36 protein-coding genes and 1 tRNA gene are annotated in these 40,397 nt (G+C 64.4%); 26 read left to right on the top strand and 11 right to left on the bottom strand.

Annotation, left to right across the window (positions count from 1 at the left end; translation table 11 throughout):
* Window positions 1-175: 175 nt before the first annotated feature.
* A complete protein-coding gene (locus AX702_RS14630; RefSeq protein ID WP_197420626.1) occupies window positions 176-1,168 on the bottom strand; it encodes a pyridoxamine 5'-phosphate oxidase family protein in 993 nt (330 codons plus the stop codon).
* Between the two features lie 714 nt (window positions 1,169-1,882).
* Window positions 1,883-1,972: transfer RNA gene (locus tag AX702_RS14620), tRNA-Ser, on the bottom strand.
* A 121-nt stretch (window positions 1,973-2,093) separates the two neighbouring features.
* On the opposite strand from AX702_RS14620, the gene hspQ reads away from it, so the two are divergent.
* From hspQ to ychF, 9 genes are all read left to right on the top strand, one after another.
* The gene (gene hspQ / locus AX702_RS14615; protein WP_066780774.1) at window positions 2,094-2,471 is read left to right on the top strand and encodes a heat shock protein HspQ; all 378 of its coding nucleotides are present in this window, start codon (window positions 2,094-2,096) and stop codon (window positions 2,469-2,471) included.
* Window positions 2,472-2,584: 113 nt separating this feature from the next.
* A complete protein-coding gene (gene rplU, locus AX702_RS14610) occupies window positions 2,585-2,890 on the top strand; it encodes a 50S ribosomal protein L21 (protein WP_066780773.1) in 306 nt (101 codons plus the stop codon).
* A 24-nt stretch (window positions 2,891-2,914) separates the two neighbouring features.
* The gene (rpmA, locus tag AX702_RS14605) at window positions 2,915-3,184 is read left to right on the top strand and encodes a 50S ribosomal protein L27 (protein WP_066780771.1); all 270 of its coding nucleotides are present in this window, start codon (window positions 2,915-2,917) and stop codon (window positions 3,182-3,184) included.
* Window positions 3,185-3,363: 179 nt separating this feature from the next.
* Window positions 3,364-3,918: a GNAT family N-acetyltransferase gene (locus AX702_RS14600; protein WP_231731865.1), complete on the top strand. Its 555-nt coding sequence runs from the start codon at window positions 3,364-3,366 to the stop codon at window positions 3,916-3,918.
* Window positions 3,919-4,062: 144 nt separating this feature from the next.
* Window positions 4,063-4,644 (top strand): TetR/AcrR family transcriptional regulator, encoded by a 582-nt coding sequence (locus tag AX702_RS14595; protein ID WP_066780770.1) that lies wholly within the window; start codon window positions 4,063-4,065, stop codon window positions 4,642-4,644.
* Window positions 4,645-4,701: 57 nt separating this feature from the next.
* On the top strand, window positions 4,702-5,751 hold the full coding sequence (obgE, locus tag AX702_RS14590) for a GTPase ObgE (RefSeq protein WP_066780768.1): 1,050 nt from the start codon (window positions 4,702-4,704) through the stop codon (window positions 5,749-5,751).
* A complete protein-coding gene (locus AX702_RS14585) occupies window positions 5,736-5,984 on the top strand; it encodes a hypothetical protein (RefSeq protein WP_066780765.1) in 249 nt (82 codons plus the stop codon). Before obgE ends, AX702_RS14585 begins: the two co-directional genes overlap by 16 nt.
* 70 nt (window positions 5,985-6,054) lie before the next feature.
* Window positions 6,055-6,639 carry a TIGR02466 family protein gene (locus AX702_RS14580; protein ID WP_066780763.1) on the top strand — a complete coding sequence of 195 codons (585 nt, stop codon included), beginning with the start codon at window positions 6,055-6,057 and terminating at the stop codon, window positions 6,637-6,639.
* 144 nt (window positions 6,640-6,783) lie between these two features.
* A complete protein-coding gene (ychF, locus tag AX702_RS14575) occupies window positions 6,784-7,884 on the top strand; it encodes a redox-regulated ATPase YchF (protein WP_066780761.1) in 1,101 nt (366 codons plus the stop codon).
* A 55-nt stretch (window positions 7,885-7,939) separates the two neighbouring features.
* Here the strand turns inward: ychF and AX702_RS14570 are convergent, their stop codons facing one another.
* The 4 genes from AX702_RS14570 to AX702_RS14555 form a co-directional block, all read right to left on the bottom strand.
* Window positions 7,940-8,794 (bottom strand): hypothetical protein, encoded by an 855-nt coding sequence (locus AX702_RS14570; RefSeq protein ID WP_231731864.1) that lies wholly within the window; start codon window positions 8,792-8,794, stop codon window positions 7,940-7,942.
* Window positions 8,795-9,084: 290 nt separating this feature from the next.
* Window positions 9,085-9,996: an NAD-dependent epimerase/dehydratase family protein gene (locus AX702_RS14565; RefSeq protein ID WP_066780757.1), complete on the bottom strand. Its 912-nt coding sequence runs from the start codon at window positions 9,994-9,996 to the stop codon at window positions 9,085-9,087.
* Window positions 9,993-12,911, bottom strand: a complete 2,919-nt coding sequence (locus AX702_RS14560) for a glycosyltransferase (RefSeq protein ID WP_066780755.1) — start codon at window positions 12,909-12,911, stop codon at window positions 9,993-9,995. The genes AX702_RS14565 and AX702_RS14560 overlap by 4 nt, the downstream gene beginning before the upstream one ends.
* 217 nt (window positions 12,912-13,128) lie before the next feature.
* Complete coding sequence (locus AX702_RS14555; RefSeq protein WP_156455505.1) at window positions 13,129-14,187, bottom strand: hypothetical protein; 1,059 nt, start codon at window positions 14,185-14,187, stop codon at window positions 13,129-13,131.
* Window positions 14,188-14,337: 150 nt separating this feature from the next.
* On the opposite strand from AX702_RS14555, the gene AX702_RS14550 reads away from it, so the two are divergent.
* Complete coding sequence (locus tag AX702_RS14550) at window positions 14,338-17,856, top strand: glycosyltransferase family 2 protein (RefSeq protein WP_082746283.1); 3,519 nt, start codon at window positions 14,338-14,340, stop codon at window positions 17,854-17,856.
* A gap of 48 nt (window positions 17,857-17,904) precedes the next feature.
* On the opposite strand, the gene dnaA is transcribed toward AX702_RS14550, so the two are convergent.
* Window positions 17,905-19,263: a chromosomal replication initiator protein DnaA gene (gene dnaA, locus AX702_RS14545; protein ID WP_082746282.1), complete on the bottom strand. Its 1,359-nt coding sequence runs from the start codon at window positions 19,261-19,263 to the stop codon at window positions 17,905-17,907.
* A 464-nt stretch (window positions 19,264-19,727) separates the two neighbouring features.
* Window positions 19,728-20,693: an MDR/zinc-dependent alcohol dehydrogenase-like family protein gene (locus AX702_RS14540; protein WP_331710410.1), complete on the bottom strand. Its 966-nt coding sequence runs from the start codon at window positions 20,691-20,693 to the stop codon at window positions 19,728-19,730.
* Between the two features lie 88 nt (window positions 20,694-20,781).
* On the opposite strand from AX702_RS14540, the gene AX702_RS14535 reads away from it, so the two are divergent.
* Entirely contained in the window at window positions 20,782-21,285 is a 504-nt protein-coding gene (locus AX702_RS14535; RefSeq protein WP_066780748.1) for a DUF1003 domain-containing protein, read from the top strand.
* Window positions 21,286-21,292: 7 nt separating this feature from the next.
* Here the strand turns inward: AX702_RS14535 and AX702_RS14530 are convergent, their stop codons facing one another.
* Complete coding sequence (locus AX702_RS14530; RefSeq protein WP_066780746.1) at window positions 21,293-21,889, bottom strand: histidine phosphatase family protein; 597 nt, start codon at window positions 21,887-21,889, stop codon at window positions 21,293-21,295.
* A 189-nt stretch (window positions 21,890-22,078) separates the two neighbouring features.
* Between AX702_RS14530 and AX702_RS14525 the strand changes: the two genes are divergently transcribed.
* The 9 genes from AX702_RS14525 (at window position 22,079) to AX702_RS14490 (ending at window position 32,870) form a co-directional block, all read left to right on the top strand.
* On the top strand, window positions 22,079-23,197 hold the full coding sequence (locus tag AX702_RS14525; RefSeq protein ID WP_066780744.1) for an NAD-dependent epimerase/dehydratase family protein: 1,119 nt from the start codon (window positions 22,079-22,081) through the stop codon (window positions 23,195-23,197).
* Window positions 23,194-24,267 (top strand): SDR family NAD(P)-dependent oxidoreductase, encoded by a 1,074-nt coding sequence (locus AX702_RS14520; protein ID WP_066780742.1) that lies wholly within the window; start codon window positions 23,194-23,196, stop codon window positions 24,265-24,267. The genes AX702_RS14525 and AX702_RS14520 overlap by 4 nt, the downstream gene beginning before the upstream one ends.
* Complete coding sequence (locus tag AX702_RS14515; protein WP_066780739.1) at window positions 24,267-25,370, top strand: glycosyltransferase family 4 protein; 1,104 nt, start codon at window positions 24,267-24,269, stop codon at window positions 25,368-25,370. The genes AX702_RS14520 and AX702_RS14515 overlap by 1 nt, the downstream gene beginning before the upstream one ends.
* Complete coding sequence (locus tag AX702_RS14510; RefSeq protein ID WP_066780737.1) at window positions 25,367-26,479, top strand: CgeB family protein; 1,113 nt, start codon at window positions 25,367-25,369, stop codon at window positions 26,477-26,479. The genes AX702_RS14515 and AX702_RS14510 overlap by 4 nt, the downstream gene beginning before the upstream one ends.
* Window positions 26,476-27,564, top strand: coding sequence for a CgeB family protein (locus tag AX702_RS14505; protein ID WP_066780735.1), 1,089 nt, complete (start codon window positions 26,476-26,478; stop codon window positions 27,562-27,564). The genes AX702_RS14510 and AX702_RS14505 overlap by 4 nt, the downstream gene beginning before the upstream one ends.
* Complete coding sequence (locus AX702_RS23880; protein WP_082746281.1) at window positions 27,561-29,645, top strand: bifunctional glycosyltransferase/UDP-glucuronate decarboxylase; 2,085 nt, start codon at window positions 27,561-27,563, stop codon at window positions 29,643-29,645. The genes AX702_RS14505 and AX702_RS23880 overlap by 4 nt, the downstream gene beginning before the upstream one ends.
* A gap of 11 nt (window positions 29,646-29,656) precedes the next feature.
* A complete protein-coding gene (locus AX702_RS22605) occupies window positions 29,657-29,824 on the top strand; it encodes a hypothetical protein (RefSeq protein ID WP_197420625.1) in 168 nt (55 codons plus the stop codon).
* 131 nt (window positions 29,825-29,955) lie between these two features.
* Entirely contained in the window at window positions 29,956-31,914 is a 1,959-nt protein-coding gene (locus AX702_RS14495) for a hybrid sensor histidine kinase/response regulator (protein WP_197420624.1), read from the top strand.
* Between the two features lie 104 nt (window positions 31,915-32,018).
* On the top strand, window positions 32,019-32,870 hold the full coding sequence (locus AX702_RS14490; protein WP_066780733.1) for an FkbM family methyltransferase: 852 nt from the start codon (window positions 32,019-32,021) through the stop codon (window positions 32,868-32,870).
* Window positions 32,871-33,049: 179 nt separating this feature from the next.
* Here AX702_RS14490 and AX702_RS14485 read toward each other — a convergent pair whose 3' ends face one another.
* Window positions 33,050-34,129, bottom strand: coding sequence for an alkene reductase (locus tag AX702_RS14485; RefSeq protein WP_066780732.1), 1,080 nt, complete (start codon window positions 34,127-34,129; stop codon window positions 33,050-33,052).
* 65 nt (window positions 34,130-34,194) lie between these two features.
* On the opposite strand from AX702_RS14485, the gene AX702_RS14480 reads away from it, so the two are divergent.
* The 5 genes from AX702_RS14480 to ssb all read left to right on the top strand — a co-directional run bounded on the left by AX702_RS14480 (window position 34,195) and on the right by ssb (window position 38,610).
* The gene (locus AX702_RS14480) at window positions 34,195-35,109 is read left to right on the top strand and encodes a DMT family transporter (RefSeq protein WP_066780729.1); all 915 of its coding nucleotides are present in this window, start codon (window positions 34,195-34,197) and stop codon (window positions 35,107-35,109) included.
* Window positions 35,110-35,190: 81 nt separating this feature from the next.
* On the top strand, window positions 35,191-35,859 hold the full coding sequence (locus tag AX702_RS14475) for a COQ9 family protein (protein ID WP_443026304.1): 669 nt from the start codon (window positions 35,191-35,193) through the stop codon (window positions 35,857-35,859).
* A 71-nt stretch (window positions 35,860-35,930) separates the two neighbouring features.
* Complete coding sequence (locus AX702_RS14470) at window positions 35,931-36,185, top strand: FeoA family protein (RefSeq protein WP_066780728.1); 255 nt, start codon at window positions 35,931-35,933, stop codon at window positions 36,183-36,185.
* 1 nt (window position 36,186) lies between these two features.
* A complete protein-coding gene (feoB, locus tag AX702_RS14465) occupies window positions 36,187-38,043 on the top strand; it encodes a ferrous iron transporter B (protein WP_066780726.1) in 1,857 nt (618 codons plus the stop codon).
* Between the two features lie 9 nt (window positions 38,044-38,052).
* Window positions 38,053-38,610: a single-stranded DNA-binding protein gene (gene ssb, locus AX702_RS14460; protein WP_066780724.1), complete on the top strand. Its 558-nt coding sequence runs from the start codon at window positions 38,053-38,055 to the stop codon at window positions 38,608-38,610.
* A 95-nt stretch (window positions 38,611-38,705) separates the two neighbouring features.
* Here the strand turns inward: ssb and AX702_RS14455 are convergent, their stop codons facing one another.
* A complete protein-coding gene (locus AX702_RS14455) occupies window positions 38,706-39,038 on the bottom strand; it encodes a hypothetical protein (RefSeq protein WP_066780722.1) in 333 nt (110 codons plus the stop codon).
* Between the two features lie 396 nt (window positions 39,039-39,434).
* On the opposite strand from AX702_RS14455, the gene AX702_RS14450 reads away from it, so the two are divergent.
* Window positions 39,435-40,397, top strand: a 963-nt coding sequence (locus AX702_RS14450; RefSeq protein ID WP_156455504.1) for a PAS domain-containing protein, incomplete at its 3' end; no start/stop codon positions are given.

Here is a 40,397-nt window from a genome sequence, read left to right as displayed (position 1 = left end):
CGGATTTCCGCCACTTTTAACTTGTCGTGAAGTCACACACCTGTAGCCCAAACACCATGCCAACCGCCCCCTCCAACACGAATCATACCCAACCCCTCACCCAACAAGTCCGAAACGCCGTCATCTGGCGATCAGGCTCACAAATCGCTGCCGATCCGCGACACCCGTTTGCTGGTCAGTACAGATTATCCTCGTAATCCTTTTCGAGACCCTTCCGCAGCAAGTGGCTCGCTCCGGGCACCGCAAGCGAGGCGCGGGCCAGCGACGCCGCAACCCCGGACGCCTTGTTCGCGCGAATGTGCTCCACAAACAGCTTGGCTGGGTCGACATCGGACTTCGCCCGGACTGGCCAAAGCGCTGCATCGGCCAGTGCAACGCTTCGCGTGATGACGATGCGGTCCAGAGTCACGCGGGTCGCCATAAGGGGTGCCTTCTCGTCAACGCGAAACCGGTCGAGCATGACGGGATCGGTCGTCATCGTGGCCATTCCAGATGCCAGCGCCACTGTCCGCGCGCCCGGAACCAGCAGTGCAAGCGCGACATGCCCACATTCCAAGATGTTGCGGTAACTGTCCGCGCGTCGATTGCCGGGCCGCTCTGCGAACAGCAGCGCTTCGCCATCTCGTTGCACCAGCAGTCCGGCAGGATCGCCCTTGGGGCTTACGTCGGCGTCGCCGCTCCGCCCCACCGTCGCGAGTGCCAGAAAGCGGCTTTCGGCTAGGAATTCATCCAGCCGGGCCGGTGCTTCGACTGGCTCGGCGCGCCAGAACTCGGATCGGATCAGCGCCTTGGCACAATGTCCGTAACACTCGCGCACATCGATGCGCACGGATCCGCCCGCCACCTGCGTCACCCGGCCATTAACTCGGAGCGTCTCTCCTATCCCTGGCAGAAGGAACAGCGAGCCAAATGGATCACCAACCTGCGCGATGGCGACTGCCGCAGCAGCTTCGCCGCTTAAAAGCAACGCATGCCGCTCGGCCACAACCCCGCCTCGGCCGCCGACCAATGCGATGCGGAGGTCCGCGCCCTGCCCTATGCCGGCAAGCATGAATGGCGAGCGCGCGATCCAATCCGCGGCGCCCGCATCGATATGGTCGATCACCTTGTAATGCATGGCTGGCGGCGTCGGTCCGATCGCCGCCTCTAAATTCGCGATGCTGTCCACTCGGTGGTTCAGCACAGCACAGCCTCAATGGCGAATGACGATCCGCTGAGCCGGCGCGTCGGGTCAGCGCATCCGCCAGTGTCGCGCGGGATCACGGAAACGTTCGCGTGCCATTCTCCCGAGGAGTCGCTCCACAGAGAGGCATGCGGCTGGATCGAGCCGAACATGGTCATAAGCGCGCTCCCAAGGAACGACGTTTGGCCAATCAAGCCTGCCATGAGTGAAAGCGCCTCGCAATAGCGGGCGCGTGATCAGAGATCTGTGAACCAACACAGATAGACTATCGGATCACCATTCCGGCAAATTGTAACGGCTTCTTTTCGCCGCCGATCTTGGAGCAGATAGTTCTCGAGCAGCCAACTGGTCGGCAATGCTAGACCGCCACCAGCATACACGCGGCCATTCATGAAAATATTCGGGGCAGCGCCGGCAACCGCCCTGTTGCCGATCACACCCACGCGACCGTTCCAGGAATTCACGCGCGCTAAGCGCTCATAGGTACAACAAGCGCACAGCTGGAATATTGATGGTAGGCCGCAGGGTTCACGTGAACTGGCTGAGCTGCCGACTTGCCGCACCGAACCGACAATTCTCATGCGAGAGCGATCGTGATAACACGGCCAATAGCCTGAATATCGTTCAAGGCACAGAAGTGAACATCAAGCATGAGCTCACGCTTGTGTAAGCACGACGCTGCCTCTGTGTCAGAAAGGATGGCGGAGAGGGTGGGATTCGAACCCACGGTACCCGTAAAGGCACAACGGTTTTCGAGACCGTCCCAATCGACCACTCTGGCACCTCTCCGCAGAGGCTTCCGACCCGCAGAAGAGCGAACCGGGCGATCGAAGGCGGCGCCTCTAACGCGGTTGTTTGGGATGCGCAAGCGCCTGCTTGTGCAGCGCGCAACATCTATTAGATTGGCCACATGCCAGCTGCACCCAGCCATACATTGATCGACGGCACGCCTGCCGCGCCGGCCGTTACCCATGCGCAGTTCACGATTGGAGATGTGGTGCGGCACCGGATGCTCGATTTCCGCGGCGTCGTCTTCGATGTCGATCCGGTCTTCGCCAATACCGAGGAATGGTATCAATCGATTCCCGAGAGCATCCGACCCCGCAAGGATCAGCCTTTCTACCACTTGCTCGCCGAGAACGCCGAATCGACCTATGTCGCGTATGTCAGCCAGCAGAACCTGGTTCATGACGAAAGCGAGGAACCCGTCGATCATCCGGCGATCGCCGGCCTGTTCACCGGATTCAGTGATGGGCGGTACCTGCTGAAGCGCGAACACCGGCACTAATCCTGCCTTTGCGGCAGCGCCGCGTTGACAAGCGGCAGCGATTCTACTAGCTGCGCCGTTCCTCCTGGCCCGGTTGACCGGTCCGGGCACAAGCATTTGGATAGAGTCAGGCCATGTTCGCAGTCGTGCGCACGGGCGGCAAGCAGTATCGCGTTGCCGCCGGAGACAAGATCGTCGTTGAGAAGCTGGAGGGCGATGCCGGCGCCTCCGTTACGCTGAGCGACGTGCTGCTGGCCGGCGAAGGTTCGGAACTGAAGCCGACCGACGGTCTTACCGTTGCTGCCGAGATCATCGCGCAGGCAAAGGGCGAGAAGGTCATCGTCTTCAAGAAGCGTCGCCGCCACAATTATCGCCGCCGCAACGGCCACCGCCAGAATCACACGATCCTGAAGATCGTGTCGATCGGCGCGCAGGCATAACGCGAAGCGTAGGGAGCAAGCACAATGGCACATAAGAAAGCAGGCGGCTCGTCGCGCAATGGTCGTGATTCGGCCGGTCGTCGCCTTGGCGTGAAGAAGTTCGGCGGTCAGGAAGCGATCGCAGGCAACATCCTCGTCCGTCAGCGCGGGACCAAGTTCTACCCGGGCCGTAATGTCGGCATCGGCAAGGATCATACCCTGTTTGCGCTCGTCGACGGTCGCGTGGTGTTCCACGAGGGCAAGCTCGGCCGCAAATTCTGTTCGGTCGACATGATTGCCGAAGCGGCAGAATAACATCGGGTGACCAGCCGGGTTGCCCACCAGGGCGATCCGGAGCCTCCGTCAGGGAGGCCAGCCAGAAACAAAGGGAGCCGGGTCCGCCCAGGCTCCCTTTTTTCATGCTCCCTCAACCAGGCGCTGTCGCCGGACCGTCATCAGGTTCGGCTAGCGGCGCGTTCGGGAGGAGAGCGCAGATGTTCGCGCGGACCAAGAGACTGACGCTGAGGCCCGGCTGGCCGGAAGAGGCAGAGACGCTGGCGAAGACGATCGCCCATGAAGACGTGGCGATGAAGCTGGCGCGCATGCCTTGGCCCTACACCGTTGCCGACGCCGAGGCCTTTCTGGCCGTACCGCGCGGACCGGCTGACGCGCGCTTTTTGATCCTCTGCCATCACGACGCTTACCCTGCGCTGATCGGGGGCATTGGCCTGAGCGCACTGGGCGGCGGCGCCGCCGAATTGGGCTACTGGCTGACGCCGCACGCCTGGGGCTATGGGTACGCCACGGAAGCAGGTCGCGCGGTTGTCGAGATGGCGCGGCACGCCCTCCCCTTGCGGCAACTTGTGGCGCGGCACCACCTCGACAATCTCCCGTCCCGGCGCGTGCTGGAGAAGCTAGGCTTTCGGGAAGTCCGCCGCGAGGCCAGCTTTTCCCTGGCGCAAGGACGGGAAGTCGACAGCGCCGTATTGTCGCTTGAGTTAGGCGATGAGGGCGACGCGGAGCTCGACCGAATGGCGATGGCGGCGTGAGGCACGCGCATTGAACCGTGAGCGCTGCTACGGCGCTCCGGCATCTTCGCGGCGGCGGAAGGAACGTTGCAGAAGCCGGAACTTCTGCTCGTCTGTTTCACGGGTGCATTGCAAAATTGCCGTGAAGGTTGAAGAGCGCCGCCCATGTCAGCAACGCTCGTTCGCCGCCGCCTGAGTCCCGAGGAGTCGCGTGCCGCGGCATTGTCTGCGGCTCGTGAACTACTGGTGGAGGCAGGCCCGCAGGCCGTGACGCTGAAGGCGGTGGGTGCCCGAATCGGACGGACCCACGCCAACCTCCTCCACCACTTCGGCTCTGCTGAAGGGCTGCAAAAAGCGTTGATCGCGCATATGGCCTCTTCGATTGTCGGCACAATCAAGGCGGCGGTCATCCGCTCACGGGAGGTGGAGGATCCGGCCGAGGTCGTTGATCTTACCTTTGATGCGTTTGGCAGAAACGGCGCCGGCGCGCTGGCTAGCTGGATGATCCTCACGGGCAACGAAAACGCGCTCGATCCAATTCTGAACGCAATCCACGATCTCGTGGACGATCTCGTGCGCGACGTTCCGGCACACGGAAAGCCGATCCACGAAGAAACGCTACAATTGGTCTTGATGGCACTCGGCGATGCGCTGCTCGGCGCGCCCATGGCAAAGGCGTTGGGACTAGAACGCGACACGGCGCGTCGGCTCGCGCGGCATATGCTGCTAGCGGATCGCAGCCGATAAAACTTCGTGTTCGCCAGCATGGTCGCTTTAGCCGCGCTAAAGCGCTAAGCGCACGCGATGCATTTTCTCGATCAAGCAAAGATCTTCGTTCGTTCGGGCGCCGGCGGTCCTGGCGCGGTGAGTTTCCGTCGCGAGAAGTTTATCGAATATGGCGGTCCCGATGGGGGCAATGGCGGCAAGGGCGGTGACGTGATCTTTGAGGCGGTGGCCGGCCTCAACACGCTGATCGACTTCCGCTACACCCAGCACTTCCGCGCTCCGCGGGGCCAAGGCGGATCTGGTTCCAACCGTACGGGTGCCGGCGGTGACGATCTCGTCATCAAGGTTCCTGTGGGCACGCAGGTGCTGGCCGATGACGAAGAGCGCACTCTTCTTCTCGATCTGACGGAGGTGGGTCAACGCGAGGTCTTCCTTCGGGGTGGAGATGGCGGCCGCGGCAATGCCAGCTACAAGACGTCGACGAACCGCGCGCCAAGGCAGCACGGCACCGGTTGGCCGAGCGACGAGGCATGGGTCTGGCTGCGTCTGAAGCTGCTCGCTGATGCCGGGCTGGTCGGCCTCCCGAATGCCGGCAAATCCACCTTCATCAACGGCGTCACGAACGCACAGGCGAAGGTAGGGGCTTATGCCTTCACCACGACCCGGCCGCAGCTGGGCGTGGTTCGGCACAAGGGACAGGAGTTCGTCGTTGCGGACATCCCTGGCCTCATCGAAGGGGCAGCCGACGGCGCAGGGATCGGGGATCGGTTCCTTGGCCATATCGAACGGTGCCGGGTGCTGCTGCATCTGGTCGACGCCAACGATGTCGATGTTGCTGACAGCTACCGGATCGTTCGCGAGGAACTGACCGCCTATGGCGCCGGGTTGGATGAGAAACCCGTGGTCGTCGCGCTCAACAAGATCGACATGCTCGACGACGAACTGATCGCCGCCCTTTCGGCGGAACTGGAGGAGGCGAGCGGCGCGGAAGTGATCCCGATCTCTGGTGCCAGCGGGACTGGAGTTGACTGGGTGCTCGACCGATTGCTGGAGGCGATCGGCCCTGATCATCAGACTGTGTCTGCAGATGATGAAGGCGAGGAACCGGTGGAGTGGTCCCCGGTCTGAACTATCCTGCGGCGCATCGCATCGCCGGGTCGGCCCTGCTGGCCGCCCTGGCGATCGTTGCACCGCGGTTGGCCGTAATGACTGCTTTTGCTTTGTCGGTCGTGTGGGTTGCCGGCCGTGACAATGATGCTGGGACTTGGGGCGTATCCTATGCCGTCTTCCTGCTGATCCTGGCGGTGCTCACCGTGCTTATCTTTGCGCTGGCGCTGATTCACCGCGCAGCGAGCGGATAGAGCCGAATCGCGGCCGCTCTTTGGGCAAGCTTCGCTTGGCAAGATGGGCGGACCTGCGTACCGGGCCGCCATGGCTGTTCGGTCGCTGTTTCCCACGTCCTTCTACGAAGATCGCATCCATGATGAGTCGCTCATCGGCGAGCTCGATGAATCGGTACGCGCCCTTGCAATGGACGACGTGGCTGGAAAACGATGGTCAAAGGCACATGGCTATCGAGGATACACCTCCTATGCGTCGCTTGATGACCTGCCACAGCGAGATCCCGCCTTTGCGGACCTGAAGCGGCATCTCGACCGCCATGTCGCCCGCTTTGCAGATGCCTGTGGGTTCCAGCTCGGCGGACGGCGGCTCAAGCTGGACAGCCTGTGGGTCAACCTGCTCCGCCCGGGGGGCACGCACTCCGGGCACATCCACCCGCACAGCGTTGTTTCCGGCACCACCTATATCACGGTTCCACCCGGCTCCGGCGCGCTTCGGCTGGAGGATCCCCGACTTGGTCTGATGATGGCCGCTCCTCCTCGCGACGACGTATTCGTCTATGCCGAGCCGGCCGCCGGCTCCATCTTCCTGTGGGAAAGCTGGCTCCGGCACGAGGTGATGCCGAACACGGCCAAGAGCGACCGGATCAGCATCAGCTTCAACTATCGCTGGTAATCGAAAGCACAACGGCACTCTCCCAGCGACGCGCGACGACGGCGCTGCGCCGTCGCGCAGCATCAACCTAGGGTGGCGTGTCGACGCGGCACACGGTAGGGCGCGGGACATTATTCTACCGAACAGCTTTACCAAGGATCGAACATGGGTTTCCGCTGCGGCATCGTGGGCCTGCCGAACGTCGGCAAGTCCACCCTCTTCAACGCGCTGACGGAGACGGCCGCGGCGCAGGCCGCCAACTATCCTTTCTGCACCATCGAACCGAACGTGGGTAACGTGGGCGTCCCCGATCCGCGGCTTCAAAAGCTGGCTGAGGTGGCAAAATCGGCCAAGATCATCGAAACGCAATTGGCCTTTGTCGACATCGCCGGGCTGGTCCGCGGCGCGTCCAAGGGCGAGGGCCTTGGCAACCAGTTCCTCGGCAACATCCGCGAGGTGGACGCGATCGTTCATGTCCTACGCTGCTTCGAAGACGGCGATGTCACGCACGTCGAGGGCAAGGTGGATCCGATCGCAGATGCGGAGACTGTTGAGACCGAGTTGATGCTCTCCGACCTCGAAAGCTTGGAGAAGCGCGTGCCAAACCTGATCAAGAAGGGTCAGCAGGGCGACAAGGAGGCCAAGATCGGCGCCAGTGTGCTGGGGCAGACGCTTGAACTGCTGCGCGAGGGCAAGCCGGCGCGGCTTACTCGGCCCAAGGATGTGGAGGAAGCGCGCGTATTCGCGCAGGCCCAGCTGATCACCGCCAAGCCGGTGCTCTATGTCTGCAACGTGGAAGAGTCGAACGCCGCCACTGGCAACGCGCACAGCGCCCGCGTTTTCGAGAAGGCTGCGGCTGAAGGCGCCGAGGCGGTGGTCGTGTCCGCCGCCATTGAGGCGGAGATCGCCACCATGCCGGCGGAAGATCGCGCGATGTTCCTTAGCGAGCTGGGCCTTGAGGAAACCGGCCTCGCCCGCGTTATTCGGGCCGGCTACAAGCTTCTCAATCTACTGACCTTCTTCACGGTCGGCCCCAAGGAAGCACGGGCGTGGACGGTGCCTGCGGGATCGAAGGCACCGCAGGCAGCGGGTGAGATCCACACCGACTTCGAGCGCGGCTTCATCCGCGCGGAGACCATCGCCTATGACGACTATGTCGCACTGGCGGGCGAGGCGGGCGCGCGTGAAGCGGGCAAGCTGCGGCAGGAAGGCAAGGAATATGTCGTCCACGACGGCGACGTGATGCTGTTCCGCTTCAACGTCTGAAACGAGCGGTCGGCGGCTCCCAGGCTGCCGACCACCACCGGCGCCCGAGTTAAATTCAGCCGACCCGCCTACCCTTTCCTCCTTTACCGGCAGCAAGTGCCCGCATGACGCGCTGATCCGTTGGAAATTGCGCTGCGGCGTTCCGGAGCACCGCAGCGGCGCCCGCTTCATTGCCACGATTTCGCATCCGCTCGGCATCTGCAAGCAGCCGATTGGCTATCGCCTGCCCCTGTAAACCGACCAGGCGATCCGCCAACGCATCGAGAAAGGCGGGTGACACCTCTTCGGTGAAGCGGCTGGGTGGAATGTCGCTGATTGAATAGCTGTAACGTGTGATCCCGAACTCGCGGGCGAGAAAGGCGACGTCATCCCGGCTTTGTGCATACGCCTGTAGTCGCGCAGCCTGAGGAAGATCGAACTTCTCTCCGCGCAATCCTGCAAAGGCCTTGGGTTCGATACCGCTTCTGGCCGGATTGCGCCGGCCCCCTTCCGTTTCCGGAACCCGCGCATTGTACCGCCCGAGCAGCAACGCAGCCTCCATGGACAAAGATTCGTTCACGGCATCACTGCCGCCCTGAAGCAGCGCAGCGACACTCGGGGACAGGCCGGCTGCGAGCGCGAAACGTGCAGCGAACCGCTCCCGCACGGCGGCGAGCCGCTCATATTCCAATACGGTGATCGCACCCCTGCCAAACACCTCCGCGAAACGCCTAATGATGTTCGACCAGCGCGGCGCTTCCGGCTCGTTCAGCAATCGCTCCACGTCTCCGCGCGTTTTCAGGTGTTGCTGGGCAACACTGACGGCCCAGTCCACTGGATCGCGTACGACAAAGACGATCTGCGTGGCATCTACGAACTCGGTCAGCCACTTCGAGAACGCCGCCAGTTCCTCACGGGAAAAGCCAGCCAAAGACTCCGCGCAGAGGACAAGCGTGTGCCACTCACTTGCCTGAAGCTCTTCGTTGATCGCGCTCAGCGAGCCTTCCCGATCCGAAACATAGCGGTTTCGCGGTGACGGCGCTCTTTCTCCAAGTCTTTGGTGAAACAGGCCCGATAAGGCGAACGAATGGTTGGGCTCCGGGAACGGGTAGATAACACCCGCATCAAGCAAGGCGCTACGGCTGGCGTGAAACTGGTTCTGGATGAACGTCGTCCCGGTCTTCTTGTGACCGATATGGACAATGGCCCGGCGCTCCGTTCTCACGACCGCGCCTTCAACATCCGGCGCAATCCCTCCTCAAGCGTCACTTGTGGTCTCCACGATATTTCTGCGCCAGCGCGGTCGATTGCCAATGCGCTACGCGGCACGTCCACGGAACGCGGCTGCTGATACGTTCGGCGTAGCGGTCGTCCAACCACTTGCTCCACCAATGCGCAAATCTTATTAAGTGATACTTCCACACCCGATCCGATGTTCAGGATCGGGCTGGCTAGCGGTGCCGCTGCCGCTGCGGCAATCGCCCGGCCCAGGTCATCAATGTACAGGAAATCGCGGGTTGTTTCGCCGTCTCCCCAAATGACGATTTCTTCGCCGCGTAAGGCGCGCTCAAAGGCCGTGGTGACAAAGCCGAAGGCACGGTCAGTACGCTGGCCGGGGCCGTAAGGATTCGCCACACGAAGGGATATGGTGGACAAACCCGTGCACGCGCTCACGAAGCGAAGCGCATGCTCGGTCTGCAGCTTCAGAAAGCCGTAAGCGTTGTTGGGCTCGGTCTGGCTATCCTCATCGGTCGGAACGGCCGCACGTGGACCATAGACTGTCCCACCCGACGATATGAACAGCACCCGTTTCACCCCCGCCTGATGGGCTCGTTCGGCGAGGGTGATGATCGGCGCGACCTGTTCGACATAGGCGGCGGCAAAATCGTCGGGAACATAGGCGGGCAGCATCTCGCCCGTGGCATGAACCAGCACCTGAGCGCCGGCGAGGTGATCTGAAATCGCATGCGAGCGGTGATCGATCGCAAAGCGAGCCACGTGCGGCGGCGCTGGCCGGGCGGTAGCGCGCGTGATTTGCGTGACGGCCCAACCGTCGATGCTCAACGAATAGGCCGCAGCACTTCCGATAAAGCCACCTCCGACAACAACCGCCCGCCCCCCGATCGCGTTCATTGAGCCATCGCGATCGCTTGCTCATAGAGATGGCGGTAGGCAGCGGCGCATGCTTCCATACTGAAACGGTCGGCCACCTCTGCCGTGAGGCTGCGCGCCGTGGCACGGAACGCCGGATCCAGAAACTGCTCCATGGTATCGGCGACAAGCCGGATGAACCCGCCGGTGTCCCGCATATTCACCGTCACGGCACCGGCCACGCCCTTGTCGGACGTCAACATGCTGCGGATTTCGCCCACGTCGTTGCCCAATACCGGGCAGCCTTCCTGCAGCGCCTGGATCACGCACAGCGGGAACGACTCTCCTTCGAAGCGGGTCGGCACCAGGGCGCAATCGCTCATTCGATAGATGCCGTTGATGCACGATTGATAGCCGAGGAAGTGGATGTTCGGATCGCCAGCGGCAATCTCCGCCGATCGTTCTGCAAAACGCCCCTCTCCGATCATTAGCAGGTGCATCTCGCAATCGGGATGGCGCTCCTTGAGCAATTTGAATGCTTCCACCGATGCTCGCCACCCCTTCCGCTGGATGCCTCGCGCGATGAAGGTGAAGACCGTGGCATCCTCTCCGATACCCAGGCTCGTGCGGGTGAACGGCGCGTCGCGCTCGTCGCGCGGCATGCCATTCGCCATCTTGACGAAGCGGGATCGATCAAGCGGGATGCCGGCAAATACGTCCAGGTTCTTTTCGGCAGTGTAGACCCAGTAGGACACATTCCGCAGAGACCGGAACAACAACCGGTCAAGCGCGCCGCCAGGCAGGTTATGAGATCCATGCATGGAGACGACATAGGGCTGCTTGAGCATCCCGCCGCGTTCGAAGAACAGGTTCTCGATCAGGACGCTGTGTGAATGAATCACGTCGATACCCGCGCGGTCCAGTAGCGCGGCCGGCCCGGCAGGGAACAGATCGTCCCGCGAATACACCGGCACTCTCGGGTCCAGCCGGGCCACCATGTCGTCGTTGCGGTCGGTAAGGTTCGCCGCGATCAGGGAGACCATCATGCCCTGACGGGCATATTCGTTCGCCAGCAGCAGGGGAAACAGCTCGCCGCCGCCGGTTTCGAAACCAAGGAAGCCGACCGCGACGTGCGGCATGCGATCAGAAGGCGCATTCAATGATTCAAGGGTGAACCGATCCTCAAATGGCCCGTGATCTCGGTCCAAAGCGAAGTGCCTATATTGATACGCCAGGTCCTCGGTGAACCGGTTTCCTGCCTCCTGATCCACCCGCCAGTAACGGCGGATTTCCTTCTGCACCTCCCAGCACTCGTCATAATAGTATAGCTTGTCGAAGTTACGCGCGGAGGTATTTGCCTCGTGCTGTCGAAAGTAACTGATCGCCTCCGGCGAGTAGGAAAGCTTCCCGCTTCCAAGCAGGTGAATGTAGAGAAACCAGTCCCCAGCGATGCGGAACTGCGCCGCGCGGTCCCACAGTGCCTCGGGCACTTGCTGGTTGCGGAAGACGCAACCGCCCACATTGGTCACGATGTTCCGTTTGGCAAAGGCCGAACGAAACCATTGCGCCGCCGGTCGCGTGACCGGCCTGTCCCAGATGCCGGCTTCGGCACCGTCACGAAAGCCGCCCATGCCTGATCGCGGCTCCCCGTCCGCGCGGCAGAACTCGATACGTCCGAGCGCCATCTTCACCGACAGGTCTGCAAAGCCCGGCACCAGGTGCTCTAGGAACCGGCTGTCAGCGAAATCATCGCTTTCGCAGATCCAGACCAGCGCACCTTCGGCCATAGCAAGGCCGCGCTGCCACTGGCGAAACGGACTGCCTGTGCCGACAGCGTTGAAGACCGTGCGATGTGGGAACGGGCATCGCTCCAGCAAACGATCGATCACTTCGCGACTGTCGTCCGTCGACGCGTCGTCCAGCACGATCAACTCGACGTGGCGATACGTCTGTTCGAAGATCGAGCAGAGGCGCTGTTCGAGAAACCGTGCGTGATTGAAGTTCGGGACGATCACCGAAACGAGCGGCGTGAAGTCAGGCTGACGATGATAGGGAACGGCGGGCCGTTTCTCATGCCGACCGTAGTTCACCCAGTGCAGAAAGGGATTGATGCCTGCTGCCGCAACTTCCGGATTGGTCTCCAGATAATAGGCCGTGCTGAAAGTCGGCGACGGATCCAGCCGCTGGCGCCAGCCGCTGTCCATGAAATGGCGAAACAGCGACACGCCATCGGGCAAAGCATCCAGCTGCGCTGCATAATAGGCTGGATCAAAGAACGCGGCTACCGGGTCGCCTTCCGGCAAGGCTTCGACGATCGGCGCGGACGTGGCTACCGAGGCATCGAGCGGCTGCTCCACTTGAGCCTGGTCGCTCGGGGGACAGGAGGTGCGGCGTCCCTCCGTTCGTCCGTGGCGAACGAAGTGCAGCAGGGGATTGACGCCGCTCTCCGCCACATCCGGGTTTGTTTCCAGATAATATTGGGTCTCGAACGACTTGGACGGGTTCAGGCCCTGTCGCCATCCGCTCTGAAGGTAATGTTCCAGCAGATCGTCATCGATCGGCAGCGGCAGCTGCTCACGATAATATTCATCGTCGAAAAGCTCGCGTAGCTCGGACATCATCGTCTCGACTGAGGCGATGCCGGGTCCAACGCTGCGATCGGAAGGCGGCACTTCCGCGCCGTGGAAGCGGCCGATCGACGCATGATATTCCAGCGGGGCACAGCCGGCTGCACGGGCTTCTTCGTGCAGCGCCAGATACAATTCCGTCGAGAATCGCGGCGAGGGGTCAAATCCCGCGATCCACCCCTCTTCTAGATAGTGCCGTAGCGCACGCTGCGGCAGCGGGTCGACTCCAGCCTCCCGCAACTGCCTGCGGTAGAAGGCGGAATCGAAATGGTCGACAATCCACTGACGCGCGTCAGCTTTGACGATCTGGATCGGCGCATGTTCCTCCACGAATATGCATCTCCCCCGGCGCTGAGCCCCGTTGCCGCTCATCCCCGCGCACCTCGCAAAGGTCAACCCGAAGTGGGTGCTTATCTTGGAACTTTGCTTGCGGGATGCCCCGTAGGCGGCGGTTCCGTCCGCGCTCGTCAGCCTTCTTGCGCAAAGCAGCGTGCTCGGTCTTCGGCCGGAAAAGCATCCGAATGTGGCGCGGCGCGCACGCCCATCGTCATTCGCTGCGATCGCGAACCAGCCCCGCCACGATCGTCATAATCGCGCGGAACTTTTCTTCGATCAGCTGGTCACTGGAAAGGTAGCGGTACTTATCGTGATCGACATGCGGGAACAGCCGCGGACTCCCCCGGAAGTATCGCCGGCAAACCGCTTCATTAGTTGGCCGATAGAATTCGATGATCTTGTCGCGCTGCGCCCGCGTCAGCAGCGATACCTTGGTCTTTTCTACGAGGGCGCTGCCGGTCAGATCATTCAGGGCGTTGTAGAACCTGTTGTCGTGCACATTTTCGAAGATCGCACGATTGCCGGCGACCATCATGGTCACCGCATCAGTGACGGATGGATTCGAATCGCTTTGCTGATAGTCAAAATCCTGAGCGTGCTCGCCAAGGCCAACAGCATCGACGAAATCGCGCAAGAGATCGCCGTCGATGAAGCTTTCACGATCGAAGACGCGCACGACCATGGCGTCGGTTCCCGCTTGCTCCTCCCACTCGGCGAGCACCTTGTCCCAGTGGCCGAACTGTTTCAGCGCAAGGATCAGCCAGGCGTTGAAGTCGCTCTCCAACTTTGATGCCCATTGCTGCCAGGCAGAGGTCAACAGTTCGTCCTGCCGCCGCAGGTACATGACAATCCGAAGGTCGTATTCGGCAGCGAGGCCTTCGATGACGGCACTGTTTCCCAGATTGGAAAGGTTTTCGGCCGACAGCAGCACCGCCCGTGCATTCCGCCGCGAGGCTTCAAAAATCGCGTCGACGCGCTCGCGAAGGCCGCGCGCGTCGCGTTCCTTTGCCAGCGCCTCGAGCGCGAACACGTGATCGCCGGTAACGCGCTCTCCCGTCGACAGCGAGACGTCCGGTACAACATAGCCTAGGCGAGCGAAAACGAAACGGTTGCGACGAACAAAAGACTGGATGGACGAGGATCCCGCCTTCGATGCGCCGATATGCAGAATAACTGTTTTGCGCATTGAATGCGTCGCCGCCCCCTCGAGTTTCATCACTTGCTCGCCGAGTGCAAGCAGCGGCCGGTGGATAGCTCCGAGTCTTGCCATTATGCAATTCGCGCCGAAGCTCATCCGCTTGATTTCGGATCTTTCCAGTGGCCAGCGATCGCTTTGCAGGTGATGGACGCACGAGCGGCAACACCCTAGCAGGCTGCGGGTGCGCCGCCCACGCGGCCGACAGGGAGTTTGAAGGGCGGCATGGACGGACCGATCATCGTTCCGCGCGATCATGAACGCGTCGTCGATCTTCCCCTCCCCGCTTCTGTTCAAGCGTACTTGGCGCAAACGTCTCGGCATTGCGTGCTGACGATCGGCTATGTCGACGCGGACGGCAGCGAGAGCCTCGCCGCCACACACGAGTTTTCGTCGCAGGGTGCGAGCACTCAGGCCACAGTTTTACGCAAGAGGCTGTCGGCGGCTCCCGCAGAGCTATGTTCGCTCAGGTTCACGTTGGATGGCGCTTCTGGCACGATAGTCGCTGACCTGCCCGCCATGTCGCCTGATCTCGCGGCCTTCGCCAACGGTGCCCTGCTCTGGGCCGACCTCGATGACCGCTACGCACCCGGCTCATGCGCGAAATTGCCGATAACGATCCGCAATGATTCGGCGTTCGCCTGGGTGGGCGGATCCGCTGGTGTTTCCCTGCGGGTGGATCTCGCTGGCGAGATCCGGCACATCCCGTTGCCAGGCAGCGTGCCGCCCGGGACCGAGCGGACATTCGACATATCGGTCCAGATCCCGTCGGGCATCGGTGAGCATAACCTACAGTGCGCGCTGTTGCTTGCGCCTTCGCTTCCTTTCGTTCGGGGGCGCAGGTTCACGCCGGCAAGGGGGCGAATTCTCGTCGAAGCCGATACGGTCGAACGGCAACTGCTCGATCTGCCGCAGTGCCGCATCACCATCGAGCCGCCCGATGCGCCCTGCCTGCCTGGAACCGCCATCACCTTGCTGGCGCAGGTCCACAACAGCGGCGAGATACGCATCGAAGCGGCCGATCCCGGCGGCATCAGGCTGCGCGCCCGCTGGCGTCGCATCCCCCGCACAGACCCGCCGATCCGCGACGATGTTACCGTACTTCTCCCCTATCCATTGGGGCCGGGCGATACATGTAGGCTCGCGCTTGATGCCACCGTCCCCGCGCGATCGGGCGACTATCAGATCGATGTCATCGCGGAGCTGATCGGCGTCGGCGCTCGGCTAGGCTCCGATCATTGCGAAAGCCCGCCTGTCGCTGTTTCGGTGGCCGATCCCGATCTGCTCGACAAAGTAGTGGAGCGCGGGATGCGGCGCGCGCGCCTTGCGGCTGATGAGGCCGCCATCCGCGCCGGCTATCAGGATTGGGCACTACGCTGCGACAGCTTCCATGGCACAGCCGATTGCCTTGCCGCCATCGGCATCAACGAATGGCCCAGTCTTCCCGCGATTGGCGTGCTGCTGCCGTCGGAGCTGTGCGAAAACCTTGTGGATGAGGCGCGCTGCTGGCTCGCGTCCCAACCCTACCCCGCCTGGCAGCTGCTGCCACATGCGTCCGAGACGGAGGCGCCGGACGGCGACGGCTCTTCTTGCCCGCCCGACCTCGTGATGAGCTGGGATCCGCGCATCGGCCGGCCGGCTGACCACGCACTCGCCTTCTTTGCCGGCGCTTTTGTGCACAATCCCGCGCTCTCCTTTATCTATGCCGATTACGACCATACCGACGGCGATGGGCGCTATGGCAGAATGTTCCTTCCTGCGCCCGACGCGTTCTTCGTGCGGGCCCAGCCACAAACCTTTCTAATCGCTGCCGTTCGACCCGCCGCTCTGGCGGCAGCGGACACGTGGCTGGACGATCCACTCCTCGGTGCGAAGCTGCTGTCCCGATCACCGCCGCATGCAGGGGCGCACCTGCCCCAAGTGCTGTTCCACCGCTTTGGCGAAGTACCCCACTATGAGGGCAAGGGGCTGTTAGCGGACGGGCCCTGGCGCTTGTCCAAGATGCATGATGCGCCCGGATATGCGGTCCATGCCAATGTGCCGGCGTCGCCACCGCGCGTCACGCTGATTATCCCAACTCGTGACCGCTTTGATCTGCTGGCCGCCTGCATTGGATCGATCCTCAATCGCACGGCCTATCCCTGTTTCGACCTGATCGTCATCGACAATGGCTCGACCGAGCAGGCCACGCTCGACTATCTGCACTGGCTGAGCACGCAGGGGATCGCGCGTGTCATACGTGACGACGGGCCGTTCAACTGGTCCCGCCTGAATAACCGGGCCGCGGCAATGACCGATGCGGACGTGCTTTGCTTCCTCAACAACGACGTCGAAGTCACGTCGGAACGCTGGCTTGCCGAGCTAGTCGGGCTGGTCAGCCAGCCGGATGTCGGAGTTGCCGGTCCGACCCTGTGGTTCCCCGATGGTACCATGCAGCATGTCGGGGTGGTCTTCTCCTCGCGCGGCAGTCCGCTGCACCCGTTCCGTGCGGCGCCGCGCGGCACCGCTCCCTTCTATCTCCGCTCGCTTCGCGCCCAACCGGCTGTCACTGGTGCCTGCCTCACCGTTCGACGCGCGGTGTTCGAAGCGGTGGGCGGCTTCTCTGAATGCTTTCCGCTTGGCTTCAACGATGTGGATTTCTGCATGCGCGTGCAGGAAACGCTTGGCCTGCCCTCCGTCTGCACGCCCGCAGCCGAGCTGCTTCACAAGGAAAGCGCCTCGCGCGGCCGCCTGCGAAGCGAAGCCGATCATGCGCGCTTCCTGCATGATCTCGCCTTGTTTGAGGCCCGGCACCTCGAAACGGCACGCGCGGATCGCTGGGCCGCCACCATCGCGCATGAGGCACGCCGCGGAGCCCCGCTCACCATGATCGCCCGCCGGGCACCCGGCGCTCGGACGGCGGCGCGGCGCTTCCGCCGCATGAACGCGCCGAAAATCTCCTTTCTGCATATCCCGAAAACGGCCGGAACAGCGGTGCGCCGCGTGTTGGAGCGCGCGCTGCCGGACGGCGCAGTGCTCACCATCGGCGCCCGTGCGGTGGTGGAAGGACATGCCAGCGATCCGCTTACCGTGGCGCGCCTGGCTCCCCTTTTGCACGATGCCGAGGTGCTGATCTCCCATGTCAGCCATGGGTTCGGGGCTGCGGTCGGCTGGCCCTGCCGCTACGCCACGATCCTTCGCGCCCCGCGGGACCGCGTTCGCTCGCATCACGGTTTTCTCGTCGCACCGCCCAACGCGCCACTGCGCGACACGCCCCTTGCCAACTGGTCCACTGCTCAGCTGCTCCGCAAGGGGATCATTCCGGGCAATCTCATGCTGGCGAAAATTTTGGGCAGACCGGCCGAGCCTGTAGGCTGGCCGGAGATAGACGGCCGTTTTCCGCGCTACGCCGGCTTCGGTCTGCCTGCCGCCTTGTGGCAAGGGGACATGGAGGCGCTGGAAGCACTGCCGGACATAGCGCCGCAGCGGAACGAAGCGTTGGTCGCTGATGCGCTAGCGGTGATCGAACGGGACTTCATGTTTGTCGGCGTTCAGGAGCGCCTCCAAGACCATCTTGTCCGGTTCGGGCGGCTGATCGACGTACCGGACATCGGCCGCGTCCCGCACATCAACGCGGCACGCGCCGCGGACGTCTCAGTCAGCGACGAGGATCTGGAGGCGATCGATGCGTATAATGCGCTCGACCGCCTGCTCTATGAGGCCATTCTGGCGCGACCCGGCGGGCTGTTCATCGCTGACGGCTGAGCACCGGGCGAGCGCGTTTCGCCACGCGTCACCTGGCGGCAAGAGCGATCAGCCTTCCAGTTCGCGCATCAAGGTGCGCACCGCGCCATCAACCTCGCGGTCGCTGTCACGCAACTCCTCGATCCGCCGCACCGCGTGGATCACTGTGGAGTGGTCGCGCCCACCAAACTTGCGGCCGATCTCCGGCAGCGACCGTGTCGTCAGCCGCTTGGACAGGTACATCGCGATCTGCCGCGGCCGCGCCACCGCGCGCGCCCTGCGCGCCGAAACAAGGTCGATCGGCTTTAGGTCGAAATGAGTGGACACCAGCTTCTGGATCTCGTCGATCGTCACCCGGCGCTGGCTGCCGCGCAGCACATCGCCGAGCGTCGCGATTGCAAAGTCGAGATCGATCGTCTCACCGGTCAGCTGGGCATAAGCGACGACGCGGTTCAGCGCGCCTTCCAGCTCGCGGATGTTGCCCGTGATCCGCGCCGCCAGCATGTCCAGCACCTCGTGCGGAACCCTGGTATCCGGCAGATCGGCGACCTTTCGGTCAAGGATCGTGCGGCGCAGTTCCAGCGACGGCGCCTTGATGTCGGCCACCAGGCCGATTGCCATCCGCCCGAGGATCCGCTGTTCGATGCCGTCCAGCGCCTGTGGGCAGCGATCGGCGGAAATCACCAGGCGCTTGCCCGCTGCCATGATCTCGTTCACCGTATGGAAGAACTCTTCCTGTGTCGCATCCTTGCCGGCGATGAACTGTAAGTCATCGATCAGCAGCAGGTCCGCAGAGCGCAGCCGCGCCTTGAACGCGAAGGTGTCGCGGGCACGCAGCGCCGCCACGAAATCGAACATGAAGCGCTCGGCCGACATGGCGATCACGCGGGCGCCAGGAACAGCCGCAATGAAGGAATGGCCGATCGCATGCATCAGATGCGTCTTGCCCTGCCCAGTGCCGGAATGAAGGAATAGCGGGCTGAAGCGAACAGGGCCAGGCTCCGCCAGCGCCCTGGCCGCGTTGAACGCGACGCGGTTGGACGCGTCCACGACAAATCGATCAAAGGTGTAGCGCGGCTCCAATGCCGGACGCTCCACGTCCGACGGCTCGGGAGCCTCTGGTGCGGAGAGCACAGGCGCAGGCGCTTCGGCCGGCGCCATCGTGATCACCGCAGGCGTGTGGCGCGTCGGGGCCGTCTCGATCGCAACGGCGCGAATGTGCGGCAGGACTGCGCGGAATTCGTGGAACAGCCGATCGGCATAGTGGCTGCGAACCCAGTTGGTCATGAACGCCGACGGCAGTGTCAGCCGAACGCGATCATCATCGCCGCTGTCGTCCAGTTGCATCGGCTTCAGCCATTGGTCGAACAGCCGCGCCCCGGCGGACTCGCGCAGGTTGGTCCGCACCCGTGCCCATGCCCGTGCCATTTCCCCCGCATCGTCTGGCACCACAAACTGTGACAACGGCACGCACACCTTTCCTAGGGCCGCGACACGGGGTCGCGACCACAAATCAACAGAGCAAAACTGTCCCCCGATGTGGCCCCCGCCACGGTCGGCTACGACGATGGTTCGTTTGAGCGCCTCAGGCAGAACGTGCCGAGCCGACTGAGCAAGGTTTAGGAACAGGCCTGTGAGTCGATCAAGTCCGGGCCTTGCCACATTTCCGAAATATACCGCCTTGACTCGATCCCGGCCGCGAAAATGCGTCGAAAAACTTATAACTTGCTGTTTTTGCTGAAATAAAACGGAACGCCCGTTTTTACGCCGGCTGCGAATCGCGGATGATCCTAGGATTCCTGACGCTGCACTTTCGAACGCTTCAATGGCTCGCGCAAAAGCCCGAATTGGCCCTTTCCCGCTAAGCCATTGAAGCGCCGTGCGCGACGCTTTCACCCCATGGTAACCAGCGCCTTCACGAATCCGCCCGGCTTGTCGCGCGTGGCGGTCAGAGCCTCGTTGAGTCGATCGAGCGGGTAGCGACCCGTGTAAAGCGGCGTCGGATCAAGCCGGCCGCTGGCGACAAGGTCGACCGCCTCGCGCAGTCCGCGCATCTGAACCGCCAGGTCGCGCTCATGCGCGTTGACGACGTCGATCCCTTTCCAGTTCCAGTTCTGCACGTTCACTTGGCGCGGACCATCCTGATGATAGCCGGCAATCACCAGCCGCCCGCCGAAGCCGATCAGTTCGCCCGCCAGGTCCAGCGGCCATTGCTTGCCGACGGCCTCGATCACACGCGGGCAGAAGCTGCCGCCGGTACGCTGCCCAACCTCGCCGATGATCTTGTAATGATCGATCATCGGTATGGTCACTTCCGCCCCGAATTTTCGAGCCAGTTCGAGCGACTCCTCGCGCCGGGAGATCGCGATGACCTTCGCCCCCGCTTCGCTCGCCAGCCGCGTCAGGATGGCGCCGAGAAAGCCGATACCGATAATCGCGACCCATTGGCCCGGCTCGATCTGCGCACGGCGAAAGATGTTGACGGCGCAGGCGATCGGCTCTCCGGGGAACGGCTGGCCGTTCAGCGCCGGCGGCAACGGCACGACCTTTTCGACCGGCGCCACGTCATAACCGGCGAACGCCCGTTCGGAAAGCATGGCCACGCGCGTGCCGACCGCCATATCGGCACCCTGCCCCACCGCATCCACTACGCCCCAGGCCTCATGACCAAGGCCGCCCGGCGCGCCTGGCCAGCTTGACCAGGGCTGCCCCTCCCAGGGCTCGACATTGGAAGCGCAGACGCCGCACCCTTCGATCCGCACCCGCACTTCGCCCGGGCCCGGCTGCGGCACGGGCACCTGTTCGACGCTGATCGAACCCGGGCCCTGTAGCACTGCTGCCTGCATCAATTCGGTCACTTGTTTACCGCCTTTCGCACGATGTTGGATGGTCGATTTCGCCGTCTGGCGCGTTTGCCGCCGGCAGCAATGCCGGGTTGATGATAGTATGAGTGACGGTCAGATGGCGCATACCCTGCGCGACAATATTGAGCGGCTCGCCGCCCGTGCCGAGCGGGAGGCTGAGCGTGCGCCGCTGGGCGATCGGATCGCGGATCGGATTACGCAGTTCGCCGGCTCGATGCGCTTCGTGGCGCTGCACGCCGCCTTGTTCGGTGGATGGATCGTCTGGAACCTGGGCTGGATTCCCGGTTTGCGGCCGTTCGATCCCACCTTCGTGATCCTTGCGATGGAGGCGTCGGTTGAGGCGATCTTCCTGTCCACATTTGTGCTCATCTCGCAAAACCGCATGTCCGCTGCGGCAGACCGGCGCGGGGACCTAGATCTCCACATCTCGTTGCTGACCGAACATGAACTGACGCGCCTTGCTGGCATGATCGAGCGAATGGCGCAGAAGATGGGCGTGGGCAGCGACCCGGAGATCGACGAGATCAAGCGGGACGTCTCACCCGAACAGGTGCTCGACGCTTTGGATGAGAAGACGGCCGACTGACGAACCATCACGCTGCCCGTACATTCAGCGACAACAACCGCCCGCCCCATTCTCCCACCACCAGACTGGTGATCGAGCCCGGATCGACGTCGAACGCCAGCATGCGATCGAGCGACAAGCCAAGGTAATGCGCCACCACCCCGCGAATGATGTCCGAATGAGAAACGCAGACGATCGCTCCGTCCCATGTGCCGGCGCCGAGCTCATGGAGGTGTTCCACCGCGCGCGCCACGGCATCCGTCATCCGCTCGCCGCCGGGAATTTGCGCGGCTGCCCGGGCGGTGTTCCAGTGCGCCCAGGCCGGATCACCGTCCAGATCGGCGATGACCCGTCCGGTCCAGTCGCCAAAGTCGAGTTCGTCCAGCGCATCGACGATCCGGGGGGCGATGCCACAGGCAGCCGCGATCACTGAGGCCGTCTCGCGTGTCCGTCGCTGCGGACTGCTTTCCACGCGAACTATAGCCTGCGATGCCAGTCGCTCGGCGGCCCAGGCGGCCTGCGCCGCCCCGGCCGCAGCGAGACCGTCGTCTCCCCCTCGCCCCGTCAGCACCCGACCGGCATCGGCATGCGCGCCGTGCCGAACGAGATGAATAATCGCCGCCAATCAGTCCCCCGACGCATCTTTGTTGAAGACGTCCCCAACGGACGGCCCGCATCCGCGTTCCGGAAAAGCGCGCGAAGTCGCACCGCGATCATATCGCTTCGGGAACAAAGGGTAGATGAAGATGTTCCTGCTCCCGTGGGGCCGTCGCTAAGCCGGCGGAAAACCAGAACAAACACAAAGCGGGGACTGATGAGCGAACATATTCTGATCACGGGCGGCGCCGGGTTCATCGGGCGCTTTGTCACCGAAGAATTGCTCCGCCGTGGCAACCGCGTGCGTATCCTCGACAATCTCCTGCCGCAAGTCCACGGTGATGGCGGCCAGCGTCCCGCCAACCTTTCTCCCGAGGCCGAGCTGGTCGTCGCTGACGTGCGCGACGGCGATGCCGTGGCGAAGGCGCTCGACGGCATCGACAGCGTCGTCCACCTTGCCGCGGAAGTCGGCGTGGGCCAGTCGATGTACGAGGTGGAGCGCTACACCTCGGTCAACGACGTCGGCACCGCGGTACTGTTCGAACGGCTGATCGACAGGCCCGTGCGCCGCGTCGTCACCGCCTCCTCCATGAGCATCTACGGAGAGGGCCTGTACCGCGATGCCGATGGCACGCTGGTCGAGGACGCGGCGCGCGGCATGATCCGCGACGGCATGCGCCAATGGGATCCCACCGACGCGCAGGGTCGCCCGCTCACCCCCGTCGCCACGCCCGAGACCAAGCGCCCGGCGCTCTCCTCGATCTATGCGCTGAACAAATACGTGCAGGAGCGCACCACCCACATCATGGGCGCGCCCTACGGCATCGAAAGCGTCTGCCTGCGCCTGTTCAACGTCTATGGCCCAAGCCAGGCGCTCTCCAACCCATACACCGGCGTGCTCGCGATCTTCGCCTCGCGCCTGCTCAACAAGCAGCGCCCGATGGTGTTTGAGGATGGCGAACAGCGCCGCGACTTCGTCCATGTCGGCGACGTCGCCCGCGCCTTCGCCGATGCTTTGGTCCTGCCCGAGGCGGTCGGTGGCACCTTCAACGTCGGTTCGGGCCACGACCGCTCCGTCACCGAGGTTGCCGAGGCGCTCGGTCGCGCGATGGGCCAGAATGACGCCGCGCCGGAGATCGTCGGCAAAGCCCGCGTCGGCGACATTCGTCATTGCTTCTGCGACACGTCACTCGCAGCGGAGAAGCTCGGCTTCCGCGCCACCGCCGATTTCGAGACCGAACTGGCCGTCCTCGCCGACTGGGTCGCGCAGCAGACCGCCGAGGATCGCGTCAGCCACGCGCGCGCCGAACTCGAAAAGCGCGGGCTCGTCGCATGACAGACGATCAGCGTCCGATCCTCGTCACCGGCGGCGCGGGGTTCATCGGCAGCAACCTTGCGCATCGCCTTGCCGGCGAAGGACACCGCGTCATCGTCTATGATGCGCTCGTTCGCGATGGCGTAAAGCGGAACCTCGATTGGCTGAAGGCGAACCACGGCGACAAGATCGACGTGCGCGTCGCCGACATCCGCGACGAGGCCGCGATGACCGCGGCGGTGCAGGGAGCGCAGGCCGTGTTCCACATGGCCGCGCAGGTCGCCGTCACCACCAGCCTGGTCGATCCGCGCGCCGACTTCGCGATCAACATCACCGGCACGCTGAACGTGCTGGAAGCCGCGCGCACCGCCGCGCAGACGCCAGCGGTGATCTTCGCCTCGACCAACAAGGTCTATGGCGATCTCGCCGATCTCACCTTCGACGAGACCGATCGCGGTTACCAGCCGGTCGATCCGCTGGTGAACGCCTATGGCATCGGCGAGAGCCGACCGCTCGACTTCCACACGCCTTACGGCTGTTCCAAGGGTGCCGCCGACCAGTATGTCCTCGATTACGCCCGCAGCTATGGCGTGCCGAGTGCCGTGCTGCGGATGAGCTGCATCTATGGCGAGCGGCAGATGGGCACCGAGGATCAGGGATGGGTGGCCCATTTCCTGATCCGCGCGCTCGAAGGCCGCGGCATCGACATCTACGGCGACGGCCATCAGGTCCGCGACATCCTCGAGGTCAGCGACGCGGTCGACACGTACCGGTCGCTCTGGCGCCAGATCGACCAGCACAGCGGCCAAGTCTTCAACCTTGGCGGCGGCCCGGACAATGCCGTCAGCCTGCGCACCGTTCTGGCCGAGATCGAGACGGTTGTCGGCCGTCCGATCGACCTGCGCTTCGGCAGCTGGCGCGCCGGCGACCAGCGCTATTTCGTCGCCGACCGCCGCGCCGCGGAAGAGGCGCTCGGCCTCGCCAAGCCCGCCGACTGGCGCACCGGCCTGCGCCGCCTCGCCACCTGGCTGTCGGACGAACGCGGCCTTCCCCTTGGCGCGCAGCAGCCTGCCATGAAGGTCGCCGTCTGATGCGCGCTGCGCCCCAGCGCATCCTGATGACGGTTGATGCGGTGGGCGGTGTGTGGCGCTACGCCGTTGATCTCGCCGCCGCGCTGAGCGACGCAGGCGTTACCACGATCCTCGTCCTGCTCGGGCCTGCCCCCTCCAAGGCGCAGCGCGCCGAGGTCGCGCGCATCCAGCGCGCGACCTTGGTGGAAACCGGCGAGCCGCTCGACTGGCTCACCGACGATGCTGTCTCGGTGCAGCATGCCGCGGCGACGATCGCGATGCTCGCAACCGCGCACCGTGCGGATCTCATCCACGTCAACCAGCCGGCGCTCGCGGCGACCCTGCCTGGCGACCTGCCGATGATCGTCGCCGCGCACGGCTGCGTCGCGACCTGGTGGGAAGCCGCGCGCCCCGGTTCGCCACTCGATCCTAAATTCGGTTGGCACCGCGCGCTTGCCGCGCAAGGCCTGCGTCGCGCCACCCGCGTCGTCGCGCCGAGCGAAAGCTACGCCCGCACCGTCGCGCGTACCTATGGCCTGTGCGAGCTGCCGGTCGCGATCCACAATGGCCGCACGCCCACGCCGGTCGCCCCCGTCCGCACGCGCCACATCGCCTTCACCGCCGGACGGCTGTGGGACGAGGTGAAACGCACGCCCCTGCTCGACGCCGCCGCCGCGCGCCTCGCCGCGCCGCTCTACGCCGCCGGCCCGACCCGCGCGCCGCATGGGGCGTCGGTCCCCGTCGAGCACCTCCACCTGCTCGGCGAGCTCACGGCGGACAGCATGACGGCGATGCTCGCCACCCAACCGGTGTTCGTCTCCGCCGCCTGCTTCGAGCCGTTCGGCCTCGCCGTGCTGGAGGCAGCGCAGGCCGGCTGCGCCTTGGTCCTGTCGGACATCGAGACCTTCCGCGAGCTGTGGGACGGCGCGGCGCTCTTCGTCGCCGGCGACGATCCCGCCGCCTGGTCCGACGCGATTGCAGCGTTGCTCGCTGACGATGCCGCCCGCGCTGCCTTGGGCGCGGCGGCCGCCGATCGCGGCGCGCGATACACGCTCGCCGCCACCGCCACTGCCATGCTGTCGCTCTATGCCGACGCCAGCGCCAACGAAAGGGCCGCGGCATGAGGATCGTCTACTTCACCCACAGCCTCGCCTCCTGCTGGAACCACGGCAATGCGCATTTCCTACGCGGCGTGCTGAGCGAGCTAGTCGCGCGCGGCCATGACGTCGTCGCCTACGAACCGGAAGGCGCCTGGAGCCTCGCCAACCTTCTCGCCGACCATGGCGAGGAAGGTTTGACGGCCTGGCGCGAACGCTATCCCGAACTCACCGCCACCACCTACGCCCCCGGCACCCCGGTCGAGCAGCTCACCGACAGCGCCGACCTCGTCATCGTCCACGAATGGAACGACCACGAACTCGTCGCGGCGATCGGCACGCTGCGCAAGCGCGGCGCCCGCTTCACCCTCCTGTTCCACGACACGCATCACCGCGCGGTCAGTGAACCCGAAGCGATGAAGGCTTATGACCTCAGCGGCTACGACGGCGTCCTCGCCTTCGGCGAGACGCTGAGCGAGATCTACCGCACCTGGGGCTGGGGCAAGCGCGTCTGGACCTGGCACGAAGCCGCCGACCTCCGCCGCTTTCACCCGCCGGTCGAGGAGGGCGAGCGCGAAGGCCTCGTCTGGATCGGCAACTGGGGCGACGGCGAGCGGACCGAAGAACTCGAACGCTTCCTCTTCGCTCCGGCGCAGGGTGCGAAGCTCCCGCTGGACATCTACGGCGTGCGCTATCCGGCGCAGGCGCTGGCGACGCTCGATCGCTACGGCGTGCGCTACCATGGCTGGGCGCCCAATGCTGCCGCGCCCGACATCTTCGCGCGCCACCTCGCGACCGTCCACGTGCCGCGGCGTTACTATGCCACCATCCTCCCCGGCATCCCGACGATCCGCGTGTTCGAGGCGCTAGCCTGCGGCATCCCGCTAGTGTCGGCGCCGTGGGACGACGCCGAAGGACTGTTCACACCCTGGCGCGACTATCTGGTCGCCCGAGACGGCCCGGAAATGACCCGCCATCTCACCGCCCTTCGCGACGATGCGGGCCTCCGCCAATCGCTCGCCGCGCACGGCCTCGCCACCATCAAGGCGCGCCACACCTGCGCGCACCGCGTCGACCAGCTACTGGCCATCGTCGCCAGCCTGCGAGACGACACCCCAACGAAAGAAGCCGCATGAAGATCGCCTTCTACGGATCGAGCCTGCTGTCCTCCTATTGGAATGGCGCTGCGACCTATTACCGCGGCATCCTGAAGGCCCTGGCCGCACACGATCACCAGATCACCTTCTACGAACCCGACGCCTTCGACCGCCAGCAGAACCGCGACATCGACCCGCCCGAATACGCCACCTCGGTCGTCTATCCGGCGACCGAGGAAGGCCTGCGCTCGGTCCTCGCCGAGGCGCACAAGGCGGACGTAGTGGTGAAGGCCAGCGGCGTCGGCGTGTTCGACGCGGAGCTGATCGCCGGCATCGTCGAGCACGCCCGCCCCAATGCGCTCAAGATCTTCTGGGACGTCGACGCCGCCGCCACGCTGGACGAGATCCGCGCTGATCCAAACCATCCCGTCCGCGCAGCCCTGCCGCACCTCGACATGGTGCTCACCTACGGCGGCGGCCCGCCGGTCGTCGAAGCCTATGAGGCGCTCGGTGCCGCGCGCTGCATTCCCGTCTACAACGCCGTCGATCCCGACACCCACCACCCGGTCGCCCCCGACGATCGCTTCGCCTGCGACCTCGCCTTCCTCGGCAACCGCCTGCCCGACCGCGAGGCCCGCGTGGAGCAATTCTTCCTCGCCGCCGCCGCCGCGCTGCCCGAGCGTCAGTTCCTGATCGGCGGCAGCGGCTGGCACGACAAGCACATGCCCGCCAACGTCCGCCACCTCGGCCATGTCGGCACCGCGGACCACAACGCCTTCAACTGCACGCCGATCGCGGTGCTCAACATCGCGCGCGATTCGATGGCGGCGGTCGGCTTCTCCCCCGCCACCCGCGTGTTCGAGGCCGCCGGTGCCGGCGCCTGTCTCATCACCGATTATTGGGAGGGCATCGAACAGTTCCTGATCCCGGGCGAGGAAGTCCTCGTCGCCCGCACCGGCCAGGACGTCGCCGACCTGCTGGCGGATCTCACCCCGGAGCGCGCGCGGGCGATCGGCGAAGCGGCCCGCAAGCGCGTCCTCGCCCACCACACCTACGAACTGCGCGCCCGCCAGGTGGACGAACTGTTCCGCGCTCATGCCGAGACCGCGAAGGTGGCCGCATGAAGCTCGTCGTCCTCGGCCTCAGTCTCGGCTCCTCCTGGGGCAACGGCCACGCCACCACCTGGCGCGCGCTCCTGTCGGGCTTTGCCGCGCGCGGCCACGACATCCACTTTCTCGAGCGCACCGTGCCCTGGTACGCCGGCGACCGCCGCGACCTGGTCGATCCCGATTTCTGCCGGCTCGATTATTACGCCGACCTCGCTGATCTCGAGACCTGGCGCGACACGATCGCCGAGGCCGATGCGGTGATCGTCGGCTCTTACGTCCCCGAGGGCGTCGCCGTCGCGAAATACGTCCAGGCCCATGCCAAGGGCGTCACCGGCTTCTACGACATCGACACACCTGTCACGCTCGCCAAGCTCGACCGCGGCGACTACGAATATCTCTCGCCCGAGGTGATCCCCGGCTTCGACCTGTACCTGTCGTTCACCGGTGGCCCGACGCTCGACCGGATCGAGCGCCAGTACGGCGCCAAGGCCGCCCGCGCGCTCTACTGCACCGTCGATGCCGAGCGGTACCAGCCCCAGGACACGCCCAAGCGCTGGGCACTGTCTTACCTGGGCACCTACAGCGACGATCGCCAGCCAACGCTGGAGAAGCTGCTGATCGAGCCCGCCCGACGCCGCCCGGACCTGCAGTTCGCCGTCGCCGGCCCGCAATATCCCGATCACATCGACTGGCCGGCCAACGTCACCCGCATCGATCACCTGCCGCCCGCCGATCACCCGGCGTTCTACAGCGCCTCGCGCATGACCCTGAACGTCACCCGCGCGGACATGATCGCCGCCGGCTGGTCGCCCTCGGTCCGCCTGTTCGAGGCCGGCGCGTGCGGCACGCCGATCCTCTCGGATCGCTGGGACGGCATCGACGATCTGTTCGCCCCCGGCGCTGAGATCATGCTCGCCGACACCACCGAACAGGCGCTCGCCGCGCTTGACGAAGACGCCAGCGCGCTGGGTGCGGCCGCCCGCGCCCGTGTCCTCGCCGCGCACACTGCGCAGCACCGCGCTGAACAGCTCGAAACTTATCTCACCCAAGCCGCAAGGCCCCACCCCAGCCGGAGCAAGCCCCACATGGATAAGACAAACGCTCCCGTCACCGTTGTCGCCGGCGGGGCCGGCTTCATCGGCTCACACCTGTGCCAGGCGCTGCTCGATCGCGGCGAAACTGTGCTGTGCCTCGACAATCTCCAGACGTCGCGCGCGACGAACCTCGACGATCTGATCGATCACCCGCGCTTCAGCTTCGTAAAGGCCGACGTAATCGACAAGCTGCCGGCCGAGGTGACGGATCTCACCCAGCGGATCACCCGCGTGTACAATCTCGCCTGCGCCGCGTCCCCGCCGCATTACCAGGCCGATCCCGAGCACACGATGCTCACCTGCGTGCTCGGCACCGATCACCTCCTCCGCCTCGCCGAGGCGTCCGGCGCGCGCTTTCTCCTCACTTCCACCAGCGAGGTCTACGGCGATCCCGAAGTCCACCCGCAGCGCGAGGATTATCGCGGCGCGGTCAGCTGCACCGGCCCGCGTGCTTGCTATGACGAGGGCAAGCGCGCGGCCGAGGCGATGGCGCTCGACTTTGCGCGTCTTAAGCGCGCCGATGTACGCATCGCCCGCATCTTCAACACCTACGGCCCGCGCATGCACCCGGACGACGGCCGCGTCGTTTCCAACTTCATCTGCCAGGCGCTGCAGGGTGACACGCTGACGGTTTACGGTGACGGCAGCCAGACGCGCAGCTTCTGCTATGTCAGCGATCTCGTAGCCGGACTGATCGCACTGATGGACAGCGACACGGTAGGGGCCGAGCCGGTCAACCTCGGCAACCCCAACGAGCTTACCGTCGGCGATCTCGTCACCCGCATCGTCGCCATGACCGGGACCAAGGCGCGCATCGACCACCAGCCGCTGCCCGTCGACGATCCCCGCCGCCGCAAGCCGGACATCACCCGCGCGAAGAACCTGCTCGGCTGGGCGCCGCTCGTGCCGCTCGAGGATGGCCTGTCGCGCACCTGCACCTGGTTCGCGGAGGAACTGCGCCAGACGGATCGAATGCCGCTCCTGTCGGTTGCCGCCGAGTAAGGAGAGCAGCGATGGACAAGGATGGCGACAAGAACGGCACCACCGAAACCAAGCGCCCGAACCTGTCGACCGAACACCAGAAGGAGGGCGATGCGATGCGCCCCTCCGACACGCTCGACAAGGGACAGCCGAACAAGCAGACGATCGAGCGAAAGACATCGCTGACGAAGGACAAGTGAACGCGCGTCCCTTCCCACGGAAGGGGCGCCGCGACATCATGTGTCCGCAAGGCCGCGGGCAGCCAGAAAGCGCATGAAAACCTGCCATTTTCATTGCGGAATTGTTGCCAGCCCCATAGGCCCGTTCACCGATGAGTGCGACCCGCAACCAGCACCTGCTCGCGATGGAGAACGAGCGCCGCGTCCAGCTCCTGCTGGATGCGGTGAGGGATTACGCGATCTACTTGCTGGACGCGGACGGCTTCGTGGCGAGCTGGAATGCGGGCGCGCAGCGGTTCAAGGGCTATGTCGCCGCCGAGATCATCGGCGAGCATTTCTCCCGCTTCTACACGCCGGAAGACCGCGCCACCGGATTGCCGATGCGCGCGCTGCGAACAGCGGCACAGGAAGGTAAGTTCGAGGCTGAAGGCTGGCGCGTCCGCAAGGACGGCGAGCGCTTTTGGGCCAGCGTCGTGATCGATCCCGTGCGCGATGAGACGGGCACCCTGATCGGCTACGCCAAGGTCACAAGGGACATCAGCGAAAAGAAGGAGGCGGAACGGGCGCTGTTCCGCAGCGAGCAGCAGTTCCGCCTGCTGGTGCAAGGCGTGCGCGACTACGCCATCTACATGCTGGATCCGGACGGCAACGTGTCGAGCTGGAACGCTGGGGCGGAGGCGATCAAAGGTTATCGCGCCGAAGAAATCATCGGCCATCACTTTTCGCGCTTCTACACCGAGGCGGATCGGGCGGCGGGCGAACCGGCCAAGGCGCTGCGTACCGCTCTTCTCCAGGGCACGTTCGAGAAGGAGGCGTTGCGCGTCCGAAAGGACGGCACGACCTTTTGGGCGCATGTCGTGATAGACCCGATCCATGACGACGCCGGCGTGCTGACCGGCTTCACCAAGATCACGCGCGACGTGACGGAGCGCCGCCGTGCGCAGGAGGAGCTGGAGACCGCGCGCGAAGCCCTGGCGCACAGTCAGAAGATGGAGGCGATCGGCCGCCTGACCGGCGGCGTCGCGCACGATTTCAACAATCTGCTGACCGTCATTCGAGCCTCGGCGGATCTGCTGCTGCTGCCGAACCAGACTGAGGAAAGGCGGCAGCGGTATATTTCGGCCATTGCGGAAACCGCCGATCGCGCGGCGCAACTTACGGGCCAGCTGCTGGCCTTCGCTCGGCGGCAGCCGCTGGAGCCCGAGACCTTCTCGGTCGGGGAGCGGGTTCGCGGCCTGGAACGGCTGATCACCACCACGGTCGGCTCGCCGGTATCTGTTCGGATCGAGATCGACGAGGATGTCGGCTCGGTCAGCGCGGATCCCAACCAGTTTGAATCCGCGCTGCTCAACATGGCGATCAACGCGCGCGACGCGATGCCGCAAGGCGGAGAGTTGCGGATCGTTGCTCGCAACGTCCGCCACGTGCCGTCGGTTCGCCGCCATGCCGCGATCGAGGGTGATTTCGTCGCGGTCGACATGACGGATAACGGCACCGGCATGGATGCCGAGACGCAGGCGCGCATTTTCGAGCCGTTCTTCACCACGAAGGAAGTCGGCAAAGGAACCGGCCTTGGCCTCAGCCAGGCCTATGGCTTCGCCAAACAGTCCGGTGGCGAAATCAGCGTCTATAGCCGCTTTGGTGAAGGCAGCACCTTCACGATCTACCTTCCGCGCTCAACGGTGCGGCCTACCGCCGATCACCACAGCGCCACCCCGGCCCAGTTGCGCAACGAGCTGCCGACGCAGCGCGTACTGATGGTGGAGGACAATGAAGTCGTCGGGCGGTTCGCGCTCGCCTTGCTGGAAGAACTCGGCCAGTCGACGGTCTGGGCGACGAACGCGGAGTCCGCGCTCAACATACTAATCGAGGCGAAAGGCGCCTTCGACCTGGTATTCACCGATGTTGTCATGCCCGGCATGAGCGGCGTTGAACTCGCGAAAGAAGTGGAGCGACGCTGGCCGAACTGCCGCGTGGTGCTGACGAGCGGCTATAGCCACGTACTGGCCGAAGAAGGCAATCACGGCTTTCCGCTGCTGCGGAAACCTTACTCGCTTCAACGACTGATGGGCGTACTCGGCGTAACGCACGCGAACGATTGCGCGCCCTGATCTGCGACGCGGGCGTTTAGCACCGATCTCGCTGTATCTTCCTTTGCGCTGTTCTCAGGGCTGTGGTCCGCTGCTCACCGGATCGACATGGAAGCGGGGACGACATGGGCAATGCACTCACGCGCGCGGCGACTACCGTTTACCGGCGCCTGCCGCTTCAGATTACGGCACGTCGTAAGATCAAGAGCCTCGTCCTTGGCCCGCTGACGCGCGGCCGTGCGCCCTTCCCGTTCACGTGGCGCGGCATGAAGGTGATGCTTGATCCCGCTCAGTCGATGGACATGCGGCTTTACTTCGATGGCGACTATGAACCGGAAACGCTCGCCGCGGTGCAGCGCCTATCACCTGCGGGGGGTACGGTAATCGACGTAGGCGCGAATATCGGCCTCATTTCGCTTTGGGCCGCGCGCTGCGTCGGCCCCGCAGGCCGGGTTGTTGCAATCGAGCCGTCACCTTGGGCGATGGAGCGGCTGACGACCAATGCGCGCCGGAACGCCATGTCAAACATCACACCCGTGCTAGGTGCCAGCGGTAACCGGAGTGGCCAAGGCGACATGTTCGTCATCAACGGCTATCGCATCGACGACACGGTGACCAATACGCACGAGCGCGTGACATTCTACACGATAGACCAAGTCACTGAGGAGCACGCGCTTGAAAGGGTTGACCTGATCAAGATCGATACGGATGGTCATGAAGTCGACGTCCTACGCGGCGCCGCCAAAACTCTTGAACGATACCGCCCAGCAATCATTTTTGAAATGGGTCCGAGTGCGCTGGAGCGGGCAGGAAGTTCCTCTGGTGAGCTGATCGCTCTTCTTCATAGCTACGGCTACGCAATTTTAGACGAAAGCTTCACTTCGGTGGACGCGTTTTCCTTCGCTGCGCGCGTAAAGACCAATGAGTCGGCAAACCTAATCGCCTGGGATCCGCTGAAAATCCAATCAGCGGCGTAAGGCGTCGCACTACAATCGCCAAGACGAACGCACGAGGCCGAAACGGATCTGCGATGGTGCCGCCTGCAGGCCCCAGACTGTGGTAAACAAAGGGACCTGCGCAAAGGCGTCTTGCCTTCAGATAGCGCAGATCACGAGGCGCCGCCCCACGCGCGTGGCGCGGGGCGGCACCGGCGATATCAGGCGGCCGCCTGTTCCTGATAGGACGGATAGTCGATATATCCTTCCGGCCCCTTCGAATACCAAGTCTTGGGATTATCCTGCGCCAGCGGAGCACCGGCACGCAGCCGCTCCACCAAGTCCGGATTGCCGATGAACGGCCGGCCGAAGGCAATTGCATCGGCGATCCCGGAGTCCAGATCGGCCTGCGCCTTATCCAGCGTATAATCCTGGTTCAGCACCAACGGGCGCGTGAACACCTTGCGGATCGCCGGGCTCAACTTGGGCACGGTGGTCGCGCCGAAGGTGCCGTCCGGCGCCTGTTCGCGCAACTCGAGGAAGGCGATGCCCAATTCGTCCAGCACCTTGGCGGCGGGAATGAAAACCGCCTCGGGATTGCTGTCGTCGGCGCCCTGAGTCTCGCCATTGGGCGACAGGCGAATGGAGGTGCGCTCGGCGCCTGCCACCGCGATCACCGCTTCCACCGCTTCCTTCATGAAGCGGATGCGGTTCTCCGGCGAGCCGCCGTAATCGTCATCACGAAGGTTGGTGTTGTCGCGCAGGAACTGGTCGATCAAATAGCCATTGGCGCCGTGCAGCTGCACGCCGTCAAACCCGGCCGCCAACGCGTTGCGTGCCGCCTGCGCATATTGCTCGATCGCTTCCTTGATCTCGTCCAGCGTGGCGGCGCGCGCCTCACCATAGGGGTTCTTCGCCGGGTTCGGATAAGGCGCCCGCGTGACGGAGGCCGAGAGCGGCTGCAGCTTGTTCACATCGGGGCGCGCCAGCCGGCCCTGGTGCCATAGCTGGGCGATGATCTTGCCGCCCGCCTCATGTACCGCTTCGGTGATCGGCTTCCATGCCTCGGTCTGCGCATCGGTCCAGATGCCCGGCGCATTCGGCCAGCCCAGTCCCTGCCGGCTGATGCCGGTCGCCTCGGAGATGATCAGGCCGGCGCCGGCGCGCTGCCGATAATATTCGATCATCATCTCGGTGGGCACGTGATCGTCGTCGGCCCGCGTGCGGGTCAGCGGTGCCATCAGCACGCGATTTGCGGCGCGAATGGCACCCAGTTCGATTGGATCAAACAGGCTTGGCATTTCAAACTCCCCTTCCGTTGCACTTTGCTACGGGACTTGCCCGACTTAGGTGGTTACGGGGCAGCATGCACGAGGCACCGGCCCCAAGAAAAGCTACATCGCGCCCAAGTGGTGGAGCATTGGCCTTTGCCGCCCTGCTCGGGGGCAATTTGGCGCTCGCGTTCGGCCCGTGGTTCGTGCGGCTGACGGATGTCGGCCCCGTCGCGGCGGGCTTCTGGCGTATTGGTCTTGCCACTCCGGTGCTGCTCCTTCTGGCGACCCTCACCGGCGGGCGACCGATTGCCAGCGCGCGCGGGCTTGGCTGGGTGCTTGCCGGGTCCGGCATCCTATTCGCTGGCGATCTCGCCAGCTGGCATGTCGGCATCCACCACACCAAGCTCGCCAACGCGACACTGTTCGGCAACGCCGCGACATTCGTTTTCCCACTCTACGGCTTTCTCGTGGCCCGAACCTGGCCGACGCGGATGCAGGGGCTGGCGCTTGGGTTGGCTGCGGTGGGGGCCGCGTTGCTGATGGGGCGTTCCTACCAACTTGATCCGCAGAATCTGATCGGTGACCTTCTCTGCCTGATCGCCGGCATTCTCTATGCAGGCTATTTCATCCTCATGGCGCGCGCTCGGGCCAGCATGGCTCCGCTTCCCGCGCTTGGGCTGTCATCCGCGGCGACGGTTCTGCCGTTGCTAGTCGCTGCGGTCCTCCTGGGCGAGCAGGTCTGGCCCGAAGATTGGGCGCCGCTGCTCGGGCTTGCGCTGTGCAGCCAGGTGATCGGCCAAGGCCTGATGATCTATGCGCTAGGCCGTTTCAGCCCGCTGGTGATCGGGTTAGCGCTGCTAACCCAGCCGGTGGTGGCCGCAACGGTCGGCTGGCTCGCTTATGGCGAGGCACTTGGCGCGGCGGATTTCGTGGGAGCGGTGCTGGTCGCGACTGCGCTGGTTCTGGTCCGGATCGCACCTGAGCGTCGCCCGCTCGTTGCCGACTGACCCGGCACCGGACAGGCGAACAAGACCTCCTGCTTCCGTCCCCGAGCCCGCTAGTGGCAATTGCCCCACCGACACGCCTATATGGCCGTCATGACCGATAGCGCAGACCTCACGCTCGACGAGATTCGTGCCCTTCTCGCCCCCGCCATCGCCGAAAACGCGGCATTCGACGGCTGGGGCGCGGCGGCGCGGGACATGGCGGCGGAGATGAACGGGATCGATCGCGATGTGGCGGCCCTCGCCTTTCCGGGCGGGGCGGTGGACATGATCGATGCCTGGTTCGCAAGCGTAGATGCCGCCATGCTGGTGACGCTTCCGCCCGAGCGGCTCGCAGCCATGAAGATCCGGCAGCGGATCACGGCGCTTGTCGAAGGTAGGCTGGCTGCCACGGCGCCGCACCGCGAGGCGCTCCGGCGCGCGCTCGCCATCCTCGCCATGCCCCAGAATGTCGCGACCGCGGCAAAGCTTGGTTGGCGTAGCGTCGACACCATGTGGCGCGCAGCCGGCGACGTTGTGGCGGATTATAATCACTACACAAAACGCGCGATGCTGCTTGCCGTCTATGGCGCGACGGTCACGGTGTTCCTGGACGACGAGAGCGAGGATCATGCCGATACGCGCGCCTTCCTCGCGCGGCGGATCGACGGGATCATGCGTTTCGAAAAGGCCAAGGCTGGGATCACTCGCCGCGCACAGCGCCGCCCAAGCCTGACTCGTTTCGTGGGTCGGTTGCGCTATCCGGTGGTGTGATCAGCAGCAAAAGCGCGCACCGTTGAGCGGCGTGAATTGATAACCATTCGCAATGCCGTTAGAATGCTCGCGTGCTTGCTCCTGCCCCCCTTCCTCTCGAATCGCTCCCGCTTCGTCGTCGGGCAACGGTTTCCGCCATCGATTGGGATCGGCTCGCCGCTCCGGAAGCCCGCCGCCTGCGTGAGTTCGGCTTTGAGGAGGGCGTGTCGGTGGAGTTGCTGCACCGGGCGACCTTGTTCCGTGGCCCCCTCGCGTGCCGCATCGGCCGCATGACGATAGCCCTGCGGCGCAATGTCGCCGCCGCCATCACGGTGACGACCGACTGACATGAGCATTCTTCCGCTGGTCGCACTTGTCGGCAATCCCAATGCCGGCAAGTCCGCTTTGTTCAATGCGTTGACAGGGGCTCGTCAAAAGGTCGGCAACTATCCCGGCGTGACGGTGGAGCGCCATTCGGGTCGCCTGTCGCTTGATGATGGTCGGCCGGTCGAACTGGTCGATCTGCCAGGCACCTACAGCCTCGATCCGTCCTCCCCGGACGAACAGGTGACGCGCGACGTTCTGTTCGGCCGTCAGGCGGGCGAGCGCCGGCCGGACGTTTTGGTCGTGGTGGTCGACGCGGCCAACCTCGATCTTCACCTCCGGTTCGCGCTTCAGTTGATCGCGCTGGGTCTCCCGGTGGTCGTCGCCCTCAACATGGTCGATCTGGCGGAGCGGGATGGGCTTACCCTTTCGGCCGATGCGCTTTCCCGTGAACTCGGCGTGCCCGTGGTGCCCACTGTTGCCGTTCGCAAGCGCGGGCTGGATACGTTGCGGGCCGCTCTCACCACCGCGGTTGAGGGTGGCGGACAGCAGGATTCTCTACCTTTGCCCGAGAGCGCGGACTCGCTGCCCCAGCTGCAGCGCCGTGCGCGAGAGATCGCCCGGGCGGCTATCGTCTCCGAAACGCCGGTTCGACGCTGGAATCATGCGCTTGACTCGGTCGCCCTCCACCCGGTGATTGGGCCTGTCCTGCTTGTGGCGCTCATGTTCCTCATGTTCCAGGCGGTGTTCAGCTGGTCGGAAGCGCCGATCGGCTGGATCGAAGGGGGCTTTGCGGCGCTGGACGAGGCGGTTCGCGGCGTCCTTCCGGACAATCTCCTCAGATCCATGGTCACCGATGGCTTGATCGCCGGCGTCGGCGCGGTGGTGGTTTTTCTGCCGCAGATCCTGATCCTGTTCACCTTCATTCTGCTGTTGGAAGCCTCGGGCTATATGGTCCGTGCGGCATTCCTCATGGATCGGATGATGGCTGGCGTCGGGCTGTCCGGCCGCGCTTTCATTCCCTTGCTGTCCAGCTTCGCCTGCGCCGTTCCCGGTATCATGGCGACGCGCACGATCAGCGACGAGAAGGACCGGCTTACGACGATCCTGATCGCGCCGCTGATGACCTGCTCGGCCCGCCTGCCGGTCTACACCATCATTATCGGCGCCTTCATCCCCAATACGGCAGTCGGCCCGGGGGTCGGCCTACAGGGGCTTGTCCTGCTTGGTCTCTATCTTGCCGGGATCGTGGGCGCGTTCGTCGCCGCGCTGGTGCTTCGCCGCACGATCACAAAGGGCGATTCCTCGGGCTTCATGATGGAAATGCCGAAATACCAGATGCCACGCCTGCGCGATGTCGCGCTCGGGCTGTGGAGCCGGGCGGTGATCTTCCTCAAGCGTGCCGGCACGATCATCGCCGCCACCACGGTGGTCCTGTGGCTGCTGCTCAGCTTCCCGCAGGCGCCCGAGGGCGAAAGCCAAGTCGACTATTCCGTCGCCGGGCGGATCGCGAGCGGCATCGAGGTCGTGGTCGCCCCGATCGGCTTCAATCGTGACATCTCGCTGGCGCTGATCCCGGCCATGGCCGCGCGCGAAGTCGCGGTGGCGGCGATCGGCACCGTCTATGCCGTGGATGATCCCGAGGATGCCGCGGGCGAGCGCACGATCATCGAGAACCTTCAGCATCGCTGGTCGCTACCGACCGCCCTCGCCTTTTTGATGTGGTTCGTCTTTGCTCCGCAATGCATCTCCACGATCGCCGTCACCAAGCGGGAGACGAACGGGTGGAAATGGCCGCTCTTCATGGTTGGCTATCTGTTCGCCGCCGCTTACATCATGGCCGGAATCACATACTGGCTCGCGGTCGCCGCGGGCCTCTAAGGGGCCCCAATGGCAGGCAGCGTTAACAAGGTTATTCTCGTCGGCAATCTCGGGCGCGATCCCGAATCGCGCTCTTTCCAGAACGGCGGCAAGGTCGTGAACCTGCGCATCGCCACCAGCGAGAGCTGGAAGGATCGCAACTCCGGCGAGCGCAAGGAAAAGACCGAATGGCATTCGGTCGCGATCTTCAACGAAGGCCTCGCCAACGTTGCCGAGCGTTTCCTGCGCAAGGGCTCGAAGGTCTACATTGAGGGCCAGCTGCAGACCCGCAAGTGGCAGGATCAGAATGGGCAGGATCGCTACTCGACTGAAGTGGTCCTGCAGGGGTTCAACAGCGTCCTGACCATGCTGGACGGTCCGGGCGGCGGTGCCGGCGGCGGTGGTGGCGGCGGCGGCCGTGACTTCGGTGGCCGCGATGATTTCGGCGGCGGCGACGATTTCGGTGGCGGCAACTTCGGTGGCGGCAGCAGCGGCGGTGGAAGCCGTGGGGGCGGCAACAAGGGCGGCGGCTTTGGTCAGTCGCGTGGCGGCTTCGCCGACGATCTGGACGACGACGTCCCGTTCTGATCGGACGGGTTGATCAGACGATCGGCCGTCGTCGCTCGCACGCGCGTTCGCAAAATCGCTGCGGTCGCGCGTGCGTTTACCCGCGTAAGGGCTGCCTAACGAGCGGTCGCGCGGCTCACCACCATGGCGGTACCATCCGCTTTCACCTGCACGATGTGTGTCGATCCGTCCGTGCACCGCGCCTGCCAGTCCGCCGTAGAGCCGCCGGTCGTGAGCGGCTCTGAACTCGATACGCCCTGGCAGGGCAGACCAGCATCAAGGATCGCGCGCAGCAACACCGCATTGCGCTGGCCTTCCGGCAGGGCGACCACCTCCGCCGCCTGGTTCGTCATCGGCTCGGCAGGGGCTGGCGCTGCCACGTTCTGCGGCGCGCTGCTGTCGCACGACGCCAGGATCAATGAAGCCGCTGCTATGGCCGGCATGCGCATGACATCTCTCCCTTATCGATCCTCAACAATCGCGCCGTTTTTGATGGCACAACGACGCATAGCCTTGCGTCTCCCCAGCCTGGATCTCCAAACTCTTCACGCTCCATAACGATGCGCTACCCTGCATGCACAGCGCTGATCTGGTCGTCGGAGGATCAAATTCCGGACTCAGGCAGTTGTTAGCTGGTTCCCCCGAGAGGATCGATCGAGCCGATGCGGGATGCGGTGCTTGACTGCTTCGCTGCCCGCCCGGCCAGTCGATCGGGCGAGCAGCAATCGGCCATCGACCTTTGACGGCGGCTGACCCATATTAACCATCAACGGTCGGCCGACCGGCGATGAACCCAACCGGTTGGAAACGTGACACTGCTCTCCCCACCCATCAATGATGAGGACATGCGCAAGCAGGCCCTGGCGCTCTACGATCTCGCCGGCGCGCGGGAGGAAGGCGTGCTGGATGACCTGGTCTCCTTCGCGGCGGAGCTGTGCGGCGCGCCAACGGCCCTTGTCAGCATCGTTGAGGAGGACGCGCAGGTCTTTCTGTCGCGCCTGGGCACAGATCTGGAGCAAACGCCGCGTTCCCAGTCCTTTTGCGCGCATGCCATGCACGGCGAGCGGCTAATGGAAGTGACGGACGCGTCAAAGGACCCGCGCTTCGCCGACAATCCGCTGGTCACCGGGCCCCCGTACATCCGCTTCTACGCCGGCGCACCGCTCACCACGCGCGAAAACATCCCGTTGGGCGCTATTTGCGTGCTGGACGCATTACCGCGCGATGGTTTGACGCCCTTTCAGACGCGCGGGCTGGAGATCCTGGCCACGACGGCGATGGCCCGGCTCGAAGCCCGGCGCGCGGCGCGGGAGCAGCGGGAACAGCGCAAGTCCACGGCGCGCGCACGCGCGGCGCTCGCCGACAGCGAGGTGCGCTTCCGCACGCTCGCGGATACCATGCCGCAGATGGTCTGGTCGACGCTGCCGGACGGCTTTCACGACTACTACAATGCCCGCTGGTATGAATTCACCGGCGTGCCCGTTGGCACCACCGATGGCGCGGGCTGGAACAACATGTTTCACCCCGACGATCGGGAACGTGCCTGGACGGTCTGGCGGCACAGTCTGTCGACTGGTGATCCGTACCAGATCGAATATCGCCTTCGGCACTTCGACGGCACGTATCGCTGGGTGCTTGGCCGCGCCTTGCCGATCCGCGATGACACGGGCCAGATCACGCGCTGGTTCGGCACCTGCACGGACATACACGAGCAGAAGCTGGCGCTGGAGGAACGCGAAGTCATCAGCCAGGAGCTGTCGCACCGGATCAAGAACATCTTCGCGGTGATCGGCGGGCTTATCCAGCTC

It is taken from the genome of Sphingomonas sp. CCH5-D11 (assembly GCF_001557395.1).
Classification (GTDB): Bacteria; Pseudomonadota; Alphaproteobacteria; order Sphingomonadales; family Sphingomonadaceae; genus Sphingomonas.
The sequence above is the reverse complement of the archived record's forward strand: the minus strand, read 5'-3'. Positions and strand labels throughout refer to the sequence as shown.

Bases quoted from the DNA above. Each gene is read 5' to 3' on its own strand.
- hspQ (WP_066780774.1), top strand. From the start codon at position 2,094: ATGCCAGCTGCACCCAGCCATACATTGATCGACGGCACGCCTGCCGCG.
- rplU (WP_066780773.1), top strand. From the start codon at position 2,585: ATGTTCGCAGTCGTGCGCACGGGCGGCAAGCAGTATCGCGTTGCCGCC.
- rpmA (WP_066780771.1), top strand. From the start codon at position 2,915: ATGGCACATAAGAAAGCAGGCGGCTCGTCGCGCAATGGTCGTGATTCG.
- AX702_RS14600 (WP_231731865.1), top strand. From the start codon at position 3,364: ATGTTCGCGCGGACCAAGAGACTGACGCTGAGGCCCGGCTGGCCGGAA.
- AX702_RS14595 (WP_066780770.1), top strand. From the start codon at position 4,063: ATGTCAGCAACGCTCGTTCGCCGCCGCCTGAGTCCCGAGGAGTCGCGT.
- obgE (WP_066780768.1), top strand. From the start codon at position 4,702: ATGCATTTTCTCGATCAAGCAAAGATCTTCGTTCGTTCGGGCGCCGGC.
- AX702_RS14580 (WP_066780763.1), top strand. From the start codon at position 6,055: ATGGCTGTTCGGTCGCTGTTTCCCACGTCCTTCTACGAAGATCGCATC.
- ychF (WP_066780761.1), top strand. From the start codon at position 6,784: ATGGGTTTCCGCTGCGGCATCGTGGGCCTGCCGAACGTCGGCAAGTCC.
- AX702_RS14565 (WP_066780757.1), bottom strand. From the start codon at position 9,996: ATGAACGCGATCGGGGGGCGGGCGGTTGTTGTCGGAGGTGGCTTTATC.
- AX702_RS14555 (WP_156455505.1), bottom strand. From the start codon at position 14,187: ATGGCAAGACTCGGAGCTATCCACCGGCCGCTGCTTGCACTCGGCGAG.
- AX702_RS14550 (WP_082746283.1), top strand. From the start codon at position 14,338: ATGGACGGACCGATCATCGTTCCGCGCGATCATGAACGCGTCGTCGAT.
- dnaA (WP_082746282.1), bottom strand. From the start codon at position 19,263: ATGGCACGGGCATGGGCACGGGTGCGGACCAACCTGCGCGAGTCCGCC.
- AX702_RS14535 (WP_066780748.1), top strand. From the start codon at position 20,782: ATGAGTGACGGTCAGATGGCGCATACCCTGCGCGACAATATTGAGCGG.
- AX702_RS14525 (WP_066780744.1), top strand. From the start codon at position 22,079: ATGAGCGAACATATTCTGATCACGGGCGGCGCCGGGTTCATCGGGCGC.
- AX702_RS14520 (WP_066780742.1), top strand. From the start codon at position 23,194: ATGACAGACGATCAGCGTCCGATCCTCGTCACCGGCGGCGCGGGGTTC.
- AX702_RS14515 (WP_066780739.1), top strand. From the start codon at position 24,267: ATGCGCGCTGCGCCCCAGCGCATCCTGATGACGGTTGATGCGGTGGGC.
- AX702_RS14510 (WP_066780737.1), top strand. From the start codon at position 25,367: ATGAGGATCGTCTACTTCACCCACAGCCTCGCCTCCTGCTGGAACCAC.
- AX702_RS14505 (WP_066780735.1), top strand. From the start codon at position 26,476: ATGAAGATCGCCTTCTACGGATCGAGCCTGCTGTCCTCCTATTGGAAT.
- AX702_RS23880 (WP_082746281.1), top strand. From the start codon at position 27,561: ATGAAGCTCGTCGTCCTCGGCCTCAGTCTCGGCTCCTCCTGGGGCAAC.
- AX702_RS22605 (WP_197420625.1), top strand. From the start codon at position 29,657: ATGGACAAGGATGGCGACAAGAACGGCACCACCGAAACCAAGCGCCCG.
- AX702_RS14495 (WP_197420624.1), top strand. From the start codon at position 29,956: ATGAGTGCGACCCGCAACCAGCACCTGCTCGCGATGGAGAACGAGCGC.
- AX702_RS14490 (WP_066780733.1), top strand. From the start codon at position 32,019: ATGGGCAATGCACTCACGCGCGCGGCGACTACCGTTTACCGGCGCCTG.
- AX702_RS14485 (WP_066780732.1), bottom strand. From the start codon at position 34,129: ATGCCAAGCCTGTTTGATCCAATCGAACTGGGTGCCATTCGCGCCGCA.
- AX702_RS14480 (WP_066780729.1), top strand. From the start codon at position 34,195: ATGCACGAGGCACCGGCCCCAAGAAAAGCTACATCGCGCCCAAGTGGT.
- AX702_RS14475 (WP_443026304.1), top strand. From the start codon at position 35,191: ATGGCCGTCATGACCGATAGCGCAGACCTCACGCTCGACGAGATTCGT.
- feoB (WP_066780726.1), top strand. From the start codon at position 36,187: ATGAGCATTCTTCCGCTGGTCGCACTTGTCGGCAATCCCAATGCCGGC.
- ssb (WP_066780724.1), top strand. From the start codon at position 38,053: ATGGCAGGCAGCGTTAACAAGGTTATTCTCGTCGGCAATCTCGGGCGC.
- AX702_RS14455 (WP_066780722.1), bottom strand. From the start codon at position 39,038: ATGCGCATGCCGGCCATAGCAGCGGCTTCATTGATCCTGGCGTCGTGC.